Genomic DNA, 57,671 nt, shown 5'->3' on the forward strand with positions numbered 1-57,671 from the left:
CTAGCGTTCATCCTGAGCCAGGATCAAACTCTTCGTTGTACAAAAAGTTCTTATTAGCTCTTTTAAGTATTGGCCTTTTCGGAATTTCCGGTTTGGCTTTTTTCCTTCCTCAGGTTTTGCATCTATTCTGTCAAAGATCTTTTTTCTCTTAACTCTTTTCGGGAACTTCTATTTCTTCTCGTCCCCCTCTGCTTTCCGCTAGCCCCGTGGGGTAGCTCCTTTTCAAAAGCGAGTGCAAAAATACAACTTTCAACCTCCCCCTCCAAATCTTTTTCTATTCTTTTTTCTGCCCCAATAGGCATCTCAACCTCATCTCTCCTGAAAACTAAAAAGATAGTAACTCAAAAAAAAATGCAGTTTTTTATTCTTGATGAAGAGATATGCCCGGATTTCGGGAATTAGCCCAAATTCATTCCTTCAAAAAACTTTAATAAAAGCCCCCTGTTTCCTTTCCAAAGCGAACAAGCGTTTATGATTTCATCGTCCAACAAGACGATAAGAAAAAATAAAGCTAACATGAATGAGATAGAAAGTCAATACGCCAAAAATCAAAATTATTTTTTGCTTTGTATATATTAATGTAGGTATCAGCAAAAACAACGACACAAAATATTCTGCCAAAAGACAACTTGTTGTATCTTCGCAACAAATTCAACAAAGACACATATGACGCACAAAGCCGGTTTTGTAAATATTTTAGGGAATCCCAATGTTGGAAAGTCCACATTATCCAATCAATTAATAGGAGAACGATTATCAATAATAACCTCCAAAGCTCAGACCACCAGGCACAGAATATTTGGGATCGTCAATGAGGACGAATATCAAATCATTTTCTCGGATACTCCCGGGGTGTTAAAGCCTAAGTACAAGTTGCAGGAGTCGATGCTTCAATTCTCCAAATCGGCCCTTTCTGATGCCGATATAATATTATATATAACGGACACGGTAGAAAGTCCCGACAAAAACGATGAATTTTTGAATCTGGTAAAAAAGGCTGAAGTGCCAATCCTGCTGGCCATTAATAAAATAGACCTGATTCAACAGCAGGAGCTGGAAAAGATGCTGGAGTACTGGGAGCAAGAGCTTCCTTCATCCGAGATTTTTCCAATATCTGCCCTTCATAAATTCAATCTTCAGAATTTATACAATCGTATTGTAGAGCTGCTCCCGGAATCTCCCCCTTACTTTGACAAAGATGCACTGACCGATAAACCGGAAAGATTTTTTGTTTCGGAAATAATACGTGAAAAGATACTCCTTAACTATCAAAAAGAAATTCCTTATTCGGTAGAGGTTGAAGTTGAAGAATATAATGAAGGAGTTGAAAGAAACCATATTCGCTGCGTTATACATGTCAGCCGAGATTCCCAGAAAGGGATCCTCATAGGGCATCAAGGGAAAGCCTTGAAAAAATTAGGCATTGACTCGCGCAGAGAAATTGAAACCTTTCTGGACAAAAAAGTATATCTCGAACTTTATGTGAAGGTATCAAAGGATTGGCGAGACAAGACCAATTATCTGAAAAACTTTGGATACGATCAATAAATGTTTCTGTTTGAAATGAAATAATGGATCAAAGGGCACGCACAAGTAAACCAATCATTTTTACTATCTTTGCCCCCATTTTGAGAAAGGGATAACCATGCAATCTTCAATACATCAATAATTTGTGGAATTGTATCGGCACCTAAACAAGAAAAGCACACCAATTATTATAGTATCATGGGAAATATAGTAGCCATAGTAGGACGCCCCAACGTTGGGAAATCAACGCTTTTTAACCGGCTCACAGAAACCCGCCAGGCCATAGTCGATGAAACCAGTGGTGTTACTCGGGATCGAATATATGGGAAGGCCGAATGGAACGGCGTTCGTTTTTCTGTGATCGACACAGGGGGGTGGGCTGTCAATTCGGAAGACCAATTTGAAGAAGCCATACGTCAACAAGTACTTATTGCGATTGAGGAGGCAGAGGTCATTCTTTTTGTAGTGGATGTATCATCCGGTATTACCGATTATGATGAAGCCGTAGCAGACGTGCTCAGACGAAAAGCAAAAAAAGTAATTATTGCGGTCAATAAGGTGGACAATAACTTACAAATTGCTGAGGCTTCATATTTTTATAAAATGGGGTTGAATGAACTTTATCCCATTTCAGCCATTAATGGGTCGGGAACAGGCGAAATGCTCGACCATTTGGTAAAGCTTTTGCCCGGCAAAGAAGAAGATGAGAGTTCGGATCTTCCCAAATTTACCGTTGTAGGTCGTCCCAACGCCGGTAAATCCTCGTTGGTAAACGCACTTATTGGTGAAGAAAGAAACATTGTAACGCCCATCTCCGGAACAACACGCGACAGTATCTTTACCGAATACAATAAATTCGGACATCATTTTCTGTTAGTGGATACTGCAGGCATCAGGAAGAAATCAAAAGTTAATGAAAACCTTGAGTTTTACTCTGTAATGAGGGCGATCAGAGCGATCGAAAACTCTGATGTCTGCTTCCTGATGATAGATGCCACACGAGGTTTTGAAGGACAGGATCACAACATTTTCAATCTGATTGAAAGGAACCGCAAAGGGGTAGTTTTGCTGGTCAATAAGTGGGATCTAATTGAAAAGGACAATTACACTGCCAAACAGTTTGAGACTGAAATAAAGTCAAAAACAGCCCCTTATACCGACTACCCGATAATTTTCACCTCGGCAACAGAGAAAATGCGTATATATAAGGCACTGGAAGAGGGGCTTCAGGTTTATCAAAATAAATCACGACGCATAAGCACCTCAAAGCTAAACGAATTTCTACTGCCGCTGATAGACAACTATCCCCCGCCGGCTACCAAAGGCAAATACATTAAGGTAAAATATATTACACAATTGCCCTCGTCGGTACCATCATTTGCCTTTTTCTGTAACCTGCCGCAATACATCAAGGAACCGTACAAAAGATTCATAGAAAACAAATTACGCCAAAAGTGGGATTTTCGTGGCGTACCGATCAACATATTCTTCAGAAAGAAATAACTCGTTTTGAGCGATGGTAACCATTTTCAGCCCGAGAGAATGGTCATGTCTTCCTTTTTTATATCTTTGTTTTTATTCAATCTAAAAAAGAAAAAAAGAAATGCACATTCATCCCCACATGAAAATGTCTGATTTAGTGAAAGCCGACTTTGAATTGCTGGCCGTACTGCAACGGTTAAAAATTCCTTTTGGCTTTAAAGACAAGAGCATCCAGACAGTTTGTCGGGAGGAAGGAATTGATCTTAATTTTTTTCTGAGTTTGGCCAAATGGTTTCACGAAAGGGATTATTTCCCCGGAGAAACCTTAATGAGTCATCCGGTAAAATGGCTGATAAAGTACTTAAGAAGTACCCATTCGTGCTACATCGACTATCAAATACCCAGAATTGAATCGGAAATTGTAGAGATTGAAAACATCGATCAATCGAGCAGCCAGAACATGCAATTAATGTTGAAATTCTTCAGAGAATACATTAATGAATTCACAACCCATATAGAATTGGAGGAAAAAACCATATTTCCTTACATTCTGCAGTTGGAAGAAAATCTGGAAAAAGATCAACCCGATCCGGCATTCCTGAAAAAGGCCAGAGGTTATACCATTCGTGATTTTCTGGGGGAACACAGTGATATTGAAGAAAAACTGACGGATTTAAGAAATATCTTGCTAAAATATCTGGCACCACCATCGGACAACTGTCTTTTCACCAATGTTCTGATCGAAATTTTTCGGTTAGGCAATGATTTAAGTGATCACACCATATTGGAAGAAAATGTTTTAATTCCTCAGGTCATAAAGCTTGAAGAACTTTTTCACAAAAAATTTCCACAGGAATAGACCTAGCCATGGCAAAAGTATTAATAGCAGAAACCTCCTATCTGGTTCGGCGAGGGCTAATAAGCCTTTTAGAGCACACCGATGGTGTTACTGAGCTTAGAGCGGCCGGTCATCCCGACACCATTATGCAAACTTTGAAAGAATTTAGTCCGGATATTCTATTGCTGAATTCTGCTGTCGCATTTCCTGTTTCTCACGAAGAATTAGTCTCCATATTACACGACAAGGCTCGAATCATATACATCATAAACACCCCGCTTCCGGAGGATAGCCCGGCCTATCAAATTTCCATCTTCGACACCAAAAGCAAACTCACAGAAAAGTTATCCTATCACTTGCAGCATTATCAACATAAAACAACCGACAAAGATGAAACGGAGGAACTAACACCCCGTGAGAAGTTGATACTCAAACATGTTGCCCTGGGGTTAACCAATAAAGAGATTGCTGCCAAACTCTATATCAGCACCCATACAGTAATCTCTCATCGAAAAAACATCACTCGCAAATTAGATATTAAAACGGTTTCCGGGCTCACCGTTTATGCTTTGCTGAATGGCATTATCAAGATGGAGGATATCGCTTAACCCTCAACTGTATCTTCGTCCTCACCGAGCCATTTCACCGGTATAAAATTAGGTTAATTCATTGGTTTGATGGAACTCGTCCGGCAGAGATTTATCCATAATCTTTGGAGACCAAGCTAAATTGTCATGCTCGTTTCATCTGTTTGTCTTAGCCAATTCGGTAAAATAATTACTACTAAAATATAATAGGGGATACCATGACAGTTTTCTACCTGCTTCGATTTCGTATCTTTGCAAAAAAAAGAACGTGGATAAGGAACAAAAACTTCTTTGGGAAAAAGTACCCATGGCCGAACGAATACTTGCAGGGTTGGTAGATATTATTATAACTCTGTTGATATCACTCTTTCCCAAAATCGGTTGGTTGTTTGGGCTCATCTATTTATTGGGGAAAGATTCATTTTCATTCCTAAACGGCCAGAGCTTTGGGAAGAAACTGTTTCATTTACGGGTTATCACCTTACCCCATTATGCCTCCATGTCAGGTCTGCCGGAGAAGTCCGTTATTCGTGGTTTGGTCTTGCTAATTCCGATTTTAAATATTATTGACTTTATTCATTTGATAAAGTATAAAGTACGGATTGCCGACCGATGGTCCGAGACCAGAGTCATCAAAAATCAAGACTGGGAAACAACCGGCAACTGAAGGAAGAAAGTGGAACCTTTTCCTGCCTCTGTTTCAAACCATATCTCCCCACCCATACTTTCAATGGTTCCTTTTACAATTGCCAAACCCAGTCCCATTCCACTGGTTTTTGTAGTAAAGTTAGGGACAAACATTTTTTCGCGAACTTCCTCCGAAATACCTTTTCCATTGTCTTGAATTTTCACCAATACCATTCCATCCGAAACAGAAGCAGAGACTTTAATTATCCCTTTACGGTCTTTCGGGATTGCCTGAACAGCATTGTTAATTAAATTATTAAACACCCCCAGGATTTGTTCCCCATCAGCATAAATAATGACCTTTTCAAGGTGGTTAAAATCAACCAACACCTGAACATTGTTCCCTCCTGAAAATAAGGTCACACTGCTCGTGATTTTCTCAAGCAGATCAATATTTTTCCTTTTCGCAGCAGGCATCTTAGCAAAATGGCTGAACTCGGTAGCAATGGATGAAAGCTTTTCAATTTGTTCAATCAGAGTTTGTGAAACCTTGTTAAGGAAAACGCCGAAATCAGGGACCTTATCATCCCAGGCCCTTTGCAAATATTGGATATTTAGCTTCATGGGAGTCAGAGGGTTTTTGATTTCATGTGCGATTTGCCTTGCCATCTCACGCCAGGCCAGTTCGCGCTCGGTACGTGCCAGTTTCGCTGCACTTTCTGCCAGCTCGTCCACCATTCGGTTATACTCTTCCACAAGGCTTCCAATTTCGTCATGGCCATGGTAGTCGATCTTTTCATTGTGTTCATCAATTTTAAGATCTGCCAGTTTGTTTTGTAATACTTCCAATGGTCGGGTTATTTGTCGGGAAAGAAATACCGCAATTCCTATAATAATAAATGAAAACAAAAGATAGAAATTAATGACGGTCATTACCACTGAAGATACCTCCTCTTTCAATTCATTTGTTGCCACAAAGTATGGGACATTGACGTAACCGATCAATATGTCATCTCTGTTGTAAAAGGGCACATAGTAGGAGGTATAGGTCAATTCTCCAATGGACTCCTCTTCCAAAAAGCGATTTTCACCTTCAATGGCCAGTTTATAATAGGCAGAAGGGTTCATTTGAGCACCCACCAAGCCTTGCTCAAACAATTCGGGACGTGATGATGCCAATAACATGCCATCGATACCAAACAGATTAATATCACAGAAAAACACGTTAGATATCGTTTGAAGCTGATAATTCAGATAATCTTTACTGTTTTTGTCAAATCGGCCTTCGAGCCCTATCTTGGACTCCAGTTCAAGGAGGACCGATTGCACCTTCTCATTGAGCAGTCCCTCATGTTTATTTTTAAACTGGCCAACGGTATAATACACCGTTCCGACCGCCACCACCAATAAGATAAACAACATTAACCCCACAAACGAAAGCTGAATACGCTTCTGTACCGACAGCCTAAACTGAAAGGATAGGGACTGGATCTGAATAAGTTCTACCAATAAAAATCCAAATAAAAAAAAGAAAATAAAGAACACTGAAAAGGCGATAAAGATATCTGAAACCGTATGATCCTTTAGACTTAAGATGACAACGGTATTCGGCTCCGGACGAAAAACCAAATGTGAATATCCATTCCCTTTAACAAATACCTTAGATTCATTTAAAAGGTTCATCTGTGCGATGGTACCATGATAATCATACGCTCCCGAACGCTTCACCAACCGCCCGTCCACATATTTGGCATACGAATAATCTTCAACCAACTTCAAGCGTTCCTGCTCTTTCTCGCTAACAAGAAGTTCAGGATATCCCAATCCTTCGAAATAGGGTTTGGATTGCAATTCGATAAAAAGCGTGGTTTCCAAAGGGTGACCTTCAAAAAATCGAAATAACCCGAGAAAAGAAACCCTCCCATTGTCATTGTTCAAATAGTAAAAATGGGTACTCCCATCAATTAAATGCCCCTCCTGCTTAAGTAACGAAAAGAAATACTGATAACAATTGGTAACGTCTCCAGTCTCCTCAAAAACCACATTTCCTCCCGGCCAGCAAGGCACAATTTGCAAATCGTAACGTCCCCAATAGCCATAGAAATAGTACTTCAACAAATGATTTCGAATAGCCGCCTGGTTTATATTTGTTTGCGCCAACAATTGACGTAGCGGCGCATCACGCATCATTTGGGTTTCAATATCCTGAAGATACATTTCAGCCACCGGATCATCCTCTCGCAACAATTGATAAGATAAATTCTCGACCAACAATTCCCTGTCCGACTTCTCTTTCTCCATGGACAAATTAATCAGGACCGTCCCCGTAAACAGAGAAAATAAAGCCACCAGCCACAAAAAAGTATTGTAAGAATGTTGTAAACGAAAATCGCGTTTCACCAAAACCAGCACAACAAAAATCAATGCTGAAAAAAGAAGTCCCCAGTCACTTTGGCCATACCCAAGGCCGCCCCACCCCACCACAGAAATCAGTGTTCCAATTCCTATTAATATGCACAGGCGGCTACGTCCCATCCTCAGCAGAAAAAGCCGCACCACCTTCTCTGAAACCAACAAGAATGAGAAAAACAAAAATGCCAGAATACCTATTTTAATAATGGCTATTTCATTTATTTCAATGACCTTAAAAAAGACAGAAGGACCGGACGAATGCCACACCAAACGGTAAACCTGTCTCACCAGAAATAACATTCCACCCTGCAAAACCAAGAAGAAACATAAAAACAGCAAATCCAGACGAATCCCTTTCTCCCATTTCCTAAAAGCACCCGGCCACCGGAAAAAGCGGAAAAACAAAAAAGACAAGAGAACCGTGTTAACGGCAAACAGCAACAAAGCACCCAACGAAGAAAAAAAGTTAGATGCGGCAAAATGGATGGGGGAAAAAAGATCTAGTCGACTAAAAGAGGACATCCCGGAATGCCATAATAACCAGTAGGCGGTCACCCCGTAAACAAATCCAGCAACCAATAAACGACCATTTAACCAACGTGATCCTCTTGACCGTTGAAGCCACATAAGCAATATGCCCCACAAAGAAAATGCGGCAACAAGAAATGCCAACAAGACATAAATCCCGATGGTATCATTCCCTTTGTTACGCGTGAGGTTACTCAACGAGAATAAATATTCTCCCTCCAGACCATATACCGGTTCAAAAAAAGGATTCTTCTGTCTGACAATCTGTACGGAAGAAGATAATCCTGACGACAACAAAAACCGATCTTTTAGATATTTATTCTGATAGGGATAAGATTGTTTAATTCGGCAAAGTCCTACCAATAAAAAAGGATCATTTCGAAATTGTTGAACCAGATAGTAACCATTCTCCAGTTTGACAAATGGTTGCAACAGAAAAACAGGATGCAGGCCCTGAACAGGGATCCTTTGATCCGACCAGGCCACCAGTTGGTTGTTGCGAAAAATCAAAACGTCATACCCGGATTGGGCTACAGAATCCATCAACTCCCATAATAGTCTGGTATCGGCCAGCTCTTTTTCTGAAAGATTTTTCAACAAGCTGTTAAGTGAAGCCTGACGCTCTTGTACAGATTGCTCAATCTGACGAATATCAACATCCGACTTTTCATTCCCCACAAAAAAAAACTCCAGAAACAATCCTGCCATTGCTCCCGAAAAAAATAAAATAAAAAGTATCCACCATAAACGTTTGCCGGACATATGTTCTAATTTTCAGGTCGAAAAATACAAATCCCCTTTCCTAATATTGCATCAGGACGTAACAATAACCATGCAAAAAAAAAATTAATCATGATGATAAGGCTCGTTATTCAAAATAGTTAAGGCTCTATACAACTGTTCTACAAAAATCAACCGCACCATTTGATGCGAAAACGTCATTCGAGACAGAGATACTTTCAAATCGGCCCGTTTAAACACTTCCTCAGAAACGCCCCAAGCTCCCCCTATGACAAACACCAGACGCCGTACACCACTTATCATCTGTTTTTCTATGATCCCGGCAAAATCCCGTGAAGAAAAATGCTTACCATTTTCATCCAGCAAAATCAAGCGATCGGACGAATCGATATTCTTCAGGATATTTCTCCCCTCCATCTGTTTCAAGGCATGGGGAGAGCGCTTTCCGGCATTTTTTACATCCGGTAGAATTTTCGTTTCAAACGGCAAGTAATGTTTCAGTCTCTGAAAATATTGGGCAACACCCTCCTGAAGCCACTGCTCAGAGGTCTTTCCCACCATTAATAAAAGGATCTTCATTCAAAAAGCTATTATTCAATTTTGTATATTTATTTCAAATATTGGTCTAAGAAACTCGCCGTACTTTTCCTTTCTATATTTTCAAATCCCTGAGGAGTCGATACCGTTAAAGGAACTCAATATCATGCTTGCGACATTAAAATCCAATTCTAAAATTCCTCTATCCTATTTCAATCCACATTAGAACAATACTTTGAAAAGGAAAGAGCTCTTTTTAAATAAAAGAATTAAACCCGTCAGATTGAAAGTATTGGCAAATCCCTTTTGTTACTATAAACAAAAGTAATTGTAATCTGAAAAATACAAAATTCCGTATCTAATGTTTATTGGAAAGTAAGAAACACAAAGAATCTCCACTTTCGAACACCACATGTACGTTTTCGAACAACAACCGATAAAAAAAACCAACTCAACTCTTTACCTACACCCTTAGTCTTTAAGTTGTTACACAACTCAACATTTAAAAAACCTTAAAACCATGTCAAAATTCTTCTTTTGGCACACTTTTCCCATAGATGAAGGTAGGTTTAAAATTAAAAAATAGGACAATAAAAGGCCATTTATTCAAACGTGAATAAATGGCCTTTTTCATGAAAATACCGCAAATTAAGAGTACCTTTGCATAAAATTTTCAACCTTGATCAATGCTCATTTCTCTATCACATCGATTTCTGGTTATTTGGATTATAATTTCGCTTTTTCCGACCATCATCTTTTCTCAAAACATTTTATCAGTAAGCGGGAAAATTTCAGGCGAAACCCTCATCCACAATGGAGAATTACCCCCCTTATGGTTAGTGGCATTAAATGGCGGTCGATGGCATAATTTCGGAGAGAATCAATCTCTGGTTTTAGCCAGCACGCTGTTACAATGGAGCAATGAGGAGGGATTGAATCTTAATGCCGGCCTTGAGGGTGACTATTCTTCAGGTTATAAAGAATCCTATCTGCACACCGTTTTTTTTAACATTCGATGGAAAAACTGGCAACTTACTGCCGGAAAACATGTTTTCGATCCTGTTTTCCTCCATAACAATCAAAGCAGTGGCAGCTATCTTTATGGCGACAATTACCGTCCCGTTCCAAGGGTTACTATTGAACTAGCCGACTATACGCCTGTTCCATTCACCCAAGGACTAGTGGAAGTTAGGGGCGGCCTATCACAAGGATGGCTGATCAATCAACAATACGGAGGAGATGTCCTGCTTCATGAAAAGTACGCTTATCTGCGTTTTAACATAAGCAATTGGCAGCCTTATGCCGGCCTAAACCATTCAGCTCAGATGGGTGGTAAAAAAGCCAGTGGCAGCAATATTCCCGTTGATTTTTGGGCGACATTTTTCGGCCAAGGAAGCGATAAAATTGGAGGTGGTGAGGCAACCAATGCTGCCGGAGCCCATATGGGACTTTATGATTTCGGCACCTGGCTTCATACGCCAAAAGGAAATTTTCATCTTTATTACCAAATTCCCTTTTCCGATGGATCGGGAAGTCTTTTCTGGCAGGGCAATACCGATCACATTCTAGGTATTGACTGGAGACCTACCAATATATCCTGGCTCAAAAACGTAACCTTTGAATGGATTCAAACCACCTTCCAAAGCGGAAACGGGATGCCGGACCCAGGCCTACCGCCTGAAATGACCGATGACGGATATTTTCGGCATTTCAGCAAACTCACGAATCAGGAAATGTTTGAATTGTCAAAAATTGACAAAGAAAACTGGACAAACGAAGAGATTATTGATGTTTTAAAAAGAGAAGTAAATCATGGCAATGATTTTGGTGGAAGAGATGGTTACATGAATAACGGTATGTACCCGGCAGGATGGTCATACAATAACTACATAATGGGCCATCCATTCAACCTAATAGACCAACAAGTCATGGCTGTTAACCCGAACCTGGCGTTTCATCACTCTGTGAAAATAAAAAATGACCGGTTTAAAGCAATACATTTGGGGAGTAAAGGCCAGATAGGCCCCCAAATAATGTGGAGCACCAAAATAACTTGGACCCGAAACTTCGGCACCTATTTTGAACAATACCCGGGAAGATATACTTGGGATGAAGCAGATGATTACTGGTTTAAGGGGGGCCGCGACCAGTGGTATACCATGCTTCATCTCGACTGGACCCCCAGATCATGGCAACAGGTCAAAATAAGTGCTTCACTGGCCTATGACCATGGTGAGATATACCAGTCGACAGGATTAATAGGAGGATTAAGTTATACATTTTAAAACTGCTATTTATCTGTTATAGAAAATTGAATTAATAACGTAAAGAGCCTAAATTTGTAGAGCTTCAAAAAGGGATAGTATGTTAAGAGAAAAAGCCAAAGTGGTCAACAGTTTTCTTGCTTTAGTTGATGTTCTCATTGCTATTATCAGCTATAATCTATCAGTATTTATTGAATTAAAACGTCTTGACCCGCTAACCAACAAGGATTCTATAATAGTCCATTTTCTGTTAATTTTTTTATGGTATACCTTAGCCAAAGCTCTTCGACTTAATCAATTATACCGTTCACGTCCCTATTCCGTAGTTCTTTTCGGATGTCTCAATCTTGCAGTGGTCGGAACATCTGCCCTCATATTGTTTGTTTGGGTTCTGGATCTTTATTCCATCGATTTCTCCCGTTTATTGATATTTGGCGGAATTGACCTACTCTTGACCTTTGGGTTTAAATTGATTAATTACTCTTACATGAAAAGAACCCGTTCCAAAGGATTTAACACCCTCCATGTAATTGTCATTGGCGATCATACCGCCCGATCTTTTTTACGACAGATTGTTAAAATGAAAGAATGGGGTTACCGAATCACCGCTATCATTGGAAATAAAGAGCTGGAACAAGAATTTGGGCCCATTGCCCCATTTCTTCCCGAAAACACCGATATCGAACAATTACTGCGAAACAAAACCATTGATGAAATTATATATTGCAAAGAAACCCCTTCCATAAAAGAGGTGGAAGAGTTGTTGCAACTGACCTCCGAAATAGGCGTCGTCTTTAGGATGTATTCCTCATTTTTCAATATGCTAACCAACAAAACCCACCTTCATTACTTTGGGACCACTCCACTACTAACAATATCCAATACCCCACTTAATTATCTTGAATTAAGAGTAAAAGCAGCCTTTGACATTTTGTTCTCCGCGTTTGTCGTTATTGTCTTCTCTCCGATTTATGTAATACTGGCTATGGCAATCAAACTTGATTCCAAAGGACCTATATTTTTTAAACAAAAAAGAGTGGGATTGAGGGGCAGGAAATTTATTTTATTCAAGTTCCGAACGATGGTTAGTAATGCGGAAGAATTAAAAGAAAAATTAATGCAGCAAAACGAGATGGATGGTCCTGTTTTCAAAATAACTAATGATCCGCGTATTACCAGAGTTGGCCGATTTCTCAGAAAAACGAGTCTGGATGAACTGCCACAATTTTTCAATGTCTTGATCGGCGACATGTCGATTATTGGGCCTCGTCCCCCTCTTCCCTCCGAGGTAAAGCAATATAAGCGATGGCAACTCAGACGTCTCTCCATGAAGCCGGGCATTACATGCATCTGGCAGGTTTCCGGAAGAAATAACATCCCCTTTGAGGAATGGATGAAAATGGATCTGGAATATATCGATAACTGGTCATTGAAATTAGATTTTATTATCTTTCTAAAAACCATCAGAACCATGATCCGGGGAGATGGGAAATAAAACTACCATTATGCAAAAGATTCTACTGGTTGCGGGTGCTCGTCCCAATTTTGTTAAAATCGCCCCATTGTGGAGAGAGTTTTCAAAATTCCAAAGCGTTGAGGTAAAAATTGTGCATACCGGTCAACACTTTGATGATGCCATGAGTCAGTTCTTTTTTGATGATCTCCAACTTCCAAAACCAGACTACAATCTAAATATTCATGGCGGCTCCCATGCGGTTCAAACCGGGCAAATAATGGAATGCTTTGATCCGGTTGTGGAGAAAGAAGATCCGGACGATGTAATTGTTACCGGAGATGTGAACTCAACACTTGCCTGCGCTCTTGTTGCTGTCAAACGAGGAATACGTACCTCGCACGTGGAAGCAGGATTAAGAAGTTTTGATCGAACTATGCCCGAAGAACTCAACCGAATCGTTACCGATTCGGTCTCTGATTTGTTATTTGTATCAGAAGACTCAGGATTAAAAAACCTTAAAAGAGAAGGTGTTGATCAAAATAAGGTCTTTTTTGTCGGCAATGTAATGATTGACAGTTTGACATTTATTAACTCCCAAATAAAATCATCAACAATATTAAAGCATCTTGGAATTAAGGCGTTAAATTATGGTTTGGTCACCCTGCATCGCCCATCCAATGTAGATAGCCCTGAGCAACTCTCAAAAATCATGGAATGGCTAGGTGATATTTCCAACGACATAAAACTTGTTTTCCCAGTACATCCGCGAACCAAAAAAAACTTAGAAGAGTTATCTTCAAAACGGTTAATTAAGTCTGTTAATCATTCCAATTTAATGATTATCTCCCCACAGCGGTATATCGATTTTCAAAAATTGCTAAAATCAGCAAGATTTGTCATTACAGATAGCGGAGGGATACAAGAAGAAACCACCTGGCAAGGCATTCCGTGTATCACCTTACGAAACAATACAGAACGTCCCGTCACCATCGATATTGGAACCAACTATTTAACCGGTGACGATCTGAACTTAGCCTCTACCATAATCAAAAATTGCATAAAGGGGACTACCAAACAAGGGAATATACCCCCTTTGTGGGATGGAAAAGCCGCATCTAGAATCGCCAAAGTGATTATCAATCATCACACCGATCGTCCGTAACGTTATGTGCAAAAGGAACGAGAATTTCAGAGGTTAATAACATACAATAAATACTTGCCGGCAATTGGGACAATGTATTAATTTTGGCCCAAAACGCATTAAAACCTATTACATTTTTATGAAAACCATCTTCAGTATACAAAATACATTAATCGGAACTATTATTTTCTTCATGGTTCTCTCCTGTAGCCCAAGAGAAAAGGTTCCTTCCAATTTCCCCGATGAAAATGAAATGGCTCAAATCCTGGCAGATATGTATTTTGCTGAAAGTATCGTTACTCAGGCGAAGCGAGAAGTCTCCGTCCCCTTGTCCGAGGATAATATTCCCGGATATTACCACAAGATTTTGGAACAACATAATCTTTCGGCCGAAGCTTTTGATACAATACGCGACTGGTACTCTTCACATCCCTATCATTATCAAAATGTTTATGATAAAGTCATCGTTATACTAAGTAAAAGGGAAGCTGATTTAAATCGAGCAATCAAAGCCAAAGAAGAACTAAAAGATTCTTTGCCTGCAATTCGAGATTTATGGATCGGCGATAGGGCAATGGCTGTAACCCCTCAGGATACTGCAAAAAGCTGCCTTCCCTTTCATATAGAAATTGACTCTATTTATGGCGGACAAATTCGTTTGTCGGCTGTATACAAATTCCTCAAGGAAGACCTTTCCAGACAAACCAGCACCACTTTAATCACCCAATATGCAGACTCAACAGGGGACACCATTTCGCTTCAACTAACCAAAACATTCAAAAGCAGCCCCATAACTCTGCAAATGGATATTGATTCCCTTCTCCCACTAATTGGGATCTACGGTTGTTTGTTCGACCATGATACGAGTTCCGTTTCTTCAATCGAATTCAGCAATATCAGGCTGGAACACCTAGGCGAAAAAGAAGATTCCCTCAAACTTGAAATTATAAAAAACAAATTGCCCCGTCCTCAAAATGAATTACAATAAATTCGCGGCTCATTATATGCTTTGTTCACAAGGCAATATGACGAAATGGCCGGTAATTACGATCGCAAAAGATGGCATCATTCTCCAAGTTGATAGTTACAAAACTGCCTTTAAGGAGCAACACGGTATAATGTTCTATTCAGGCATTCTGATTCCGGCATTTATAGATATTTGGTGGAAATATCCTTCCAATCAAATGACGATAAATGAATTGCGAATCTCTGAACACGTTAATAAAGGGACCATTCTATTAGGGCTTTCCGATCCTACTGAGATCGCTTTGGAAATTTCACATAAAAAGGGTCCAATACTTTATCCGCATCGCATTCCATACTCTCATCCGGAGATTTTTCCTGATCTGTTAACAGATAACGTTCTTCCCTTATTTGAGAAGATCAAAAAAGTATTGCTTAAAAACAATCATATAAAACTTGCTGAGCTTCTATCAGCAACCACTTCAGAAGCAGCCCTTGCCACCAATCACCCTGAACTTGGGAAGTTAGAGAAAGGTTGTTCTCCCGGTCTATTATTATTGCAAAATGCAGATCTTGTTAATTTAAAAATGACGCCGCAGACGACTGTAAAATGGTTGGTGTATCCTAAAAATAATAATTTTTAAAGTAGGTGAAAAATATGAAGTCGTCAGAATCCAAGCAGTGAATAAGAAAAGAGCGAATTAAATTGCTCAAATTGTGAATTCCGGCTATTTTAGCCCCTTGATTTGCCTTTGAATATCAACAATTCAGAATTCTAACAGCAGAAATTTCTGCCGGATTACTTTTCGACAATACAATCAACCCGGTTGGGAAAGCATGACTGCCAGTCTTTTTTCATCTTCCGAAAAATTCTCTCACATTTCTTTCTCATTTTTGTATCTTTGTGCTTCGCTTATAAAGAAGTGGAAACTCATAATTTAAATACTATGTCAAAAATTGAATCTTACAATTTCTCCGGGAAAAAGGTGATAGTTCGTGTTGACTTCAACGTCCCTTTTAACGAAAAATTTGAAATTACCGATGATACCCGTATTAAAGCGGCACTACCCACTCTGAAAAAAATCCTCTCAGATGGCGGATCTGTAGTTGTCATGTCACACCTCGGGCGTCCCAAAGGTAAAGTTAATCCGGATTTTTCCATGAAACATGTTCAAGGACGTTTAGCTGAACTTTTAGGCGTAGAGGTAATCTTTGCCCAAGACTCGGTAGGCCCTGATGCAAAGAAAAAAGCTGCAGAATTGAAACCGGGCCAGGTCTTGATGCTTGAAAATCTTCGTTTCCATCCGGAAGAGGAGGGTAAACCGAAATTGGCAGAAGATGCCACAGAGGAAGAAAAGAAAGCCGCCAAAGCCGAAATGAAGGAAAAACAAAAAGAATTTTCCAAAGAATTAGCCTCATTAGCGGACATTTATGTTAACGATGCTTTCGGAACTGCCCACAGGGCACACGCCTCCACGGCCGTTATTGCAGACTACTTTGAGACAGACAAAAAAATGTTTGGATTCCTCATCGAGCAGGAACTTCAAAGTCTCGACAAAGTGCTTAAATCACCCGACCGCCCATTCACGGCAATCATGGGGGGAGCCAAAGTATCTACAAAAATCACAATTATTGAAAACCTCCTTGACAAAGTAGATAACCTGATCTTAGGGGGGGGAATGACTTATACCTTTATTAAAGCACGTGGGGGAAATATTGGTTCTTCTATCTGTGAGGATGAATATTTGGAGCTTGCCACAAAGATTGAAAAGATGGCCAAAGAAAAAGGAGTCAAGCTTTATCTACCGGTAGATGTTGTTGCCGCAGATGATTTTGACAATAATGCCAATACCAAAGTCATTCCTGTTGAACAGATTCCTGACCAATGGCAGGGACTTGATGCCGGCCCCGAAACCATTAAAATATATCAGGACGTTATCGAAAACTCAAAAACCATTTTATGGAACGGACCGGTTGGCGTCTTTGAGATGGACAATTTCGCAAAAGGATCGCGGGCTGTTGCCGATGCCATCGCTGCAGGAACAAAAAAAGGTGCCTTCTCTCTGATCGGCGGTGGAGACTCCGTTGCTTGCATCAATAAATTTGGTCTGGCGGATGAAGTATCTTATATCTCAACAGCGGGTGGAGCCCTTTTGGAATACCTTGAGGGGAAAAATTTACCCGGCATAAAAGCCATCAGAGGATAGCAAAAATTATCCTCATGACTACAATTTACATATAAGGACAATAAATTAAGCACCGCAGATATTCACCAAAGACAACGGATGTAAAACTCTGTGTTTTCAGTGTAGATCTGTGGTGTTTTTTCTATATTGCTTTTTATATTCCCGGAATTAAACTTATGTGAATGCAGACAATTTATACCATTGGGACCTACATTTTTTCTTTTTTGATAAAACTGGCTTCGCCATTCAACGCAAAAGCCAGACTTCTAAAAAATGGAAGAAAAGAAATTTGGAATCAACTTCAGAACCTAGACCAAGATTCATCTATCTTTTGGGTTCATTGTGCCTCCTTAGGAGAATTTGAGCAGGGACGTCCTATCATTGAAGCCATAAGAGCAAAGCACCCGGACAAAAAAATTCTCCTTACATTCTTTTCTCCTTCCGGATATGAAGTACGAAAAAACTATGACATGGCCCATTGGGTAACCTATCTGCCTGCTGATACACCCCAAAACGCACGTAGATTTTTAAATGCAGTAAAGCCCGCATGTGCCCTCTTTATAAAATATGAGTTTTGGCCTTGCTTTTTCAAGGCTCTTCATCAAAGGGATATACCCATTTACAGCATTTCATCCATATTCAGAGAAAACCAATTGTTTTTCAAATGGTACGGAGGTTGGTTTCGAAAAGCGCTAAAAGCTGTCAGTAAATTCTTTGTCCAAGATGAAGAATCAGGCAGATTGCTAAACAAAATAGGAATTAAAAATTATCAGGTTGTTGGGGATACACGTTTTGACCGAGTCGCCACTATTGTAAAAAAAGCGGCAGAAGTCCCTGCTGCTGCTACATTTGCGAAAGAAGCTTCACTCGTTATTGTAGCGGGAAGCACGTGGCCTCCTGACGAAGATCTTTTAATCAAATATATCAACGAGGCACCGTCATCTGTAAAAATGATTATTGCGCCTCATGAAGTTCACCAAAGCCACATTAACCAAATAGAACAAAAACTAAATGTTCCATCCTTAAGGTATTCTAATTTAAGAGAGCAAATTCCCAATAACACAAAAGTACTCATCATCGATACCATCGGACTATTATCGGCCATATATCGTTATGGAGACATCGCCTATATAGGTGGAGGATTCGGCAAGGGAATACACAACACCCTAGAAGCAGCCACCTATGGTATCCCGGTCATCTTTGGGCCAAAATATGGCAAGTTCAAAGAAGCCTGCGACCTTATTGATTGTTCTGGTGGATTTCCCATTCAAAATTTTAAAGATCTTTATTCTCTAATTGAAAAATTTCGGAACGATACGGTTCAAAAAAAACGTTCAGGTAAAGCTGCCGGCAACTATGTAAACTCAATGTGTGGTTCAACCGAAATCATATTAAAGGAAATATTACCACCATCTTCAGTTGTTGAAATTTGAACCTAGAATCTAAACCGAACATTTTCCATCGATTCAGCACCATCATAGCGATTGTCATGCTATCCGATTTCAAAAGGACAGGAATCTTCATCACTAAATGCTTAGGGCCTTCTATTTAATATTTTTGGCACCGAATCATCTTCAAAGAAATTTAGATCTACAAATTCAAATTGGACAATACTTCTAAAAGCGTTGCATGCTAATCCATATGATCACATAATCTGCCACGCACATTTCAATCTTCCAAATTTTGGAATTTCTATAAATTCCGGAAACGCCATTTTGTTAATTTTTGTTACACAAAATGGTTTACCCCGTCGATTTCAGCACGTTTAAAATTTCCAATTTTTGGACACAAAAAAAAGCATAAATCAAATTAAATTTTCCTTTTGGAAAACTTTTCAACTAATTCATTTTTTTTACTTCTTGATTATCATTTTTTTACCATTAAAAATTGGAAAACTTTTCATGCAAGCAAAAAAAATAGTTGCCACAAACAAAAACCTTTCATAAATTGCAATCACAAATTTGACACATTTAATAATTCTTAAAATATTAATATACAAATCATCATGACAGAAGCAGAAGTTAACCTTAAATCTACCGGGCTTAATAAAAAAGCTTTCTCTTATGACGACGCTCTTCAAGCCGCCTTGAAATATTTTCAAGGTGATGAATTGGCCGCTCGTGTTTGGGTCAACAAATATGCCCTCAAAGACTCTGAAGGAAACCTCTATGAGCTGACGCCGGACGATATGCATAGGCGACTGGCAAAAGAAATTGCCCGAATTGAGAAAAAATACCCTAACCCGATGCCTGAGGAAAAAATTTTCCAACTTCTTAAAGGGTTCAAATATATTGTTCCACAAGGTGGCCCCATGGCAGGCATAGGAAATGACTATCAGATTGCTTCTTTGTCAAACTGCTTCGTAATTGGTGATCAGGGACCATCAGATTCTTATGGTGGCATCATGAAGGTAGATCAGGAACAGGTCCAACTTATGAAACGCAGAGGTGGGGTCGGTCATGATCTTTCGCACATCCGTCCTAAAGGATCTCCTGTAAAGAACTCAGCTCTTACCTCCACCGGGATTGTTCCTTTTATGGAAAGATTCTCCAATTCCACCCGGGAAGTCGCGCAAGATGGGCGACGAGGCGCTTTAATGCTGAGTGTTTCCATTAAACATCCAGATTCAGAAAAATTTATTGATGCAAAACTAGAACAAGGAAAAGTCACCGGCGCCAACGTATCCGTTAAAATTGATGATGAATTCATGAATGCTGTTGTCAATGGCGCAGACTATCACCAACAATATCCCATTGACAGCTCCAACCCTAAAATGGTAAAAACCATCAATGCCCGTGAATTGTGGAATAAAATCGTTCACAACGCATGGAAATCGGCAGAACCGGGAATCCTATTTTGGGATACCATTATTCGTGAATCGGTACCGGATAGTTATGCTGACATGGGATATCGCACCGTCAGCACCAATCCATGCGGTGAAATCCCCCTCTGTCCATACGACAGTTGCCGATTGCTTGCCATCAATCTCTATTCATATGTAAAAGAACCTTTTACAGATAACGCTTCCTTCGACTTTGAATTATTCAAAGAACATGCCGGTTACGCCCAGCGAATAATGGACGATATCATCGACCTGGAATTGGAAAAAATTGATGCCATTATCGAAAAGATCAATTCAGATCCCGAAGATAAAGAGATAAAACGAGTAGAGAAGAATCTGTGGCTCAACATAAGAAAAAAAGCGGAAGAAGGACGTCGTACCGGGATTGGAATTACCGGGGAAGGAGATATGCTGGCGGCGCTTAACCTTCGTTATGGCAGCGATATCGCTATTGATTTTGCGATTGAAGTGCATAAAAGCCTTGCACTAGCCACCTACTCTTCGTCTGTTGACCTGGCCATGGAACGTGGTGCCTTCCCGATCTACAACAGCGAAAAAGAAAAAAATAACCCCTTCATCCAGAGACTTGCCGAAGCCGATCCGGAAATGTATAAGAAGATGAAAAAACACGGTCGGCGAAATATTGCCCTTTTAACCATAGCACCAACGGGAACAACCAGTTTGATGACCCAGACAACAAGTGGCATAGAACCTGTATTTCTACCGGTTTACAAGCGTCGCCGCAAAGTAAACCCCAACGATCCAGATGTCCGGGTTGATTTCGTTGATGAAGTTGGCGACAGCTGGGAGGAATACATCGTCTTCCACCACAAATTTGTTAACTGGATGAAGGCCAACAACATTGACACAACAAAAAAATACACACAAGAAGAGATTGATCAGTTAATTGAGAAATCACCATACAACAAAGCTACGTCCAACGATGTGGACTGGTTGAGTAAAGTAAGGATGCAAGGGAAAATTCAAAAATGGGTGGATCATTCAATCAGTGTAACCATCAATCTTCCTTCTTCCGCCACCGAAGAACTGGTCGGTAAGCTTTACATTGAAGCCTGGAAAAGTGGTTGCAAAGGTGTTACCGTATACCGTGACGGCTCCCGCGCCGGTGTATTGTTAAACAATTCGAATAAGAAAAAAGAAGAAGAGGCATCTTCCAAATTCCCCAAAAAAAGACCAGATGTATTGATTGCAGATGTGGTGCGTTTCCAGAATAACAAAGAAAAGTGGATCGCGTTTGTGGGGCTGATCGACGGAAAACCTTACGAAATTTTTACAGGGTTGGCCGACGACGAAGATGGTATTCTTTTGCCAAAATCGGTACAAAAAGGTTTTATCATTAAGAGTCGCGAAAGTGACGGAACCTCACGTTACGACTTTCAGTATGTTAACAAGCGAGGATATAAAACCACCATCGAAGGGCTTTCATTTAAATTTAACAAGGAATACTGGAACTATGCCAAGCTTATTTCCGGGGTATTGAGACATGGTATGCCCATAGAAGATGTCTTGCATTTGGTACAAGGACTTCAGCTCGACAATGAAAATATTAACAATTGGAAAAACGGGGTGGAAAGAGCCCTGAAAAAATACGTCCCCAATGGAACCGTTGCAAAAAAAGGACATTGTGAAAATTGTGGTTCGGATGAATTGATATACCAAGAAGGATGTCTGATTTGTAAAAGCTGCGGTTCTTCCAAATGTGGATGACTTGGTTTTAATTCTTTTTATTCGATAAAACGCATGTTGTTTTCTATCTTTGCAGAGATTTATTCTGAAAACAATTAATATGAACTCATCGAATATGATCCGTGTTCGCTTTGCGCCCAGTCCTACTGGGCCTTTGCACATGGGTGGAGTAAGAACAGCATTGTTCAACTATCTCTTTGCACGGAAAAACCAAGGAACATTTATTCTTCGCATTGAAGATACAGATCAAACAAGATATGTAAAAGGGGCAGAAGACTACATCATTAATGCATTAAAGTGGTGTGGACTAGATTTTGACGAAGGGCCTGTTCAAGGCGGTGATTTTGGACCTTACAGACAGAGTGAGAGAAAGAGCATATACAAAGCATTTGCAGACCAGCTGATCCAATCCGGAAATGCTTATTACGCATTCGATTCCGCAGAAGAGCTGAATACAGCTAGAAAAGAGGCAGAATCTAGGGGCCAAACTTTTTCCTATGATGCTAAAACTCGACTCTCTATGAAAAATTCACTTTCATTGCCTGAAAGTGAATTTAAGAAAATGTTAACCGATGACATTCCATTCGTTATCCGGTTCAAGATGCCGGACGAGGCATGTGTGGTGGAAGATGAAGACATGATCCGGGGAAAAGTATCATTTCGAACTTCAGAGCTAGATGACAAGGTACTTTTCAAAGCAGATGGAATGCCCACCTATCATCTTGCAAATGTGGTTGACGATCATCTAATGGAAATCACTCATGTTATCAGAGGGGAAGAATGGTTACCTTCATTACCCCTTCATGTTCTTCTTTACCGTGCCTTTGGATGGAAAAAGCCAGTGTTTGCACACCTACCACTTATTTTGAAACCCCAAGGTAAAGGAAAATTAAGTAAACGAGATGGTGACAAGCTCGGCTTTCCGGTTTTTCCTCTCCAATGGACCGATCCGGAAACAGGAGAAGTTTCTTCTGGATATCGTGAATCCGGATACTTCCCTGAAGCATTTCTCAATATGCTGGCCTTTTTAGGGTGGAACCCGGGAACCGAACAGGAAATTTTTACGCATGACCAACTTATTAGCGCCTTCTCCATTGATCGGGTAAACAAGTCAGGTGCTCGTTTCGATCCTGAAAAAACAAAGTGGTTTAACCACCAATACCTCATCCATAAAACAGATAAAGAACTGGTCAAACTTTTCACCCCGATCTTAAGGGGAAAAGAGATTGTTCCACCCCCGGAGAATGAATTAGAACGTATTATAGGATTGGTAAAAGAAAGGGTTAGTTTTGTTCATGAACTTTGGGATCAAACTGCATTTTTCTTTTCTGCTCCTCAGGATTACGACCCTAAAGTCGCAAAAAAACGTTGGAAAGGAGAGATACCGGCTTTCCTTCAGACCCTAGCAGAAATGTTTGACAACTATGATGGCTCATGGGATGCCGCTTTATTAAAAGAAAAAGTATCCCAATTAATTCAGGAAAAACAAATTAATTTCGGTGGGGTAATGAATAGTTTAAGGCTGGCTCTAGTGGGTGGAAGTTTTGGACCTGATCTTTTTACAATAATAGAAATTCTTGGCAAAGAAGAGGTCACAAAACGTATAAAACAAGCCATCCGGGTTTTAGGGATGTAAGCCAAGTCATGATAGATATCAATAAACTAATAAAACTTTTCAAGGGGCCATTGCCCGGCAAAGAAGCGCAGGAGTTGATGGCCCCTACATCTCGTCAAGTGGAAATGCAAACGCTTTCCGACTCCAATACAAAAGCAAGCAGCGTTCTTCTATTGTTATATCCTAAGCATGATACTTGGCATCTTCCATTTATCCAACGACCGGTTTACAATGGTTTTCACAGTGGTCAAATCAGCTTTCCGGGGGGAAAAGAAGAATCAGGCGATAAAAACCATCTACAAACAGCGCTTCGCGAAACACATGAAGAAATCGGGATCGAACCAGAATTGGTAAATATCATAGGTTCCCTAACGCCGATCTATATCCCTCACAGCAACTATAAGGTGTATCCTTTTGTGGGCTGGGTTAATTCAACCCCACATTTTTCTCCTGATCCGGTTGAAGTAGACGAAATCATTGAGGTATCATTGGATGAATTAATGAAAAACAGCAGCATCAAAACTTTTTCCTACCAAAGAGCAGGCTCACTCTTTATGGCACCTTATTATAGTGCAGGAGATAAAAAAATATGGGGCGCTACGGCCATGATCCTAAGTGAAATGCTCGAAATGATAAAAACCCTCTAATGGCGTTTACTGCATTACATTTTTATAATGATCATATCGCTCCAAAATTTCTGTTACATAATGATAAGGCTCTTCACCTCTGCAATAACCATATTTCACAACAGGATCATTAAAATACTTTGGTTCTGATTTATGAAGCACATAAAAGTCCACATTATCCTCCCATTTCTGTGGATCTTTCCCATATTTTTCTGCCAATTTCATCGCATCAAAAACATGTCCAATTCCCACATTATATGATGCTAAAACAAACTTGATTCTTTCTTGAGGATCCGGGACCCTATTTTTCAATCGCTCATCCAACCACCGCAAAAATTCAACACCACCCCTAATATTTTCTCGAGGATTTTCAATATTTGAAACACCGAAATAATCGGCGGTTTCAGGCATCAATTGCATCAATCCCCGGGCACCGGCCCAACTCTCGGCATTTGGCAAAAAGCGAGATTCCTGATAGATAATGGAAGCGATTAATCTCCAATCCCAATCGAATTTTCTACTTTCTTCCTTTATAATCGGATCATAATCTGAAACCCTTCCCCCTTTTATTGAATGGAAACCTTCATCCAACAAATGCATCGATCTTTTATTCAGATAATATTTTCTATAAATATGCGCATAACGACTTGTCTTCTTAAATCCTATCAACCAATTATTAATGATACTTAGTAAATCAGCGGAATTACTACGAACCGCCCAAGACATTTTCTGTGGGAAACTAATTGGGGTCTCCACATCAAGATTTGGATAATAGTTTAGGTTGACTCTGGCCAAATTCTCATCACAAACGGTATATTCAATTTCTCCTTGCGCTACCAGACCAATGAGCTGTTCCACTTCATAATCGGCAATTTCAACAATATTAATACTGTCACCAATTTCCTGCGACAGATTCTTCAACCGATCAACATAGGCGGAGCCCTTTTGAACATAGATCGTTTTCCCTGCCAAGTCCAACTGATTTCTAATCAGCGTCTTATTTTCAATAGCAGATTCTCCTTTTTCCCCATTTACGTATCGTTGTTGAACGAGAACTTGTCTGCTATAACTATGCGGCTCGGCGAACGAAACTCCTTCAAACCTCTTTAGAAAAGCAGCCAGATTGCTGGCAATAATGTCTACCCTCCCCGACCGTAAATCAGAAAAGTTGGTACTTAAATCATTATTAACTGAAATATCTAACTTTAGACCAGTATAATTGGCAAACTCCTGAAGAAGTTCAAGCTGGTAACCCATTGGGGTCCCCTTATAAACAAAATAATTAGTTGAATTATAATTTGTTACCACCCTCACCAACCCTTCCGCCCGAATCTCATCAAGGTCTCGCTTTACCATAGGGACATCTGGCTCATCACCAGTCCCCTGTTTTTGGGTGAAACAACCAGAAAAAAATAAAAACAAAACCCCTAAAAATAGAGTAGAAATCTTATTCATAAATTTTTTTTATCGGAGCCTCGTCAATTTTTGTGCCTAAATGTCAATTTGACACTTAGAAGGCCCCGTATTTATGGTAAAGATATCATTTTATTGATTGACAGGCAATATCAATATTTAATCATAGAAATTCCACGAAACCCCGAAACGGAGCCCTCCTGGGTTGATAGGATAGCCGATTGTATGAAAATAATCATTATTTGGCCATCCTTGATTAATGTGACTATACTTCACAAAAATATTGGCTCGTTTCAGGTGAAAATTGGCAAACGGGTCAATAAGAGGATAGTTTCCTACTTTACGGTCTCTTTGAATAAAAAATTGTCCGGTGGCCGGCATATAATCTGGAGCATAATAGGCGGTATGATAACGAAGGTCAAAACCTAGCTGAAAGAAGAGAACACCAAATAAAGTATTTTCATAATAATTGGAACTATAAACTGCAAAGTCAGGCAATGGAACCACCATATCATTGGTCGTGGACTGATAGGCGATTTCATTTCTGCTGTGAAAATTCCATAACTCAAAATGCTTTTTGATCTTTATCTCAACCAAATTTAAAACTTCGTTGGTCTGTTCTGGCATTGCCTCCTCGTTCCAAAAGATATAGTCATTTACCAGACGGACCTCCCCGGTTAACTGTAAACGACGGGTGGGAATATTTATTCCACCTCTTAATTTAACTGTTTTTTCCGGATCAAAATTATTTTCCCATTCAAAATGATTGGAGTAATAATGCTCGGTAAAAAAATCAGGGGAAGACAAGAAAATACCTCCTCGCGCAAATAAACCGGCCGTATCTTTACCTATCCGAAAGCGACTGTCAAAGCCACCGGTAATTTCACTATCACCTGCTTTATACCCCTGAAACCAAACTTTTAACCCTGCATCGTAAAAAAAGTTTTGCCCCTGATTCTTAAACAGCTGACCGCCAAATGCCGATGCTGTTAGATGTTCACTCTCCATCGAATAAATCACTTCATCACTCTCCTCCTCAATTTCGGAAGGTGCAGGCCATTTTAAATTTTCTGATTCATTAACTAAAAACACTCGCATCCCAAAATGCAAAAAGGGATTGGCCTCTTCATTAAATTGCAGTTGCAAAATATTTCTTATCGTAGTAAAATAGACAGAATCTCTGGTTTGTGCATCGTCAATCAATTTATTCTGATAGAATCCCTCACCACTCTCAGGATCTGCTCCCATATCTGATAAGTCATCAATATGATAGGTGCGTCTATACCGGTCTAATTCAAAGGTATGCCCCAATGTCGCCAGTGGTGCAGCATCTCTAACTGAATCTTTGCCAGCAACCATTACCTCTCCAATACTCAATTTCTGATTTACAAAGACTTTGTAATTATCAATACGGGATGTTGCATCCATAAAATTAACCGGAATATTTTCTGGCTGCCCATAATCATAAACACTTGGGTTAAAGATCGCATCATCATCTATTAATCCTCCGTTTTCAAACTGATCAGTTTTGCCATAAAAAAACGAACCGTGAATAGAATACTTCACGCCTGAATAAGATGAGAAAAACCGGAACAAACGATTTTCAACGGTCTGAGATTGGTACTTTCCCACTGATGATATCAACCGATAATTAAACCCAAGATTCCATCGTTTATTAACATTTTGTGTAAAAAGTACGCCTACATGTTCTTCACTTCTTCTTTTGGGGCCATTGTATTGATAATAGAGATTCGTATAAGGTGTCCTAGTATTGAAATAGACCCATTCTTCCGGTTTGGTGAGCCAATAATCAAGGTTGCGAGAAAAAAGAAATGTATGGTACACTGGAATACCTTCAACCAACATGGATTTGGCCGGTGCTCCCATGTTCCCCGTTGTTACATTAACTATCGACCGTTGATCGATAGGATTGTAAATCTGAAACCCTGTAGACAATGTATCGACAGCTATCGTATCGGAACGGCTGTAGTCATCCACCAAACGCCAGTTTTTCACCTCTCTCGGAATAAGAGGCTGTTGAGAACCACTCTCCGGATCTTGCGTCTGTTCAGCATTTCCATTTCCCACAGCTGAAGCACCAGTTTGAAAAGGACTCTGCCGTCCACTTTCAACACTCTGACCGTTCAATTGACGCAACTGCCCTGATACCAGACCTGGAATAACAATCAAAAAAATATTTATCAATGCAATTATTTTCATCCGCGCAAAGATATTGAAAAATAATATGTGCTATGCATCTAAAAAAACAACTTTATCTTTGTAAATCAAACTAGGCTAAATTTCTTTTGTTATGCAATTGTTGCTTTCGCTTCCTGAAAATCTTGTCTCTTCATTCAACTTTATCTATTCAGCCCCCGATCATGCTGTATTTGCATCGAGTGATCCTTCCGGTAAAAAAGTGGGATCAGGGGGAGGCACTGCCTGGCTTCTGTCACAACATTTTTCCCAACAAAATATTCCTGAATTTAGTCAATACCTTAAATCAAACAAAAAAATCATCATCCATGCAGGAGGACAAAGTCGAAGACTTCCAGCTTATGCGCCACTGGGTAAAATTATGACACCCATTCCTATTTTCAGATGGAGCCGTGGACAACAAATCAACCAAACATTATTAGATCTTCAACTACCGCTTTATGTGCGAATGATGGAATTATCCTCACCCGCTACCAACACACTGATTGCAAGTGGAGATATTTTATTACAATACAGCAAACTTCCTGCCGAACTTCCGAATGCAGATATTATTTGTCTTGGAATTTGGGTCGACCCACATTTGGCCGCACGGCACGGTGTTTTTTTCACACCTAAAAACAATCCCGCACAGCTCGACTTCATGCTTCAAAAACCTTCACATCAAGAGATTGAAAAACTCTCGACGTCTCATCTTTTTTTAATGGATGTTGGAATTTGGTTGTTAAGTGACAAGGCCATAAAAATACTAATGCAAAAATGCGAATGGGAAAAGAATAGATTTAAAAACGAAACCCCGTCCTTCTATGACCTTTATGGATCTTTCGGGACATGCCTAGGACAATCCCCCTCGGCTTACGATGATCTCATCAGCAAACTTTCCGTCGCCATTGTTCCGATTGAAAATGGCGAATTTTATCATTTTGGAACCAGCGAAGAACTCATTACTTCTACCGAAAAGATTCAAAATGTCGTAAAAGATAGGAGAAACATTTGGCACAACAGAGTAAAACCTCATCCTTCTCTCTTTGTTCAAAATGCGCAAACTCAAGTACAGTGGACTTCGGCCCACCACAATATCTGGATCGAAAACAGCAACATTCCTGAATCTTGGAAGTTAAGCCATCATCATGTCATTACCGGCATTCCAAAAAACAACTGGAAATTAGACCTCAAACCAGGTTTTTGCTTGGACATCATTCCGGTTAGTGAAGATCTTTTATGCTTTCGACCATATCATATTATGGATACATTCTCAGGAAATGCCGGAAGCAAAAACACAAAGTGGTTGGATACCCCGTTGAGTGAATGGCTTCAAAATCACCACTTAAATTTTGAAAAAGCAAACCTTGATCCTAATGAAGATATTCAAAACACCTGTTTATTCCCACTCATACATCGCGAAAAGCTAAGTGAAGGCCTTATAAATTGGATACTATCCGAAAAACCAGTATTCAATCCCAGTCTGGAAAATCAATGGCTTTCATCACCTCGTTTATCGGCCTCCGGCATCAGTCAAAAAGCAAATATTTCCAGACTAGTTCAGCAAAGAGAAGGCTTAAAAAAGGAGAATCTACTTGCACTTGCAAAAAATTATAAGCACAGCGTCTTTTACCAGGCTGATCTAGCCAACATCGCATTGGAATTTGCGAAACACCAACTCGAAGTTCCTAGCCTTTTGCCCGCAAATGAAGCGTCTGATTTCAGATTCCGAAATTTGATTCTTCGATCCGAGATAAACAGACATCTGGGTCGGGATGAAAAAAAAGATGAAGCAATGGCTTTCTCGCTCCTTCAGAATTCCATTATCAACACTGTTGAATGCAAAGAAATTCCCCATTTGAATGTGTATCCGGATCAAATCGTGTGGGGGCGTAGTCCTGCACGCCTTGATTTGGCGGGAGGTTGGAGCGACACCCCCCCCTACTGCATCCAGTCGGGAGGCAAAGTGCTCAACATGGCCGTTGACCTCAACGGGCAACCTCCCTTGCAAATATTCATTCGATTATCCCAAACACCTCAAATAATATTACGTTCTATCGACAACGGAGTCACCGAAACCATCACCACATTTCAGGACCTGAACTTTAAAGACTGTGTGGGATCTGCTTTTGCCATTCCTCGTGCAGCACTTTGTCTGGCAGGTTTCCACCCCGATTTTTCCGGGGTCAAATACGATTCTTTAGAAGAACAATTAAAAGATTTTGGAGGTGGCATAGATATTTCGTTTCTGGCGGCCATCCCCAAAGGTTCCGGACTGGGAACAAGTTCAATTCTAGCAGCCACAATTCTTGGTACATTAGCCGATTTCTGTGACCTTCACTGGGACCAACCTGCCATTGCCCACCGTACCCTCGTTTTGGAACAAATGCTCACGACTGGAGGCGGATGGCAAGACCAATATGGAGGTATTATGCCTGGAATAAAACTCTTGGATACCCCTCCCGGCACCCAACAACAAATTAGCATACGCTGGCTTCCCGATCTGCTTTTCACCAATACCCCCTATAGACAAAATTGGCTACTTTATTACACCGGAATAACCAGAGTTGCTAAAAACATATTACAGGAAATTGTCCGGGGAATGTTTCTCAACCAAGGTTCACGTCTTAGGATCATCGATGCCATTAAGGAACATGCTGCAGAAACTTACGATGCCATTCAACAATGCGATTATGAGAAAACGGCAAAAATGATACTTCGTTCCTGGGAATTAAACAAGGCCCTAGACCCAGGAACCACCAGTCCGGAAATTGACGCAATTATTTCGAAAATAAAGGATCTGGCCCTAGGATATAAATTACTTGGTGCAGGTGGCGGAGGCTACCTGCTTATTGCCGCCAAAGATGAAACAGCTGCAGCTCGCATCAGGGAATCTCTGTCTAAAGAGCCACCAAACTCAAAAGCTCGTTTTGTGGAAATGTCACTCAACAACAATGGCCTCGAAATTTCAAGATCATAATCAGTCACGGGTAAACCCCGGCCATAAATTTATATGAAGCAAAGGTCCAAATACAAATTCAATCCTGGCAACAGATGATTTGTTTGCCACTTTTCCTACCTTTGCCACAAAAAATATGGATACACAATTCCCAAATGGCATTATTGAACTGGAGGAAATGGAGTTTTATGCATACCACGGATGCTTCCGGGAAGAAAATGTTGTAGGAAATCGATTCATCGTCAATATTGCAATAAAAACCGATATGGAGTTACCCATGAATAGTGACAAAATTGATGATGCCATTAATTATGTAAAAGTTTACAATTTGGTCCGTATAGAAATGCAGCGAACCTCTAACCTGCTTGAACATGTCACCTCTCGCATTCTAAATGCTCTGTACCGAAATTTTCCTCAAATTCTATGGGCCAGGGTAAAAGTATCAAAAATGAATCCACCCATGGGAGGACAAATGGAAAAGGTGAGTGTTACACTTGAAAGGTAAGCTCTTCGCTGTTTACCTTTGAATCTTAAGGTCTATGGGCATTTAAGCCAATTTTCCTCAAACTAGAAACATCAGGAATCAGCCAATGAAAAATCTTATCGAAGGGGGTAAACAATCGATTTATTCTACCTAATCTCGATTCGGTCGTTTGCCTGCAGTCGACTCATTCGTTTGCCTGCAGTCGACTCATTCGCTTACCCAGAAACTATTTAATAACCAATCCTCGGCAATAGACACATTATTATTTAGACGGAATAGAACTGCCTCCCGGCATCATTTCCATTCCTGTAATAACCATTCACTAGCACCAAACTAATTGCAACCGATAGTAAAGAAATATTTTTCTTTTTTGGGAAAATAGAAATATATCTCTATTTTTGCCACCGCAAATTTTAACAGCTAAGCATTTCACTCAAATTGGTCGGTTGGCCGAGTGGCTAGGCAGCGGTCTGCAAAACCGCGTACGGCGGTTCGAATCCGCCACCGACCTCAAAACCTCACATGCTATGTGAGGTTTTTTTTATTATATTACAAACGCATTAACGGTCAACAAGAATGAATTGGCTATTATTGATAATTGCCGGATTTTTTGAAGTAGCCTTTGCCTTCTGCCTAGGCAAAGCAAAAGAATCAACGGGCACAGAAATGCTTTTATGGTATGCCGGATTTATCATTGCTTTATCCATAAGCATGGCCCTTCTGATCAAAGCGACCCAAACCATTCCTATCGGAACAGCCTATGCCGTATGGACAGGAATCGGTGCCGTTGGCACTGTGCTGGTGGGAATTTTGGTTTTCAAAGACCCCATTAACTTTCCCAGATTGTTTTTCCTGGCAACACTCATTGCATCCATTATCGGACTAAAAATGGTATCCCATTAAAAAAACAAAAATCCGAATCGCATTTCAACACACTGCTCCCACCACAACAAAATCATCTTACCTATTTTAATAACGACCTAAAAGCGCTATTTTTGTATTTTAGTTTAAAAAATTCCCGTGTTTTTACGATTAGGAATATCGGTTATTCCGATGTTTAATTAAACGAGGTTAAAGTTTTACCGCATATGAGCAAATCTGAAGAAGGAGCTACACCAGCCCCCAAAGGCAATTTTATTCATCAGGAAATAGAAAAAGACCTGCAAGAAGGAAAAAACGGAGGAGCAGTATTAACCAGATTTCCACCGGAGCCCAATGGCTACCTCCATATCGGGCATGCAAAATCCATTTGTCTAAATTTTGGCTTGGCTGAAAAATATAAGGGTGGGTGTAATCTGCGTTTTGATGACACCAACCCCACGAAGGAAGATGTGGAATATGTGGAGTCTATAAAAAAAGATGTTCAATGGTTAGGCTTTGAGTGGAACGGGGATGAACATTATGCATCCGACTATTTCGATCAACTTTTTGAGTGGGCGGTAATGCTCATAAAAAAAGGGAAAGCATATGTCGATGATCAGAGTGCCGAAGAAATAGCGGCCCAAAAAGGAACCCCTACACAACCAGGTATCGAAAGTAAATTCCGGAACAGAAGTGTCGAAGAAAACCTGGACCTCTTTATGCGCATGAAAAATGGAGAATTTAAAGAAGGTGAAAAGGTCTTACGAGCAAAAATTGATATGGCCTCTCCCAACATGCACATGCGCGACCCCATAATGTATCGCATTATTCATAAGAATCACCATCGTACCGGCGATAAATGGTGTATTTACCCAATGTACGATTTTACACACGGACAAAGTGACTTTATAGAAGGTATTACACATTCCATCTGCACGCTTGAATTTGAAGTACATAGACCTCTTTACGAATGGTTCCTTGACCAAATTCTGGAAGGCGCACCTAAGCCGGAGAGACGTCCCCGTCAGATTGAATTTGCTCGGCTCAATCTAAATTATACGGTCATGAGCAAACGTCGACTTCTGGAATTGGTTGAAAAAGGCATTGTAAATGGATGGGATGATCCAAGAATGCCAACCATTTCAGGACTGCGTAGAAGAGGGTACACCCCGGAATCCATCCGTACCTTTGCCGAACGAGTGGGAGTAGCAAAACGGGATAACATCATTGACGTAGCTTTACTGGAGCACTGTATTCGTGAAGACTTGAATAAGCGGGCCCCAAGAGTGAATGCCGTTCTTGATCCGGTTAAACTTGTTTTAACCAATTATCCCGATGAAAAAGTGGAATGGATGGAAGCTGTCAATAATCCCGAAGATGAGACCCAGGGATCGCGTAAAATTCCTTTCACCAAGGAACTGTACATTGAACGCAACGATTTCATGGAAGATCCGCCCAAAAAGTTTTTTCGACTCGGCCCGGGAAGGGAAGTGCGTTTAAAAAATGGTTATATCATAAAGTGTGAAGATTACAAGAAGAACGAACAGGGAGAAATTGAAGAAATCTACTGTACTTATGATCCGGAAACCAGGAGCGGTATGCCCCAAAGCAACAGAAAAGTAAAAGGAACTTTGCACTGGGTAAGTGCCTCGCACAGCATACCAGCCGAAGTACGACTATATGATCGCTTGTTTCTGGACGAAGACCCGGCAGGACATAAAGACAGAGACTTTAAAGAATTTCTCAATCCTGATTCATTAAAAGTCCTTTCTAATTGCAGGGTAGAACCATCACTTAAGACTGCTCAGGAACTTGATTTCTTTCAGTTTCAACGATTGGGCTATTTTTGTGTAGATCCTGATTCTACACCGGAACGCCTCGTCTTTAACCGAACAGTTTCGCTCAAAGACACTTGGGCAAAGATGAATAAACAAAAAAAATAATTTCTCAAAAACGAAAAAGAGCTGCCAAAAAACTTCAGGCAGCTCTTTTTTTAATCCCTATACATACCTATTTATTCAAGAAGGTTGATATCTATCCTTTATACTTTGGTTTTAACGAATGCAGTATCCGCTTAATCTGTTTCCGAAAAAAGGAATAAATTATCTGACTAATAATTAACAAAGAAGCAAACTTTGCCGGATCATTTTTCGATGCCAACGCATAGGCTTCAGCCATTATTGATAAAGGTACCGGTCGGTTCGTCAGCTTTTGCAAATTTCGAATTCCCTGACGTGGTGAAATCCGTTTTTTAAAAGTTATACGATTTAAATCGATCATTGAAAAAGTATAACAATTGTCATGATCCTTTATAACAAGGATATTCCCTGTACTTAGATCGCCATGCCAAATACCTGCCGGGTGTACCTTGGTAGCCATAAACCGGGAAAATTCGGTCAAAATTTCTTTGGCTTCATTATCTTCCCTTTTAATAACATCCGACATTAGAAAGTCGTAATTCTGCCAGAGAGATACATAATAGCTCTTTTCCAGAAGGCCCCATTTACCCTTTACCTCTACATATCCCAATGGCAATGGTGTATAAATTCCTTTCTTCAATAACAGCTTTGCGATATAATATGACCTCTCAGCCTTTGAAGCCCGGACCCAGGAATACATAAAACGATTGAACAGAGTGATTCTATTAAAAGATTTCACGCACACCACTTTGTCACCCAATGGAATAACCTTAATTTCGTTTCGATCCTGCTTTATGACATCTCCTTCTTTCCCAAAAATGGATGGTAGGTTTTCCAAAAAGTCTTTCAAATCAGTTGCTTCTGTATAGTATTTTATTCTTTGATCAACCATAATCCCGATTTTCTTTTGCTAACACATTTATTTACTAAGGATAAAAATAAAAGTCAGTAGTTATATTGTCTTATTAAAATGTGGTGAAATGGGAAATTGAAAGGCTCACATAACGAATTGGGCAGACGAGACAGATTCGACTGAAAAGCGAATCACCTTGGCACCGAGCTTGGGAAATGGAAACAAGAACATGTATAAGACTATTTCATTCAAATCCCATAAGGTCAATGATCTCAAACAACTTTTCTCAATGGTATATTCTTAGAAAAACCGGAACGGAAATGTGAAAGGCAATAGCTCCAATGACCGCTCCGGCAAAAAAGGAAATAGACTTCATACAAGAATTAATCATCAACAAAGTATATTCACCTCAGCTTTTTAAATGACTCAAATCCAAATATAATAATCAGTAGTCTATCCTACAGAAAGATTTTGGATGAAACATCTTTTAATTGATCTGAGTTGGTATTTTTATCGTTTAAATTAATCTTTGACCCGACTAAACCTAAGTGTTTTCACCATCCAATCGGGCAATGATTTATTTGGATCTCGTTTTTTTAGATTAATGTACCATCCCAACTTTTCAATTATGGGCAATTTGTGTGTTTCCACAAATTCAATAGGTGTGCCGTCGGGATCGGATATATAAGAAAAGTGTCCGGCTGCATTTCCCATATCAAAACTATTGGCACTATTAACTGTAAAAGAAAAACCTTTAGACTCGCATTCCTTTTGCAAGGCTTCCATCCCTGTAATATCAAAACAAATATGAATGAACCCTAATTCACCCCAAATTCGATTTTCAAAAATTTTTCTCGGCGCACGGTCTAAGGGTTGTACCAGTTCTATTGTAGAAGGGCCCAACAATTTACTGAATGGTCCCATACGCGGTTGGCTGTGACCAAGAAGAACCCGTCGAAATTTCTCTCCTCCACCGGGCAAAGATTGAAAATCATCAAACGTTCCGGTCTCATCAAATTTCACCTCATCGTACTGCAATATATCGGCGTATACTTCGCGAGCACGATCCACATCCGATACCCCGATAACAACACCAGTAACTCCTCCGGTAACCGATTGTTGTGCCATGAAATAGTTATCATGTTCTATAACTTCAAAGATATTGTGATAAGGATCGGCCAAATAATAATGCCATTGACCGGCTGGATTTTGTATCGGATCACTCAATAAATTTATGCCCATTGACTTGTGTCGCTCAAACGCAGTTGTCAAATCACGACACTTCATTTTTACAATAAAGATGCCGGTATCACCCAATCTAACATCGAAGTGAGGTGCAGAAGGCGCCATCTGAGTATGCTGCCATACCTCAAAGCCCCCCCCACCCTCCATATTCATGGCAAGGGCAGCATAGCGCTCACAATCCTGACCATTTGTATAGTGATGCATTAATCGGGCGGTGGCAGTATCTTCAAAAACCCCTATATCCATACCAAAAGCACGACGATACCAACGCCAAGCTTCTTTCGCATTTTTTAGACCAATACCGACTTGTTGTATTCCACAAATGTTTTTTTTCATATTACTGGGTTTTAGTTATTAATTTTTGTGACCAACCGGTGATAAAGTCCGGGTAAAAAACGGCGTATATAAACCATTAAAAGTTCCCTGTTCCCTACCAAAACTTCCTTTCTTTCATTTCGAACAGCTTTCACTATTTTTTTGGCGCATTGCCTAGGCGACATACCACCGGCCTGACCACTGTCCATCTTATTATAAGAAACGCCGTCTTGGGTTATGGCATTTAATGAGATATTTGTCTTTATACGGCCCGGTGAAACGATGGTAACCTTTATATTGTCCTCCTTCAATTCTGCACGAAGCGATTCAAAGAACCCCTGGATAGCATGTTTGGCCGCCGAATAGGCTGTCCGCCACGGAAAGCCGAATTTACCGGTAATACTACTAATGGCAACGATGTGTCCTGAACCTTGCTGTAACATATATGGCAAAACAAGCTTGGTGAGCGTTATCACTCCGAAAAAATTGACTTCCATTACTTTTCGATCAATTTCCACAGGGGTCTCTTTGGCAAGAGAACGTTGACTCTGACCGGCATTATTGAACAAAATATCAATTCCACCAATCCGATCCATAATTCTTGTCACCACCTCACTCATCTCTTCAGACTTGGATAGATCTAAATGCTCAACCAAACAAAAAGAAGTGTGTTTCAAACAGGCCTCTTTTACTTTTTCCAGTTTTTCCAGGTTGCGCGATAACAATACCAAATGAGCTCCTGCACGGGCAAGCTCAAGAGATAATGCCTCACCGATCCCTGATGAGGCACCCGTGATCCATATTTTTTTATCTTTCAGAGTTTGCATTCCAATAAAATTTATCTGATTTTTTGTTTCCCAAAGTATCGGAAGAACGCACCTGGCTTTGAGCATGCTCGTTTCATCCGTATATATTATAGTTAAGTTATTGGTTGGATGGAACTCCCATGACCATTAGTTTATACATGTTCTTGTTGGGACATTCTCACATTGTCATGCTCATTTCATTCGATTAAAAACTCATTTCCGCCCGAATACGAATCCCGTCCTTGTCGGTAAATCCCTCATTAAGATAATAATTTCCAAGAAGACGAACATATTCAATGCGCAATATTTTGAAGATATTGGTCAATCCCACACCGATCTCGGCATAAGGAACTTCCGAATCTGAAGTATTATAATAATTCGGAAGATCAAAAACACCTTTATAATCCTCTGTCATGGTTCCGTAATGCCCCTTAAAAGAAACGATCTCTCTTAATTTTAAACGTTTTATTAAAGGAACTCTGTTCAACAATACCCCACCTCCATTAAAATGAAAATGAGTGTTGGTATATAAATTATGAGCAAAAGAGGCATGATGCAATAAATTAAACCGATATTTGGCATAGCCCAACGACATGGACCCCACCGGCTGGTCCAGCAAATCGTAGGGGGCATCACCAAATAAAAATCCCGCATTCACCATGTAGTGCATAAATATTTGTCCCATATTGATTCGCCCTTTGACAGCCCCATTTATGTGTGAGTACAGTCCCATTTTATGGCCCTCTCGTCCGGGAAGTCTGATTTGTCCAACATCCCAACTCAAATTGATTACAGGGATGGGATCCACATAATAAATCCGATCGAAGTAAAATTTATCGAAATGTTGCCCCGATACAATTCTAAGGTTCAGCAACACCCCATAGTTTTCATAAGATTGATACTCATCACCTCCCCTGTAGAAACGCACCTCCGGGGTTGATTGGCTGTAAAGATAGTAGGGTGAAAATTCAAGCTGAAAATCATCATTCGCGTTGAATTCAACCCTAAAATCAATGCTTTGCTCTTCTTTCAAATAAGGATTTTTTTCGCGGGTGGTAATGGCTGCAATAAAATTCCCATTGCCCTTATTATTCGGATTATTCTTAATAAAACGATAAAATTTGTCGTGCGAAATCAATGAATAATCATTGGAATAATTAACCCGAAAAATATACTTATCAGTTTCTCCCGGCTGCCAAATAACATTCCCTCCATACTTAAGTTCCCGGCTTCGGGTCCCCATTCCTGCAAATCCTCCAATTGAAAAATGTTTCGACATTTGCTCACTGGTCCTCAACGGAAGGGTAAATCGATGACCTTCAATAGCATTGGAGCTGTAGATATCGAAGACTGGCCCAAGGTCTATTTTCCCGGCATTGACATATCCTGTTAATGCCAGACCCCCGATGGCATCCACCCCTTTAACAATCTTTTGTTGTTTCAACATCTCAACCCTATAATAATCATCTTCTCTGATACCACTTCCAACAAACTCGGGTTGCTTTCCCCAGTTTTCAGCTTTTACATAATCCAGCCGCTCCGAAATGGAATATTGCGTTAATTGATTAACAATCCAGTTGCCACCGGCCACATCCTCCACCCGTTCCGAACTATAAATGGAAACGGAATCGCTTTCCGGTCTCAATGCCAAATTAATTCTCACATCCTGCTCATCATAAAACCACCCCCTTTCCGGAAACTTCTGATATTTTACTCTCCCCCTAAAACCTTTCACAAAGTTCAAGTTGGCCTCTCGCGGAACATTGACCTCTATTTCTGTCAAGGCAAAGCTTCCATTTTCGATCTTAAAATTTCCGGCAAAAAGCTGATCATATCTATTTTTTGGCGCAAAGGAAAAATGAAAATATTTCGTTCCATCAACCATACTACTGTCGTTCAAATAGAGATTATAACGCGACAGGGCATTCTTTCCAATAGGCGATAGAAAGGATCGATCCAAAATATTAATTTGCTCATCGTAGAAATCCAAATCAACCACTACATTTCGCAACACATAAGTCTCTATGGCTTGGTTAATCCGTGGAAAAATTCCATCCTTTGCAGAATACAGAATGTGAGTACTATCGCCAGATACCTCTTTGGCGGTTTCCGACAAATAAACCGGGGAAAATCGAAGCTGTTGGTTGTCCGACTCAATCGTTACCTTTTTAAAATCATCAATCAGCCGGGAAACATTTGAAGCGGTATCTATTGCCACGTAAACGTTTGTAACCGATAAAGTCTTGTAGCTACCCATATTTATCAGTTGCCTACGATTATCAGATTTGTGTTCCTGTATTTTATGGAACAAAACCACCGCTCTTTCAATTTCGGGCTTCACAGTCACCTCCCCCAGCATCTCCACATTCGGTTTCAAGAATATTGTCAGTTGTTGTACGGAATTTCTGCGAATCCCCTCTTCTCCGGGATAATACCCCACAGATGAAAAAACCAAAGTATCTCCACCGGGAGACTCAAGAGTGAAACGTCCATCCAAATCGGTAGTAACACCTTGTAACGTACCCTTTACCAACACATTGACAAAAGGAACAGGTGCTCCACTCTCTGCATCTTTTACCACTCCCGACACGCGCTGTGATGCCCCGTCAAAAATGACCATCACCAACAACACAACCACTAATAATATTCTGTGAAACATAAACCCCTTTCAACTTTCCCGCTTCGCCTTAAGCAACCAGTATAGTCCTTTTACGCCAATTCTTATATCATCCAAATTCAGTAATACAAAAATCTTTTCAATATAAGCAATGGCACCCCATCCTACTGCCAAGTAGTAAAACCAAGGGTAAAAGCCAAATACAAATAACACAAAAAAGAAAACCCCCTGAAGATATCCGGCCGATACCGCTGAATATAAATGAAGCCCCGGAATCTTTCCGAAACGAACAAAAGACACAATATAACTCAATACAAAAACACTCAAAAACAAGTATAGAATCCAAGCATGTGGCTCAATGTCCGACCATTTAAATAAAAAAAGGCCAAGCAGAGCCATAGCATAGGTTACTATATCTGCCAAATTATCCAGCGCTGCACCAAAATGGGTTTGTAAATTGAAAAATCTGGCAATATTCCCGTCTAAGATATCACTCACAAGACTGATGCACAATAGTATTACAAAACTCTCTTCCCGGCCCGATAGCGCCATATACAGAATAACCGGAAAAACCAGCAACCGATACAAACTCAATAAATTGGGAACATTTAATACCTTTTCTCCATTAATTGTCAGTTGTTTCATTCGTATAAAATTTATTTAAGTTATTGGTCCAATGAAATTTATTTAAGACATTAGAAGTTTAGAGTTTATTACGATGTAGATTTTGGTCTCCTTAATCTCTCTAATGATCTATCTGCCTAATCGCCTATATTATTTCCCAATCAATACTGATTCTTTCTTTTCACTTTTTTCGCAAACATTCTCTATAAACCACGACAACATTTTATACACCGTCAGTTCATCCATGTTGTCTTCTCCCCGGACAATTACTTCATCTCGTTTGGATGTATCGAACCTAATATCCAGATTACTATAGCTTCCGGTAAAAGACATCCCAACAGCCATCAGACGTTCCAGCGAGTTCATGTCCGAATGTTCCAATCCCGGATCCGGAATAATAGTTAAAGGAATAAGTTTGTTCAGACTACTTATAAGATACCTGTTTTTCACCGGCTTTTTTGCCACAAAATTCATAATGACCGGGATATCTTTTCGTTGAACCGTCTGCAATAGATAATCAACCACGGTGTTTATAGGGATGAGATTTTGCGTTCCCTCAGGCGCAACTTTTGCCCTGATGATTCGCCCGGGATATCCCTTTGCCAGTCGGTGAACTCTTTTAGCAAAATCGAAGATCCCATAATCGGTGCGTGTTTCACCCGTCACATTATTGCCTGCCACCTGTGATAATCGAATAACGTAACCTCGTAATTGGTCTCGCTCAATGTGTTTTTGAAGAACATTTTCCGCCAGCCGCTTTGACCATTCATAATAGTTTCGAAATGAGGACACATCCCTATCAGGGTAAAACTTCTCCTCAAACACTTCATTTATTTTACCACAAGAATAGGCGGTTCCCACAAAAAAGAAACGAGAAGCATCAGTAGCATATTCCTTAAAAACAGCTACCGAATTTTCCAGTCCCTGCACATTCGTCGAAAGAATTTCTTCTTTTGATTTTTCATCATATTTCAGACTTGCTGCGAAATGAAAATAATCAACTTCTTGACTGAAAATATCACGTAAGCACTCATGAGTAAGCGAAAAATCTTTTTCCACCAGGGAATAATTGTAAACTGACAAGTTGCCATTAAGTTGCAGCTTCCCATTATTAATTTGAATCAGTGCCTGCTCTACTCGTTCTCCGGAAGATAACGATCCATTTCCCCTCACAAGAGCAATTACTTCATAGCCCTGACTCAACAGTTCATTTACAAAATGAGACGCCACATATCCATTGGCACCGTTAACAATTATTCTCTTCATAATTCCTATTTTTTTGATTAGAGAAAAAGTAACAACACTGCAATCACACTCAGTGGTATAGATAAATTGTCAGATCCGCGCCAGCTGATTAACTCCGCCAACATTCCCACAAAAGCCACCACCAAAGAGAGCCAGAATGTCTTTAAGTTAAATACTTCCAAATGAAAATATAGTGCTATCATTGCTATTATCGCCCCGGTAACAAAAAACGATATTGTCCCCAGCCAGGTTTTTTGCAACTTGCGTGTCCCGATTTTTATTCTTCCGTTATACTTTTTAATATTAATACCTAATATCGCAGCCATTGGATCACATATGGCCAATATCAGCATTGGAAGAATATATAAAAACTTATCCCCCAAAACATTGGATATCAAAAACGTAACATATATCGACAAAGGCAGAAGATAACTCCCCATCGACTTGCGACTGATATCATGGATGGATTTCAATTGCCGACTCTTTTGGGTAACCGCCAACACCACAAAAAACAGCATGGCCAAAACAAACACATACCAGTGCGAAGAAAAGACATAGGGAAAAGGAAGCGTTGCAAGGGTCGCCGAGAAATGAGCAAATTTTCTGGTTATCTCCCCCTTTACATTCAAACGACGATAGTTAAGTTCATTAAAGGCTAGTAAAACACTTATCCCGATGAGATAGACAATGGCGATAAAAATTATATTATCCATAACAATTTTAAAATATCTCTATTTTCCTTTAAAAACCAAATACGAGGGCACAAACTCCAACCCACGCTCCCCCGGTTATTAAACTATCAAAACGATCCAGGATTCCTCCATGTCCCGGGATTAAACGACTAAAATCTTTTACTTGGTAGACCCGCTTATAATACGATGCGCCCAAATCTCCTGCGAAGGCAAAAAATATAGTACCCAATGTAACTGTAATGAACTCCGTTCCCGAAAAAGGATACAACCCTTGCAATAATGCTGCACTCAATACAGTCACAGCCATTCCTCCAATTAACCCGCCATAGGTTTTATTGGGACTTATTGACGGAACCAATTTTCGCCGTCCCCACAATTGCCCTGTAATTTGACTAAAACTATCAAAGATGGACACCACCAAAAAGACAAACAGCAACAAGCCTTTATCTTTTTCACTAAAAACATTTAACCCCACTGACAATAGTGAATAGACCACCAACGAAAGAATAAAGAAACCATTATGTCGATGGCCGGACTTATGATACAAACCATACATCTCGGCAAAACCGCCTCCAATAATGAGATAGACTAAATATTTGAAAACAACCGATTGAAGCGTAATACTGAAAAACAGAATATTGATAATGATGAAATAGACAAAAAATTTTGTATAGCTCTTTCTGGCTATCGCAGCCTCCCTCTTTCTGTTAATAAAATAAAATCCGATTCCTCCCAATACAAAGTAGGCTAATATAAATCCATAAATAAGCTTTACCATCATTCCTGTTTACAAAGTTTACCTATACCTGCACGGCCCCACCCGACATCCCGATTACCCTATTCTTTACACCTAGTTATATTTAATTCTATTCTCAAATACAGATCCAACATATTTTCTTATGATTCACTAAATTCAACTGATCCACCAAAAATCCACCCAAGAAAATAAAATCGCCCCTTACATACGTATCCTAAAATAATTACTTCAACAAATAAAAACAAAAAGTTAAATAAATAATTGTTACACAAAAGTTCAAATGTACGGGAACTGTTCTTAAACGGCAATACAATTTCATCGAACCACATAAAAACCCCTCTGAAACGACTAATTTCAAAGATAAGTCATTCTAACGCCTAGCAGCGACTCTACCCTAAGATTCATCAGGATGGTGGACGTTTTAATGAAGCATTCAAAATGGAAGTTGTATTATTCTATTTCCGGAATTTAATTTTGGGACTTGACTTTATGGCTCTGCTATCTTGATATTCCATTTATTAATCATAATATCTAATAACCTGTGTATCTAACCATTTTCTATCGCATCAACACTCCACTGCTACCTTTTCACTCCATAATTAATGGTAAAATATTAAGTGCATAGTTTTTAGTGTCCGGTCGCGTTAACACACATAGCCAAACATCCTACGCCATTCTCTTTCTAATTTACACCATACTTCCAATTCTCACGAGGATAAAAAAAATTATTAGAGGGTTGGATATCAGATCAAAAAAAACATTAACACCTAATTATCAATCAGTTTAACCAGAAAATCAACAATCAATCTAAAAATCTATTTTCCAATTAAGCAAACGAATTAATATCCTACGGGGCCTGATGTTTTAGTAGCCCTACCTGTCCAACCACTTCTTCACCCCACCGGCTTTATTACGACTAACAATGATCCTCGCTGAAGGATTCAGATTAGGCAACAACTTAATGATCAACTTACTGCCAAAATAATTCTCAACTTTATAGATAGCATTAATGTTTAGGATAAACTGGCGATTAACTCTAAAAAACATTTCAGGATTTAATTCTTCCTCCAATTCACTTAAAGTGGAATCCAGAATATGTTCTTTCTGCTTAAAAGTAGTGGCGACCGTTACTTTTCCCTCAATAGAAAAAAAAGCAACCTCCTCTACCGGAACCTGCATAAATCCATCGGCACGAGATACCATTATGCGTTTCCTGTATTGATTTTGCAATTGGGTTACCTGCGATGCCAACTTCCGATAATCAATCTCCAGTGTTCTATTAAAGGGTTTTATAGCATTGACAATTTTGTTTATCTTCTCAAAAACCCCTTTCAGATCCTCTGTTTTTATTGGTTTTAGAAGATATGCAATACTATTAACATCAAATGCTTCCAAGGCATATTCATCATATGCAGTGGTAAAAATGATACCTTTGTTAACAATTTCCACCTGCTCAAAGATGGAAAAACAAATCCCGTCAGCCAGCTGAATATCCATAAAAATCAATGCCGGCTCGGGATGAGTATTTATCCAACTCACGGTATCGGCAACCGTTCGCAACTCACCGACAATCTCGTATTCCGGTTTCAATATTTCTATCTTCTTTCGTAAAGAGGCCGATAGCAGCGGCTCATCCTCAACGATCAATATCTTGAAATTCATATTCATCCTTTTTATCTATCAGAGGAATGGTAACCTTATAAATATCATCAGTATTCACAATTTTCACATCACCACCCAGCCCCAAATATTTATATCTTTTCCTCAAATTCTCCAAGCCAGTATGGGTAGAATAGGTAGACACCTTAGGATTAAAATTGTTTGAAACACTCAAATTTTTTTCCTTAACGGAAATAAAAATGGATAAAGGCTGCTCCTTGGTAGCCATATTGTGTTTAATAGCGTTTTCAATCAGGTATTGAAGACTTAAGGGGGGTAATTTTTTGGTCAACACCTCATCGTTAATCTCAAATTTATAATTTAGGCCTTCTCCAATCCGCTCTTTATGCAGATTGAGATAAGACTTAATAAAACTCAATTCCTCCTCCAATGTAATAAGTTTGACCTTTGAACTCCTCAACACATATCTATACACATCGGTAAAATTTTCAGTAAATCTCAGCGCTTTACCCGGATCTTCTGGAATGATGGCCATCAATGTACTCAAATTATTAAATAAAAAATGGGGATTTAGCTGATCTTGCAATGCAAAATAATCCATTCGTATCTTCTCTCTTCGAAGCTTCTCATTCTCCAAAATAAAAAACTGTAAAGATTTATGATAATTGGTTGAAATGAGAGCTGAAACATACAGCGTTAGAAACAAAACCAATACAGTTAGGGCAAGAGCAAAATTATCCTTATTTCTTATGCCTTCATCCGGAATAAAAAAGGGACGGACAATATTGGCAAAATATCCCACAATTATCAACCACATCAAAGCAAAACTAAAAAGAATAACAACCCTCTTTTTTGGTGCCTCGTGCCATGGATACCTTTTGGCGACCAAAGTATCGAATACAAAAATACCCTCACTCAAAATGACAAAAATAAAGGTTGCAAAAAAAATCCCTTTCCAGTTGATCACCTCAGAACTCACACTATCATTAAGGATGATAAGTATTGAAACAAACAAGAGTGATACAACCACTTCTGCAAAAAAACGTTTGGAGAATGCTATTTTCTTTGGTAGTTGTTTTTTGTCCAAAAAAGAGTGATGTTTACCGCAGGGCTTTGCCATGATACTAATTATTCCTTTAATTCGTTTAGTTGACCAATCGCTTTCAGCCAAGTGGATTTCGACACCTGATAGTTGGATTTGGCTTCAACCAGTGAAGCTTCAGCCCTCTGCCGAGCAGCCTGCGCATTCAACAGATCGGTGATGGTATTTAATCCTGCATTATAGCTAATCTCTGCTTCAGAGAGCGATTCCACCGCTTCTTCAACACTTTTTTGGGCCAGCCCAATTTTCTCAATCCCTTCTTGAAGTTTGAGCCAGGCCTGTTGAATTTCCATATTGATCAACTCCCGATTATTTTCGAGCTCTAATTTAGCCATTTGTTCATCAATTTCCGCTTTTTGCATGCGGTGTTTCATCTCACGCCAATGAATAATTGGCATTGAGAGTTGTGCCCCGGCATTCAGGTGCCAGGTCCCCGACGCGATATCTGGCGCATCCAAATACCCGTAACGAACCTGAGCCCCCAGTTGAGGCAAATAATCGGCTCGGGTCATTTTTTTTTGAAGTTCGCTCAGGGATACTTGATCTTCCAAAATTCTTATTTCCGGACGCACGGAAGGATCTCCTGCCCACTCGGAAAAAACCTCATCATCAGGAAGGGCGACAGTGTTAATGGCGCTCAAAGGCGTTTCAAGAGGACGTCCGATAATTCGAGCCAAATTCATTTGTAGTAAACGAACGGCATTATTGACTTCTAACGCGGTAACTTCTGTTTCGTTCTTTTGAACCCTAACTTTCAACAATTCACTTTTTTGAACCAGACCCAGTTCATAGCTCAACTCCAACTGCTGCTCCAGAGAATCGAGAGCCTGCATAAAACGCATCAATACTTTCTGCTGCTCTTGCATAGCCACCAGATTCCAGTAGGCTTTATCTGTTTGCAGGATAATTTCTGCCGTCTGCATCTCACTGGCATTTTTAGCCATTGAAGCACTCGTCTTGGCCATCTTATTGGCAAGTCTTACTTTTCCTCCTGCATAAATAGCCTGCTGCGCAGCAAATTGCGCCTGATACAATTCTAGGTCATCCCGACTAATACCAAACATTCGAAGTTCTTCCAAATTGGGAATGTATATGGCGCTGGCACTCCCGTCAATGGCTGGCAAATAGGCAGTTCTGGCTTCTTTGACGCCTGCCCGAGTTTTCAGTACCTCCAACAGGGAGGATCGTATTGTTTTATTATTGTCCAACGCTTCCCGACGACTCTCCTCCAACGATATCGTGGTTTGCGAAAAGGCAGACATGCCAAGCATTATAGTCAGAATGAAATATATCGTTTTTCTCATCATTATTGCATTCATTTTTTTATTTAACATCTTCCTCTTTGGCCAACACTCTTGTGTTCACTTTATAAAAAACGGCATAAATGACCGGAAGAATAACAAGGGTTATAATAGTACCAAAGAGTAATCCAAACATAATGGCCACAGCCATCCCCTGAAACATCTCATCAAACAACAAAGGAAACATGCCCAAAATGGTGGTAAAAGATGCCATGGTAACGGGTCTTACCCGGGAAATAGTGGCATCGATTATAGCCTTGAGTTTTTCCTTTCCGCTACGAATATCAATATTAATCTGATCGAGTAGTACGACGGCATTTTTAATCATCATACCGATCAATCCCAACCCACCGACAATAGCAACATATCCAAAATTTAAGCGCGTCACTAAAAAGCCGAAAATAATTCCAATAAAAGCCAATGGCACAATCATAAAGATAAGCACCGGCTGCCGAAAATTATTAAATAATCCTATGGTAATTAGCACCATCAGCAACAATGCCAGTGGTAAATTCTCCATTAGAGCACGATTAGCCTTTTGGCTGTCTTTCAGTTCACCCTGCCACTCTAGTGTGTATCCTTCAGGTAGCGGAATAGCTTCTATTTGGGGTCTTATCTTTTCCATGACTTGAGGTGCCGTAGCTCCCGGCATTGGGTCACACTGGGCTTTAATGGCCCGAAAACCATCGTAACGGCAAATGAGATAATCTTGGCCTTCCATAGCCAACGAATCCACCACTTGTTCCAAAGGGACACTAGTTGAAGAGTAATTTCCCCATATCGGTACCGAATGGAGAGCCGATGGATCATGGGCCAACGAAGGCGCCAGCTTCAACATAAGAGGCAAACGGGTATCCTCCTCATAATAGGCCCCTACGGGCATCCCTTCCGAAGCGATGGAGAGAGCCGACGCCACGGCACTCCGACTGATATTCAACGGACGGGCCTTTTCTGGTGAATAAACAGGCACCACATTCTTAACCTTATTGCCCCAGTTGTCGTTTACATAAATCGCCAAGGGTTCATTCCGCATGATCGACTTAGCCTGTTCAGCTAAATCTCTCAACACGTCAGGATCAGTACCTGAAAACATCGCTTGAATTTTGTAATCGCCCCCTATTGCAGAATATTGTCGACAACGTATGGTGGCGTTGGGAAATTTATCCTTAAAGGCCTTTTCTATTCTGGGCAACACCTCCATGGCTTCTTCGAAAGTATGGGTTTCCACAATCAATTCACCATACGACGGATTAAAATTATTCATGGGGCGCAACAATGTGTACCGAACCGGAGAACTGGCCAGAGACGAAGTCACCTTCGTGATCTCATCCCACGACAACAACTTATCCTGTATATCCCCTAGGTCTTTTTCCACCTGATAAATATCACTCCCGTTGGGCAAACTATATTCCACCATAAACTGATTGTATCTCACTACCGGGAAGAAATCCTTATTCAGCCATCCAAAAGCCATAAACGACAACACCAGAATGACCAAAGTACCCAGCGATACCAACGACTTATGCCACAACGCAAATCGAATAATTTTTCGGAAAATTACATATCCGCGTCCCGAATAAATATCTGCACCTTCCTCTTGTTTCTTTTTCTGATTTAACCCTTTTCGGTAAAATAAAGAAGCCATAAACGGCGCCTGGATCATCGCCAGGATCCAACTCATAATCAATGAAACAGCCAAGACATAAAAGAGCGGTTTCATAAATTCTCCGGCTTCTGTGGTATTAAATGCCATTGGCATGAAAGCCAAAATAGCAATCAGCGTCGCTCCTATCAATGGCATGGCATTTTGTTTAGCTGACAGGACAAACGCTTTCTGTCTTTCTATTCCCTTTTGAATATCAGCAAGAATCCCGTCAACCACCACGATGGCATTGTCAACCAACATTCCCATGGCTATAATGATGGCCGCCAAGGATACCCTGTCAAGCGTCATATCCATAAAACCCATAACGATAAAAGTCCCCAGAATGGTAAAAACCAAACTGCTGGCAATCAATAATCCGGCCCTGAGACCCATGGCCAACAACAACACCGCAATGACGATAAAGACCGACTCAATAAGGTTTATGGTAAAGTCGTTAATAGAGGCCTTCACTCGTGAAGGTTGATCATAAATCTTATGCACGTCAATACCCACAGGAATTTCGGGTATTAGCTCCGCCAGACGGGCATCAATGCGTTGACCCAGTTTAATAATATTATCGCCCGACTCCATCGCAATGGCCAATCCAAGCGCAGGAAAAGTATTAAAAGTCATCCCGTTTTGTTTGGGACGATAAAATCCCTTGGATATATCCGCGATATCACCCAATCGAAAACTACGGCCGTCACCAGTAAAGACATTAAGGTTCCTAACCTCTTCCAACGACGTCAGCTTAGTACCGACATTGAGCCGTATCCGTTCGGTACCTGTCACAATACTTCCGGCGTCTGCCACACCTCCCTCATCATTGAGCGTTTGCACAAGCGCCATAGGATTAATCCCCAAATTTGCAAATTCATCTGCCGAAAAGGATATATTCACTACTTCGGTTTGCTGGCCTATCACTTCGATACGTTTTACTCCATCTACTTTTAACAACTCCTGCCGCAAGAAATCGGTATAATCATCCAACTCTTCATAACTATAGCCATCGTTACTGACCGCAAGGAAAATACCGTAAACATCACCGAAATCATCATTTACTATGGGATCACTGGCTCCGGCAGGTAGCTCCGAACGAACATCGTTTACTTTTCGCCGAAGGTGATCCCAAATTTGAGGTAATTCTGCCGTATTAACATACCCTTCCAGAAATACCGTTATCTGCGACATCCCAGGGAGAGAACGCGACTCTATATAATCTATATTTTCCAATTTCTGAATGGCCTTTTCCATCGGTTCAGTAACCTCCTTATCCACCTCTTCAACCGAAGCTCCCTGATAAGGTGTTATCACAACGGCGGCCTTCACCGGTATTTCAGGATCTTCCAATTTGCTTAGTCCTGAAAATGATCCTATCCCACCTATTACCATTATTATTAAGAGGGTAATAAGCGACGACTTCTTTTGCAGTATTTTCTCTAACATCAGTATTTTTGGTTTATCATTACCACTATAAATGCTGTACCGCGGCTATTCTTTTCAACAAATCTCCACATTAAAACATCAATAAATAGATAATTAAATGGTTAGATATAAGATAAATAGTAAAGGGCTTAGTCCCAATTTTAAGTTCCCGATTTGCCTACCAGTCCATCAATCCAATAAAAAACAATCTAAAAGCAAAAACTTACTAATCTAATTGCCGCCTTCCACTATAGCGGCTTTACCGATTGCCCCTCCTCCAATGAATGAACACCTGCCACGACAATCTTTTCTCCCGTCTTCAAGCCATTGATTATTTCAATCATTCCACCAGGAGAGATATCTCCTGGCACCACCGATCTTTGATGAACATTCTCTTTTTGTGCATCATAAACCCATACAGATGCTTGATTGCCGGAAAAGAAAACAGCTTCGGTCGGGACAACCAACACCTTCGCCTTCCTCGCTTCATTCTCCTTGTTAATGAAAACTCTTGCCGTCATCCCTGGCTTAATCTTTGTAACATCAGGATTTTCCATAGACAACCGTACGTCAAACAAACGGTCATCCCCCGCCTTATGGCTAACCGATTTAATGGTTGCAGTGTATCGGACATCAGATGAATTGACCGCCACTTCCACCTCCTGACCAATATTCAATTCATTGACCGTGCTTTCGGGAACCCCAAAATTCACCTCCAGAATATTAGTATCAATTAAAATAAATACAGGTTGACCGGGAGCTACTGCCTCATGATTATTAATATGCTTTTGGAATACAAAGCCGGAGAATGGGGCTTTCAGACGAGTATCGGCCAAGGCATTTCGGGCATTTTCCCAATTACTTTTAGCAGCTTTAAAAGCCGTTTCAATTTTTTCGTAAGTATTGGCCGGCAATTTATTTTGTTTATATAACTCCGTATATCTTTCCAACTCACCTTTGGCCTGATGATATTGTGCCTCAGCAGCGGCCAGTTGGGTCTGGTAATCCCGTTGATCCAATTCAGCCAAAACTTCTCCTCTCTTCACAAAGTCTCCTTCATCAAAGTAAACCTCCTCCAATATTCCACCCACTCTAAAGGCCATTGATGATTGTCTGTTCTCTTCAATCACCGCATTAAAAGAGCGTTCACCCACACCGGCAGCGGCTTCTACACTGGCCAGTTTGACATACCTCGTTTGGGATTTTTGTTCCGTACTTTGGCTGGCACAACCTGTATTCAAAAAAAAGATACCTACAAGACTAATAATGCCAATAAAACCTCTCATCTTATTATTATTTTGATTTTTACTTATTGCAATATTATTTTCCGCAACAAAAATAAAACGCATCTGGTGCCTTAATAGAATTGTTTAGGGCAACTGATCAATATCGGAGATGAAAGTGCCCCAGCCACATCTGAATTGCAATTGACTTGCCCCCTGCTGTTTTATCTCTAAAAGGAAGAGATTTTAGGATTAAAAAAACAACTTGGAGAGGGAAGTTAGAACAAGGAAGAAACAAAACAATGCAACAAACAGAAATTCAATACACTACATAACCAAACAAATAAAAGAACAGGTCAACGACTGTTCTATTCTTGTAAATTTTATCTAAGTTATTATTGGCCAAATGGAACTCGGATGTCCTAAAGTTTATACATATTCTTGTTGTGACAAACCTTCTTGGTCATGCATGTTTCATTCGAAAAAGGAATGTAGGAATTTGGGCCAAACCATTAATGCAGATAAAAAGTCATCCCGAAACTCACCGCCCAGATCTCATCAAACTGAACAAACTCACTATTCACAGCTTCCCTAATAGCGGAATCAACAGTTGATATCTCCATAAACAAACTACTTTTTCGACGTTCCCGGCTGAAATACCATTCCCCGCTGATAAATGGCATAGCGTATAGCTGATCCTGATAATAATATAAAGCTCGTTGGTACACGGCACCATTAGAGGTAATAGACTCTTCTAGTAGATAGTTGACGGAAAGACCTCCTTTTACGGCTATCTGTTCAGAGACACCCTGCCCCAACAAGGTAAAACTGTTCTTCAGAGTGAGTACTGGCGCTTTTCCGTTTTTCCACTTCATGGGTTTGTACATGTACCCAACCAGCAGTGTTGGCTCGTAAAAATTACGAATCCGATACCCTGCACCGGCAGAAACCTGACCTGCTCGCCTAAGATATTGTACCTTTAAATAGTCGGGAACAATCCCGGAAGGCCTCTTTGCTTTATCTTTTGCCAACAAACGGGATAGTGCCTCATCACTCAAAAGTATGGCCCGGCATTCAGGCAAGTCTTTATCATCATCTTCGCTGCCTGCAAACGCACCCTGAGACATCAACATCAAAACAAACACCAACCATATAGTACCATAACGAAACATCATACACCCTTTTTTATATTTTTATTTCAAAAGATGCCCGAACTCCGAATTTGGGTGCCTCTTCTGTTTCGGTAAGCCGCCAGATGGCATCAAAACGAAAAAAACGCAACACATTTTCAACGCCCACACCGGCTTCAACATAGGGTTTGTTGTTGTAGTCGGAAAAGGTTTCGGGAAATTCCAGCAGCCCACGGTGTCTATTCTCAACACTTCCTAGCATAGCTTTGGCGCTGATCACTTCGCGCAAGCCCAAACGATTCAAAAACGGTAATCGCTTAAACCAAAAACCGTTTAAGTTACATTCGGTAAAAACATGCAAATAACGATCGTGAAAAAACGCCAGATTATTCATCATGTTGAAACGATAACGACTGATACCGTAAGACTCATTTCCCCTTGGTATTTCCAGCAAGGGATAGGGAACCCTGCCGAAGATCCAACCGCCTTCCAATGCATAGCTCAAACGCGCCTGCCCCAAATAATAATGATGCTTAAAACTGGTGTGTATTTTGCCGTAGAGTCCCCGCTCATCATCCACATTTGACATGCCACCCGAAAAAACCATATTTATAACCGGTTTTGGAGATGAAAGATAGATTCTCCGATAACCATAGTCAAGATATTTTTCCATCCACGACCGCCTCAATTTTACTCTTATCTCCGAAGCATCAAAATGGTCCAAAGGAGCTCCATCGGATAGAAAAGGATAAAATTCAGGCGAATAATATCTCAAAGCAGAAGCACTGGTTTTAATGCTAAACCCCGTCCTCACTTCATGGTCGAACGAAGCAGTCAGCTTTTTAACCTGATGCAACTCATCCAGCTCATCCCGCAAAAAAAGGTAGCTGATAAGATTGGAGGTGGATGGGCTCTGTTTATTTTCGTACAAATAGAGAATATTTTCGTTCTCCCCAATCAACACCATGTTATTATTGTACTCGACACTGATCAAATTGCGACGCATGGTGGGTAACAGAACACCGGCCCCCAACCTTCCGAGCCATTGTTCGTTGCGTGTGCCATAGCCCACACCGCCCCAGAGGCTGAAACGATCCGACCATTCATCGCTGGTGCGACCTCCTACATACAGATGTGTCCCTTCAACCTCGTTAAACAGAATCGTCTCATCGAACGGTCCCCACTCAAAACGACCAAAATCATAATAACCGGTCATCGCCATATTGGCCACATTATCGAGAAGTCTCACCACCGGCAGCCGGTTCACCGAATCGATACCCGCCTTAAAGTCCAGATCGGACGAATCCAACGCAACCGGACGCATCATCTGCCAATAGACAGAATCTTTCTTGTTGTAATCGCCGGCTTTCAAGGACTCATAGCTCAGTTGTCGATGACTAAGCACAACATTCTCATTGGGAGCAATATTCACATCCGAAAAATGCATGTAATTGACGGCCTTCAACTCCACTCCCTGCTGATTTTTTTTCAGTTCAATAGGCAGGTAGTCAATGGTAAAAGCAATTTCCGAACTGCCATAAAAAGGGATGGTGTCACCTACCAGTTGATAGTCGGTGCTGATTTTCAATTCCCTGATGAAGTTAAGATGCTCGGTATTGATTAATTGAGCCTCAATATTTCTAATGGCAAAATGGCTTCCCAAAACGCTCATCTCACCACGAAAGGTATTATCTCCTTTCCGTCGGGGTGTAAACCGGATTTTATACTCGGTTCCCTGATCGGTTTTAACCGAATCAAGCAGGTAATAGTTATAGTAGAACCAGCCATTGTCATGAGCCGGACTGATAAACTGCTGCCCCAGAAAAGGAAGTGTATTTTCGTAAAAGTTAAGCCCGTCATCAAGACCGGACGTAAACCCGGAAATCTCTGTCTCCTCAAGCATCCCTAATCCGATGGTATGATCTGCCTCTATGGTTGATTTGCGTTTTGGGGGGGCTTTCTGAAATTCGTTAAACACCACCTGCTCCGAAAAATACACCGGCAAATAACGCACTTGACCATCATACCCGAAGACCCCTCTCGCAGGCTTAAATATATTCCATTGAGTCATCTTGTCCGAAATATTATTGATTCGATAGTCCCACTTGGTGTAACGTCGGTAAGAATAGCGCTCCAAACCGGCCGGATTGTTTTTCCCCTTATGCGCCGCCAATCCCTTCATGACCCTTCGTATGGGACCGTCATCAGGCGTCACTTCTATCTCTTCCAAGCTGATTTGAGTAGGGTGCATACGAACCTCCAAATTCTGCACGCCGCCTTGTTTGACCCCATAGCGCCGGGTGACATACCCCAATGATGAAAAAACAACAGTATCAACCCAAACGTCAGCAGTCAGAGAAAAAAACCCCAACGTGTCGCTGGCCGTCCCAATCGTCGTCCCTTTGAAACTTATATTGACCAATGGCAGGGGGGCTCGGGTTACCTCATCATACACCCATCCTTTTACCACAGTAGTCTGGCCAAAAACATTTGAACCAAACAAAATCCAAAATGCAGTCAGTAACCTCAGAAAATATTCGGCTGTTTTTTTATCTTGAGATTCCTCTAATTGTATAACACTTATTATTCGCATCTTATACCAACAGATACGACCTCCTTCAGGGTCGGGGATAGAATGGTTATTTGAATTCCTGTCAACCTATTGAACAAAAAACAAAACTACGACATGCCTTTTTTCTTTAGTTTTAAATTTCGATCAACCACAAAAAATTAACGGCGGAATAACATTTTCGGCTGCTGAACCGTTTTGGTTCTTCCATCATAAAAATTGGGAAACGTAATGTGGCAGGACTGTCTATTCATCCTATTTTGGAGAACAACAGCATTGTGATTTTTTCATTCAAAGGTGGAACCATTCAGTTTTGTTTATTAATCCATTAGGTATTCACAAAACCTTTACATATTGCAACATCAGACTAAATGGCACAAATCTTTATTGCCAGATGGTTCATTCGATGGGTCTTAAACGGGTAAAACCTTCAAAAAACAACAGCTTGCAACCATTGGAGATAATTACCTTATTTCAGGAATTCCATTCAATTGGCGAAAGACACTAAAGACAACAATATTCCTATCCTAGCAATTTGCTAAAACCAAATATATAAATGTAAGATACAAGATTTATAGATACAGGAAGACAGAGCTTCTGCTCTCTGTTTTTTGTTTTCTGGGCCGTAGTTTACAATACAAAATTGGTTCATCACAATTTGCACTTTTGTGATGAACCAAAGAATTAAGGTTGATCTCCTCACAATCTAATTCTAACAGTCGATCAGCCTAATCATCCAATAGCCTATTGCCGCCCCGGGTACACCTCAAGTGCTTTGCGCAACACCGTCACCGCTTTAGCCAGATCGTCACGATTCAGAACATAGGCAATACGAACTTCGTTGCGTCCCTTATCATTGCTCGAATAGAAGCCGGAACCCGGAGCCATCATCACCGTATGCCCCTCAAATTCAAAATCATTAAGAATCCATCGACAAAATTGATCCGAATCATCCACCGGCAGCTTCACCATTGTGTAGAATGCCCCCTTGGGCTCAGGACAAACCACACCGGGGATTTGGTTCAACTCTTTCACCAAAAAATTACGACGCTGAACATACTCTTCTTTGACATCAGAAAAATAATGATCAGGCGTATCCAGCGAAGCCTCACCAACGATCTGGCCCAGACCGGGAGGACTCAGTCGTGCCTGACCAAACTTAAGGGCCGTTTCGATGAGTTGGCGATTTTTCGAAACCAATGCCCCGATCCGAACGCCACACTCACTGAAACGCTTCGACACCGAGTCGATCATCACCGCATGCTCTTTCAACCCTTCCAGATGCATAACCGAAAAATGACGTGCACCATCGTAACAAAACTCACGATAAACCTCATCGGAAAAGAAAAAGAGATCATGCTTTAGCACCAAATCTCGTAGTGCATTCAATTCTTCTTCAGAATAAAGATATCCGGTGGGATTGTTCGGATTACAGATTACAATTCCTTTGGTGCGAGAGGTTATCAGCTTTTCAAAATCTGCCACAGGAGGCAAAGCAAAAGCGTTGTCGATAGCCGATGTTACAGGAACTATGTGGATGCCTGCAAGGGTGGCAAAACCATTGTAGTTGGCATAAAAGGGCTCAGGCATAATCACCTCATCACCCGGGTTCAAACAGCTCAGAAATGCAAAGGTAAGGGCCTCTGATCCTCCGGTGGTAATCAATATTTCGTTATAATCCACATCGATTCCTATGGAACGGTAGTATGATGCCAGTTTTCGTCGATACGTCTCATTTCCTGCCGAATGGCTGTATTCAATAACTTTCAGATTAAGATGATGAAGAGCATCAAATGCCACTTCAGGTGTAAAAATGTCGGGCTGACCAATATTCAAATGAATAACGTGGATTCCTTTTTGTTTGGCTGCCTCGGCATAAGGCACCAACTTACGTATAGGTGAGGCAGGCATGGAGTTGCCCCGCTGAGAGATTTTTGGCATTGTCCTGTGTTTTTGCGTTTATCCAAAATTACACCTGAAATGTGACAAAGATAATGATCATTGACATACTTTTACAATTGTTTTGGATCAATTACAATTTTAGTTGTCTTTTGCATGCCTCTCTTTTTTAAATAAATTTGTTGCGCTTATGAACAATAGGCCGTGAATATAATAGGTCAATAGGCTAATAGGTCAATAGGTTAATAGGCTGATAGGTCAATGGATTGAGGAAATTGAAGAGATTGATATGCTAATATGCTGATGTTGACTTAGGGGTTGAAGCTTAAGAACTAAAAACTAACATATAAAATCTATTATGGGGAATTATCGTTTTTCATTCTTGCTGATATTCATTCTTTTCACCGGTTTACTGTCTTATACTGATGCCCAAATTGTCAGCATCGATAAACGGAGAACCAAAGATCCCAATAAAGGCCTACAAGGGGAATTCAACCTGGGTTTCAATCTGATTCACACCACCACCGATCAGAAACAACTGAGCTCCCGTCTGAAATTGCAGTATAACGATGAGTTAAATACCTATCTACTCTCCACCGATCTTAGTTTTAACGAAGTGGGGAGTGAACGAAACGTTAACAATGGAGGACTTATGCTCAAATACAATTACTGGGTTCCCGACAAGATCGTTA

The 57,671-nt window shown here is 40.4% G+C and carries 40 protein-coding genes and 1 tRNA gene (1 of these 41 running past the window's edge); 21 read left to right on the plus strand and 20 right to left on the minus strand.

What is annotated here, in order from left to right; genetic code table 11:
- Positions 1-666 precede the first annotated feature (666 nt).
- From era to ACT29H_RS15300, 5 genes are all read left to right on the plus strand, one after another.
- A complete protein-coding gene (gene era / locus ACT29H_RS15280; protein WP_444822521.1) occupies positions 667-1,548 on the plus strand; it encodes a GTPase Era in 882 nt (293 codons plus the stop codon).
- 177 nt (positions 1,549-1,725) lie between these two features.
- On the plus strand, positions 1,726-3,030 hold the full coding sequence (der, locus tag ACT29H_RS15285; protein WP_444822522.1) for a ribosome biogenesis GTPase Der: 1,305 nt from the start codon (positions 1,726-1,728) through the stop codon (positions 3,028-3,030).
- Positions 3,031-3,154: 124 nt separating this feature from the next.
- Positions 3,155-3,868, plus strand: a complete 714-nt coding sequence (locus ACT29H_RS15290; RefSeq protein WP_444822523.1) for a hemerythrin domain-containing protein — start codon at positions 3,155-3,157, stop codon at positions 3,866-3,868.
- A gap of 8 nt (positions 3,869-3,876) precedes the next feature.
- Positions 3,877-4,455, plus strand: coding sequence for a response regulator transcription factor (locus ACT29H_RS15295; RefSeq protein WP_444822524.1), 579 nt, complete (start codon positions 3,877-3,879; stop codon positions 4,453-4,455).
- A 247-nt stretch (positions 4,456-4,702) separates the two neighbouring features.
- A complete protein-coding gene (locus tag ACT29H_RS15300) occupies positions 4,703-5,101 on the plus strand; it encodes an RDD family protein (protein WP_444822525.1) in 399 nt (132 codons plus the stop codon).
- On the opposite strand, the gene ACT29H_RS15305 is transcribed toward ACT29H_RS15300, so the two are convergent.
- Together ACT29H_RS15305 and rlmH are read right to left on the minus strand one after the other, a co-directional pair.
- Positions 5,074-8,763: an ATP-binding protein gene (locus tag ACT29H_RS15305; protein ID WP_444822526.1), complete on the minus strand. Its 3,690-nt coding sequence runs from the start codon at positions 8,761-8,763 to the stop codon at positions 5,074-5,076. The two genes, ACT29H_RS15300 and ACT29H_RS15305, sit on opposite strands and share 28 nt — an antisense overlap.
- A gap of 84 nt (positions 8,764-8,847) precedes the next feature.
- The gene (gene rlmH, locus ACT29H_RS15310) at positions 8,848-9,321 is read right to left on the minus strand and encodes a 23S rRNA (pseudouridine(1915)-N(3))-methyltransferase RlmH (protein ID WP_444822527.1); all 474 of its coding nucleotides are present in this window, start codon (positions 9,319-9,321) and stop codon (positions 8,848-8,850) included.
- 644 nt (positions 9,322-9,965) lie between these two features.
- Between rlmH and ACT29H_RS15315 the strand changes: the two genes are divergently transcribed.
- The 10 genes from ACT29H_RS15315 (at position 9,966) to ACT29H_RS15360 (ending at position 24,100) form a co-directional block, all read left to right on the plus strand.
- A complete protein-coding gene (locus ACT29H_RS15315) occupies positions 9,966-11,564 on the plus strand; it encodes a capsule assembly Wzi family protein (RefSeq protein WP_444822528.1) in 1,599 nt (532 codons plus the stop codon).
- Between the two features lie 79 nt (positions 11,565-11,643).
- Positions 11,644-13,038 (plus strand): sugar transferase, encoded by a 1,395-nt coding sequence (locus ACT29H_RS15320; protein WP_444822529.1) that lies wholly within the window; start codon positions 11,644-11,646, stop codon positions 13,036-13,038.
- A 10-nt stretch (positions 13,039-13,048) separates the two neighbouring features.
- Positions 13,049-14,161 carry a non-hydrolyzing UDP-N-acetylglucosamine 2-epimerase gene (gene wecB, locus ACT29H_RS15325; protein ID WP_444822530.1) on the plus strand — a complete coding sequence of 371 codons (1,113 nt, stop codon included), beginning with the start codon at positions 13,049-13,051 and terminating at the stop codon, positions 14,159-14,161.
- Positions 14,162-14,279: 118 nt separating this feature from the next.
- On the plus strand, positions 14,280-15,128 hold the full coding sequence (locus ACT29H_RS15330) for a DUF4296 domain-containing protein (RefSeq protein ID WP_444822531.1): 849 nt from the start codon (positions 14,280-14,282) through the stop codon (positions 15,126-15,128).
- A 16-nt stretch (positions 15,129-15,144) separates the two neighbouring features.
- On the plus strand, positions 15,145-15,747 hold the full coding sequence (locus tag ACT29H_RS15335) for a hypothetical protein (RefSeq protein WP_444822532.1): 603 nt from the start codon (positions 15,145-15,147) through the stop codon (positions 15,745-15,747).
- A 303-nt stretch (positions 15,748-16,050) separates the two neighbouring features.
- Complete coding sequence (locus ACT29H_RS15340; protein ID WP_444822533.1) at positions 16,051-17,310, plus strand: phosphoglycerate kinase; 1,260 nt, start codon at positions 16,051-16,053, stop codon at positions 17,308-17,310.
- A gap of 161 nt (positions 17,311-17,471) precedes the next feature.
- Positions 17,472-18,722 carry a 3-deoxy-D-manno-octulosonic acid transferase gene (locus ACT29H_RS15345; protein ID WP_444822534.1) on the plus strand — a complete coding sequence of 417 codons (1,251 nt, stop codon included), beginning with the start codon at positions 17,472-17,474 and terminating at the stop codon, positions 18,720-18,722.
- A 572-nt stretch (positions 18,723-19,294) separates the two neighbouring features.
- Positions 19,295-21,859, plus strand: coding sequence for an adenosylcobalamin-dependent ribonucleoside-diphosphate reductase (locus ACT29H_RS15350; protein ID WP_444822535.1), 2,565 nt, complete (start codon positions 19,295-19,297; stop codon positions 21,857-21,859).
- Positions 21,860-21,938: 79 nt separating this feature from the next.
- On the plus strand, positions 21,939-23,474 hold the full coding sequence (gene gltX / locus ACT29H_RS15355) for a glutamate--tRNA ligase (RefSeq protein ID WP_444822536.1): 1,536 nt from the start codon (positions 21,939-21,941) through the stop codon (positions 23,472-23,474).
- 8 nt (positions 23,475-23,482) lie between these two features.
- Entirely contained in the window at positions 23,483-24,100 is a 618-nt protein-coding gene (locus tag ACT29H_RS15360) for an NUDIX hydrolase (protein ID WP_444822537.1), read from the plus strand.
- 6 nt (positions 24,101-24,106) lie between these two features.
- Here ACT29H_RS15360 and ACT29H_RS15365 read toward each other — a convergent pair whose 3' ends face one another.
- Together ACT29H_RS15365 and ACT29H_RS15370 are read right to left on the minus strand one after the other, a co-directional pair.
- Positions 24,107-25,534, minus strand: coding sequence for a transglycosylase SLT domain-containing protein (locus tag ACT29H_RS15365; protein WP_444822538.1), 1,428 nt, complete (start codon positions 25,532-25,534; stop codon positions 24,107-24,109).
- 117 nt (positions 25,535-25,651) lie between these two features.
- A complete protein-coding gene (locus tag ACT29H_RS15370) occupies positions 25,652-27,712 on the minus strand; it encodes a putative porin (protein ID WP_444822539.1) in 2,061 nt (686 codons plus the stop codon).
- A 91-nt stretch (positions 27,713-27,803) separates the two neighbouring features.
- Here ACT29H_RS15370 and ACT29H_RS15375 point away from each other — a divergent pair, with 91 nt between their 5' ends.
- The 5 genes from ACT29H_RS15375 (at position 27,804) to ACT29H_RS15395 (ending at position 33,935) form a co-directional block, all read left to right on the plus strand.
- Entirely contained in the window at positions 27,804-30,668 is a 2,865-nt protein-coding gene (locus tag ACT29H_RS15375; protein WP_444822540.1) for a bifunctional fucokinase/fucose-1-phosphate guanylyltransferase, read from the plus strand.
- A 115-nt stretch (positions 30,669-30,783) separates the two neighbouring features.
- The gene (gene folB, locus ACT29H_RS15380; protein ID WP_444822541.1) at positions 30,784-31,152 is read left to right on the plus strand and encodes a dihydroneopterin aldolase; all 369 of its coding nucleotides are present in this window, start codon (positions 30,784-30,786) and stop codon (positions 31,150-31,152) included.
- A 419-nt stretch (positions 31,153-31,571) separates the two neighbouring features.
- Positions 31,572-31,642 (plus strand) — tRNA-Cys (locus tag ACT29H_RS15385).
- 65 nt (positions 31,643-31,707) lie between these two features.
- Positions 31,708-32,034 carry a DMT family transporter gene (locus ACT29H_RS15390; protein WP_444822542.1) on the plus strand — a complete coding sequence of 109 codons (327 nt, stop codon included), beginning with the start codon at positions 31,708-31,710 and terminating at the stop codon, positions 32,032-32,034.
- A gap of 185 nt (positions 32,035-32,219) precedes the next feature.
- Positions 32,220-33,935 (plus strand): glutamine--tRNA ligase/YqeY domain fusion protein, encoded by a 1,716-nt coding sequence (locus ACT29H_RS15395; protein WP_444822543.1) that lies wholly within the window; start codon positions 32,220-32,222, stop codon positions 33,933-33,935.
- Between the two features lie 91 nt (positions 33,936-34,026).
- On the opposite strand, the gene ACT29H_RS15400 is transcribed toward ACT29H_RS15395, so the two are convergent.
- The 16 genes from ACT29H_RS15400 to ACT29H_RS15475 all read right to left on the minus strand — a co-directional run bounded on the left by ACT29H_RS15400 (position 34,027) and on the right by ACT29H_RS15475 (position 57,021).
- On the minus strand, positions 34,027-34,803 hold the full coding sequence (locus ACT29H_RS15400) for a lipopolysaccharide kinase InaA family protein (protein WP_444822544.1): 777 nt from the start codon (positions 34,801-34,803) through the stop codon (positions 34,027-34,029).
- Between the two features lie 483 nt (positions 34,804-35,286).
- Positions 35,287-36,345 carry a VOC family protein gene (locus tag ACT29H_RS15405; RefSeq protein WP_444822545.1) on the minus strand — a complete coding sequence of 353 codons (1,059 nt, stop codon included), beginning with the start codon at positions 36,343-36,345 and terminating at the stop codon, positions 35,287-35,289.
- 11 nt (positions 36,346-36,356) lie between these two features.
- Positions 36,357-37,151, minus strand: a complete 795-nt coding sequence (locus tag ACT29H_RS15410; protein ID WP_444822546.1) for an SDR family oxidoreductase — start codon at positions 37,149-37,151, stop codon at positions 36,357-36,359.
- A gap of 184 nt (positions 37,152-37,335) precedes the next feature.
- A complete protein-coding gene (locus ACT29H_RS15415; protein ID WP_444822547.1) occupies positions 37,336-39,789 on the minus strand; it encodes a DUF5686 family protein in 2,454 nt (817 codons plus the stop codon).
- Positions 39,790-39,798: 9 nt separating this feature from the next.
- Positions 39,799-40,392, minus strand: a complete 594-nt coding sequence (locus tag ACT29H_RS15420) for a CDP-alcohol phosphatidyltransferase family protein (RefSeq protein WP_444822548.1) — start codon at positions 40,390-40,392, stop codon at positions 39,799-39,801.
- A 129-nt stretch (positions 40,393-40,521) separates the two neighbouring features.
- Complete coding sequence (locus ACT29H_RS15425; protein ID WP_444822549.1) at positions 40,522-41,637, minus strand: SDR family oxidoreductase; 1,116 nt, start codon at positions 41,635-41,637, stop codon at positions 40,522-40,524.
- A gap of 17 nt (positions 41,638-41,654) precedes the next feature.
- Complete coding sequence (locus ACT29H_RS15430; RefSeq protein ID WP_444822550.1) at positions 41,655-42,329, minus strand: diacylglycerol/polyprenol kinase family protein; 675 nt, start codon at positions 42,327-42,329, stop codon at positions 41,655-41,657.
- Between the two features lie 28 nt (positions 42,330-42,357).
- Positions 42,358-43,089, minus strand: a complete 732-nt coding sequence (locus tag ACT29H_RS15435) for a phosphatidate cytidylyltransferase (RefSeq protein ID WP_444822551.1) — start codon at positions 43,087-43,089, stop codon at positions 42,358-42,360.
- Positions 43,090-43,938: 849 nt separating this feature from the next.
- Positions 43,939-44,727, minus strand: a complete 789-nt coding sequence (locus ACT29H_RS15440; RefSeq protein WP_444822552.1) for a LytR/AlgR family response regulator transcription factor — start codon at positions 44,725-44,727, stop codon at positions 43,939-43,941.
- Positions 44,702-45,805, minus strand: coding sequence for a sensor histidine kinase (locus ACT29H_RS15445; RefSeq protein WP_444822553.1), 1,104 nt, complete (start codon positions 45,803-45,805; stop codon positions 44,702-44,704). Before ACT29H_RS15445 ends, ACT29H_RS15440 begins: the two co-directional genes overlap by 26 nt.
- Before the next feature lie 8 nt (positions 45,806-45,813).
- The gene (locus tag ACT29H_RS15450; protein WP_444822554.1) at positions 45,814-47,094 is read right to left on the minus strand and encodes a TolC family protein; all 1,281 of its coding nucleotides are present in this window, start codon (positions 47,092-47,094) and stop codon (positions 45,814-45,816) included.
- A 16-nt stretch (positions 47,095-47,110) separates the two neighbouring features.
- Positions 47,111-50,179 carry an efflux RND transporter permease subunit gene (locus ACT29H_RS15455; RefSeq protein WP_444822555.1) on the minus strand — a complete coding sequence of 1,023 codons (3,069 nt, stop codon included), beginning with the start codon at positions 50,177-50,179 and terminating at the stop codon, positions 47,111-47,113.
- A gap of 227 nt (positions 50,180-50,406) precedes the next feature.
- Positions 50,407-51,444 carry an efflux RND transporter periplasmic adaptor subunit gene (locus ACT29H_RS15460; protein WP_444822556.1) on the minus strand — a complete coding sequence of 346 codons (1,038 nt, stop codon included), beginning with the start codon at positions 51,442-51,444 and terminating at the stop codon, positions 50,407-50,409.
- A 449-nt stretch (positions 51,445-51,893) separates the two neighbouring features.
- Positions 51,894-52,556: a hypothetical protein gene (locus ACT29H_RS15465; protein ID WP_444822557.1), complete on the minus strand. Its 663-nt coding sequence runs from the start codon at positions 52,554-52,556 to the stop codon at positions 51,894-51,896.
- A gap of 10 nt (positions 52,557-52,566) precedes the next feature.
- Entirely contained in the window at positions 52,567-55,104 is a 2,538-nt protein-coding gene (locus ACT29H_RS15470) for a DUF5686 family protein (RefSeq protein ID WP_444822558.1), read from the minus strand.
- A 720-nt stretch (positions 55,105-55,824) separates the two neighbouring features.
- Positions 55,825-57,021: a pyridoxal phosphate-dependent aminotransferase gene (locus tag ACT29H_RS15475; protein ID WP_444822559.1), complete on the minus strand. Its 1,197-nt coding sequence runs from the start codon at positions 57,019-57,021 to the stop codon at positions 55,825-55,827.
- 316 nt (positions 57,022-57,337) lie between these two features.
- Here ACT29H_RS15475 and ACT29H_RS15480 point away from each other — a divergent pair, with 316 nt between their 5' ends.
- A protein-coding gene (locus ACT29H_RS15480; protein WP_444822560.1) for a DUF481 domain-containing protein crosses the window boundary here: on the plus strand, positions 57,338-57,671 show its 5' end (the start). 440 nt of this gene lie beyond the right edge of the window; only the first 334 of its 774 coding nucleotides appear in the window; it begins with the start codon at positions 57,338-57,340; the stop codon falls past the right edge of the window.

It is taken from the genome of Thermophagus sp. OGC60D27 (genome assembly GCF_052400625.1).
Lineage (GTDB): Bacteria > Bacteroidota > Bacteroidia > Bacteroidales > Marinilabiliaceae > Thermophagus.

What these genes read in the sequence shown, in the direction of transcription:
- ACT29H_RS15400 (WP_444822544.1), bottom strand. Translation starts at nt 34,803, where the DNA reads ATGGTTGATCAAAGAATAAAATACTATACAGAAGCAACTGATTTGAAA.
- ACT29H_RS15370 (WP_444822539.1), bottom strand. Translation starts at nt 27,712, where the DNA reads ATGAAAATAATTGCATTGATAAATATTTTTTTGATTGTTATTCCAGGT.
- der (WP_444822522.1), top strand. Translation starts at nt 1,726, where the DNA reads ATGGGAAATATAGTAGCCATAGTAGGACGCCCCAACGTTGGGAAATCA.
- ACT29H_RS15330 (WP_444822531.1), top strand. Translation starts at nt 14,280, where the DNA reads ATGAAAACCATCTTCAGTATACAAAATACATTAATCGGAACTATTATT.
- ACT29H_RS15345 (WP_444822534.1), top strand. Translation starts at nt 17,472, where the DNA reads ATGCAGACAATTTATACCATTGGGACCTACATTTTTTCTTTTTTGATA.
- ACT29H_RS15375 (WP_444822540.1), top strand. Translation starts at nt 27,804, where the DNA reads ATGCAATTGTTGCTTTCGCTTCCTGAAAATCTTGTCTCTTCATTCAAC.
- ACT29H_RS15305 (WP_444822526.1), bottom strand. Translation starts at nt 8,763, where the DNA reads ATGTCCGGCAAACGTTTATGGTGGATACTTTTTATTTTATTTTTTTCG.
- ACT29H_RS15315 (WP_444822528.1), top strand. Translation starts at nt 9,966, where the DNA reads ATGCTCATTTCTCTATCACATCGATTTCTGGTTATTTGGATTATAATT.
- ACT29H_RS15290 (WP_444822523.1), top strand. Translation starts at nt 3,155, where the DNA reads ATGTCTGATTTAGTGAAAGCCGACTTTGAATTGCTGGCCGTACTGCAA.
- ACT29H_RS15415 (WP_444822547.1), bottom strand. Translation starts at nt 39,789, where the DNA reads ATGTTTCACAGAATATTATTAGTGGTTGTGTTGTTGGTGATGGTCATT.
- ACT29H_RS15425 (WP_444822549.1), bottom strand. Translation starts at nt 41,637, where the DNA reads ATGAAGAGAATAATTGTTAACGGTGCCAATGGATATGTGGCGTCTCAT.
- ACT29H_RS15435 (WP_444822551.1), bottom strand. Translation starts at nt 43,089, where the DNA reads ATGATGGTAAAGCTTATTTATGGATTTATATTAGCCTACTTTGTATTG.
- ACT29H_RS15360 (WP_444822537.1), top strand. Translation starts at nt 23,483, where the DNA reads ATGATAGATATCAATAAACTAATAAAACTTTTCAAGGGGCCATTGCCC.
- ACT29H_RS15460 (WP_444822556.1), bottom strand. Translation starts at nt 51,444, where the DNA reads ATGAGAGGTTTTATTGGCATTATTAGTCTTGTAGGTATCTTTTTTTTG.
- era (WP_444822521.1), top strand. Translation starts at nt 667, where the DNA reads ATGACGCACAAAGCCGGTTTTGTAAATATTTTAGGGAATCCCAATGTT.
- ACT29H_RS15440 (WP_444822552.1), bottom strand. Translation starts at nt 44,727, where the DNA reads ATGAATTTCAAGATATTGATCGTTGAGGATGAGCCGCTGCTATCGGCC.
- ACT29H_RS15450 (WP_444822554.1), bottom strand. Translation starts at nt 47,094, where the DNA reads ATGATGAGAAAAACGATATATTTCATTCTGACTATAATGCTTGGCATG.
- ACT29H_RS15445 (WP_444822553.1), bottom strand. Translation starts at nt 45,805, where the DNA reads ATGGCAAAGCCCTGCGGTAAACATCACTCTTTTTTGGACAAAAAACAA.
- ACT29H_RS15430 (WP_444822550.1), bottom strand. Translation starts at nt 42,329, where the DNA reads ATGGATAATATAATTTTTATCGCCATTGTCTATCTCATCGGGATAAGT.
- ACT29H_RS15395 (WP_444822543.1), top strand. Translation starts at nt 32,220, where the DNA reads ATGAGCAAATCTGAAGAAGGAGCTACACCAGCCCCCAAAGGCAATTTT.
- ACT29H_RS15455 (WP_444822555.1), bottom strand. Translation starts at nt 50,179, where the DNA reads ATGTTAGAGAAAATACTGCAAAAGAAGTCGTCGCTTATTACCCTCTTA.
- ACT29H_RS15350 (WP_444822535.1), top strand. Translation starts at nt 19,295, where the DNA reads ATGACAGAAGCAGAAGTTAACCTTAAATCTACCGGGCTTAATAAAAAA.
- ACT29H_RS15470 (WP_444822558.1), bottom strand. Translation starts at nt 55,104, where the DNA reads ATGCGAATAATAAGTGTTATACAATTAGAGGAATCTCAAGATAAAAAA.
- gltX (WP_444822536.1), top strand. Translation starts at nt 21,939, where the DNA reads ATGAACTCATCGAATATGATCCGTGTTCGCTTTGCGCCCAGTCCTACT.
- ACT29H_RS15405 (WP_444822545.1), bottom strand. Translation starts at nt 36,345, where the DNA reads ATGAAAAAAAACATTTGTGGAATACAACAAGTCGGTATTGGTCTAAAA.
- ACT29H_RS15475 (WP_444822559.1), bottom strand. Translation starts at nt 57,021, where the DNA reads ATGCCAAAAATCTCTCAGCGGGGCAACTCCATGCCTGCCTCACCTATA.
- rlmH (WP_444822527.1), bottom strand. Translation starts at nt 9,321, where the DNA reads ATGAAGATCCTTTTATTAATGGTGGGAAAGACCTCTGAGCAGTGGCTT.
- wecB (WP_444822530.1), top strand. Translation starts at nt 13,049, where the DNA reads ATGCAAAAGATTCTACTGGTTGCGGGTGCTCGTCCCAATTTTGTTAAA.
- folB (WP_444822541.1), top strand. Translation starts at nt 30,784, where the DNA reads ATGGATACACAATTCCCAAATGGCATTATTGAACTGGAGGAAATGGAG.
- ACT29H_RS15410 (WP_444822546.1), bottom strand. Translation starts at nt 37,151, where the DNA reads ATGCAAACTCTGAAAGATAAAAAAATATGGATCACGGGTGCCTCATCA.
- ACT29H_RS15465 (WP_444822557.1), bottom strand. Translation starts at nt 52,556, where the DNA reads ATGATGTTTCGTTATGGTACTATATGGTTGGTGTTTGTTTTGATGTTG.
- ACT29H_RS15320 (WP_444822529.1), top strand. Translation starts at nt 11,644, where the DNA reads ATGTTAAGAGAAAAAGCCAAAGTGGTCAACAGTTTTCTTGCTTTAGTT.
- ACT29H_RS15340 (WP_444822533.1), top strand. Translation starts at nt 16,051, where the DNA reads ATGTCAAAAATTGAATCTTACAATTTCTCCGGGAAAAAGGTGATAGTT.
- ACT29H_RS15335 (WP_444822532.1), top strand. Translation starts at nt 15,145, where the DNA reads ATGCTTTGTTCACAAGGCAATATGACGAAATGGCCGGTAATTACGATC.
- ACT29H_RS15420 (WP_444822548.1), bottom strand. Translation starts at nt 40,392, where the DNA reads ATGAAACAACTGACAATTAATGGAGAAAAGGTATTAAATGTTCCCAAT.
- ACT29H_RS15295 (WP_444822524.1), top strand. Translation starts at nt 3,877, where the DNA reads ATGGCAAAAGTATTAATAGCAGAAACCTCCTATCTGGTTCGGCGAGGG.
- ACT29H_RS15390 (WP_444822542.1), top strand. Translation starts at nt 31,708, where the DNA reads ATGAATTGGCTATTATTGATAATTGCCGGATTTTTTGAAGTAGCCTTT.
- ACT29H_RS15365 (WP_444822538.1), bottom strand. Translation starts at nt 25,534, where the DNA reads ATGAATAAGATTTCTACTCTATTTTTAGGGGTTTTGTTTTTATTTTTT.